The 57671-nt window shown below is 36.9% G+C and carries 52 protein-coding genes, 1 other RNA gene and 2 other annotated features (1 of these 55 cut by a window edge); of the genes, 49 read left to right on the forward strand and 4 right to left on the reverse strand.

What is annotated here, in order from left to right; all coding sequences use genetic code 11:
• The first annotated feature begins 89 nt into the window (after positions 1 to 89).
• The 8 genes from MHH98_RS05690 to MHH98_RS05725 all read left to right on the forward strand — a co-directional run bounded on the left by MHH98_RS05690 (position 90) and on the right by MHH98_RS05725 (position 7583).
• Positions 90 to 1502, forward strand: a complete 1413-nt coding sequence (locus MHH98_RS05690; protein ID WP_340712281.1) for a LysM peptidoglycan-binding domain-containing protein — start codon at positions 90 to 92, stop codon at positions 1500 to 1502.
• A gap of 1 nt (position 1503) precedes the next feature.
• Complete coding sequence (locus tag MHH98_RS05695) at positions 1504 to 2367, forward strand: phosphotransferase (RefSeq protein WP_083669536.1); 864 nt, start codon at positions 1504 to 1506, stop codon at positions 2365 to 2367.
• A 163-nt stretch (positions 2368 to 2530) separates the two neighbouring features.
• Positions 2531 to 3151, forward strand: a complete 621-nt coding sequence (gene ruvA / locus MHH98_RS05700) for a Holliday junction branch migration protein RuvA (protein WP_038187374.1) — start codon at positions 2531 to 2533, stop codon at positions 3149 to 3151.
• A gap of 18 nt (positions 3152 to 3169) precedes the next feature.
• On the forward strand, positions 3170 to 4174 hold the full coding sequence (gene ruvB / locus MHH98_RS05705; RefSeq protein WP_038187371.1) for a Holliday junction branch migration DNA helicase RuvB: 1005 nt from the start codon (positions 3170 to 3172) through the stop codon (positions 4172 to 4174).
• 18 nt (positions 4175 to 4192) lie between these two features.
• Entirely contained in the window at positions 4193 to 5245 is a 1053-nt protein-coding gene (queA, locus tag MHH98_RS05710; protein WP_038187368.1) for a tRNA preQ1(34) S-adenosylmethionine ribosyltransferase-isomerase QueA, read from the forward strand.
• 3 nt (positions 5246 to 5248) lie between these two features.
• Entirely contained in the window at positions 5249 to 6391 is a 1143-nt protein-coding gene (tgt, locus tag MHH98_RS05715; protein ID WP_038187365.1) for a tRNA guanosine(34) transglycosylase Tgt, read from the forward strand.
• A 44-nt stretch (positions 6392 to 6435) separates the two neighbouring features.
• Positions 6436 to 6705, forward strand: a complete 270-nt coding sequence (gene yajC, locus MHH98_RS05720; protein ID WP_340712282.1) for a preprotein translocase subunit YajC — start codon at positions 6436 to 6438, stop codon at positions 6703 to 6705.
• Between the two features lie 236 nt (positions 6706 to 6941).
• A complete protein-coding gene (locus MHH98_RS05725) occupies positions 6942 to 7583 on the forward strand; it encodes a DUF421 domain-containing protein (protein ID WP_038187359.1) in 642 nt (213 codons plus the stop codon).
• Here the strand turns inward: MHH98_RS05725 and MHH98_RS05730 are convergent.
• Complete coding sequence (locus MHH98_RS05730; RefSeq protein ID WP_038187356.1) at positions 7578 to 9095, reverse strand: putative polysaccharide biosynthesis protein; 1518 nt, start codon at positions 9093 to 9095, stop codon at positions 7578 to 7580. The two genes, MHH98_RS05725 and MHH98_RS05730, sit on opposite strands and share 6 nt — an antisense overlap.
• A gap of 94 nt (positions 9096 to 9189) precedes the next feature.
• Here MHH98_RS05730 and MHH98_RS05735 point away from each other — a divergent pair, with 94 nt between their 5' ends.
• The 6 genes from MHH98_RS05735 (at position 9190) to dtd (ending at position 17981) form a co-directional block, all read left to right on the forward strand.
• A complete protein-coding gene (locus MHH98_RS05735; protein WP_038187354.1) occupies positions 9190 to 9507 on the forward strand; it encodes a post-transcriptional regulator in 318 nt (105 codons plus the stop codon).
• A gap of 290 nt (positions 9508 to 9797) precedes the next feature.
• Positions 9798 to 12068: a protein translocase subunit SecDF gene (secDF, locus tag MHH98_RS05740; RefSeq protein WP_038187351.1), complete on the forward strand. Its 2271-nt coding sequence runs from the start codon at positions 9798 to 9800 to the stop codon at positions 12066 to 12068.
• A gap of 238 nt (positions 12069 to 12306) precedes the next feature.
• Entirely contained in the window at positions 12307 to 14652 is a 2346-nt protein-coding gene (recJ, locus tag MHH98_RS05745; protein WP_076064914.1) for a single-stranded-DNA-specific exonuclease RecJ, read from the forward strand.
• Positions 14652 to 15164 carry an adenine phosphoribosyltransferase gene (locus MHH98_RS05750; protein ID WP_038187343.1) on the forward strand — a complete coding sequence of 171 codons (513 nt, stop codon included), beginning with the start codon at positions 14652 to 14654 and terminating at the stop codon, positions 15162 to 15164. The genes recJ and MHH98_RS05750 overlap by 1 nt, the downstream gene beginning before the upstream one ends.
• Positions 15165 to 15328: 164 nt before the next feature.
• Entirely contained in the window at positions 15329 to 17524 is a 2196-nt protein-coding gene (locus tag MHH98_RS05755) for a RelA/SpoT family protein (RefSeq protein ID WP_340712283.1), read from the forward strand.
• Between the two features lie 16 nt (positions 17525 to 17540).
• Complete coding sequence (gene dtd, locus MHH98_RS05760) at positions 17541 to 17981, forward strand: D-aminoacyl-tRNA deacylase (protein WP_038187338.1); 441 nt, start codon at positions 17541 to 17543, stop codon at positions 17979 to 17981.
• 229 nt (positions 17982 to 18210) lie between these two features.
• On the opposite strand, the gene MHH98_RS05765 is transcribed toward dtd, so the two are convergent.
• The gene (locus MHH98_RS05765; protein WP_076034355.1) at positions 18211 to 19920 is read right to left on the reverse strand and encodes an SH3 domain-containing protein; all 1710 of its coding nucleotides are present in this window, start codon (positions 19918 to 19920) and stop codon (positions 18211 to 18213) included.
• Between the two features lie 118 nt (positions 19921 to 20038).
• Positions 20039 to 20274, forward strand: a binding site (T-box leader).
• Between the two features lie 107 nt (positions 20275 to 20381).
• Here MHH98_RS05765 and hisS point away from each other — a divergent pair.
• From hisS to MHH98_RS05865, 20 genes are all read left to right on the forward strand, one after another.
• Positions 20382 to 21656 (forward strand): histidine--tRNA ligase, encoded by a 1275-nt coding sequence (hisS, locus tag MHH98_RS05770; protein WP_076064912.1) that lies wholly within the window; start codon positions 20382 to 20384, stop codon positions 21654 to 21656.
• A 15-nt stretch (positions 21657 to 21671) separates the two neighbouring features.
• Positions 21672 to 23450, forward strand: a complete 1779-nt coding sequence (aspS, locus tag MHH98_RS05775; RefSeq protein WP_038187331.1) for an aspartate--tRNA ligase — start codon at positions 21672 to 21674, stop codon at positions 23448 to 23450.
• 44 nt (positions 23451 to 23494) lie between these two features.
• Positions 23495 to 23676: non-coding RNA, 6S RNA (gene ssrS / locus MHH98_RS05780), on the forward strand.
• Between the two features lie 295 nt (positions 23677 to 23971).
• The gene (locus MHH98_RS05785) at positions 23972 to 24691 is read left to right on the forward strand and encodes a glucosamine-6-phosphate deaminase (protein ID WP_281489739.1); all 720 of its coding nucleotides are present in this window, start codon (positions 23972 to 23974) and stop codon (positions 24689 to 24691) included.
• A 618-nt stretch (positions 24692 to 25309) separates the two neighbouring features.
• Positions 25310 to 26470, forward strand: coding sequence for an N-acetylglucosamine-6-phosphate deacetylase (nagA, locus tag MHH98_RS05790; RefSeq protein ID WP_076064911.1), 1161 nt, complete (start codon positions 25310 to 25312; stop codon positions 26468 to 26470).
• A gap of 45 nt (positions 26471 to 26515) precedes the next feature.
• A complete protein-coding gene (locus MHH98_RS05795) occupies positions 26516 to 27238 on the forward strand; it encodes a GntR family transcriptional regulator (RefSeq protein ID WP_038187327.1) in 723 nt (240 codons plus the stop codon).
• Positions 27239 to 27242: 4 nt separating this feature from the next.
• The gene (locus MHH98_RS05800) at positions 27243 to 27962 is read left to right on the forward strand and encodes a sugar isomerase domain-containing protein (RefSeq protein WP_038187325.1); all 720 of its coding nucleotides are present in this window, start codon (positions 27243 to 27245) and stop codon (positions 27960 to 27962) included.
• 23 nt (positions 27963 to 27985) lie between these two features.
• Complete coding sequence (locus MHH98_RS05805; RefSeq protein ID WP_038187323.1) at positions 27986 to 28255, forward strand: phosphocarrier protein HPr; 270 nt, start codon at positions 27986 to 27988, stop codon at positions 28253 to 28255.
• Positions 28249 to 29967 (forward strand): phosphoenolpyruvate--protein phosphotransferase, encoded by a 1719-nt coding sequence (ptsP, locus tag MHH98_RS05810; protein WP_038187320.1) that lies wholly within the window; start codon positions 28249 to 28251, stop codon positions 29965 to 29967. The genes MHH98_RS05805 and ptsP overlap by 7 nt, the downstream gene beginning before the upstream one ends.
• Before the next feature lie 164 nt (positions 29968 to 30131).
• Positions 30132 to 31304, forward strand: coding sequence for a GNAT family N-acetyltransferase (locus tag MHH98_RS05815; protein ID WP_235175758.1), 1173 nt, complete (start codon positions 30132 to 30134; stop codon positions 31302 to 31304).
• A 219-nt stretch (positions 31305 to 31523) separates the two neighbouring features.
• A complete protein-coding gene (locus MHH98_RS05820) occupies positions 31524 to 31835 on the forward strand; it encodes a PTS sugar transporter subunit IIB (protein WP_038187317.1) in 312 nt (103 codons plus the stop codon).
• An 18-nt stretch (positions 31836 to 31853) separates the two neighbouring features.
• Complete coding sequence (locus MHH98_RS05825; protein WP_038187314.1) at positions 31854 to 32174, forward strand: PTS lactose/cellobiose transporter subunit IIA; 321 nt, start codon at positions 31854 to 31856, stop codon at positions 32172 to 32174.
• A gap of 58 nt (positions 32175 to 32232) precedes the next feature.
• Positions 32233 to 33564, forward strand: a complete 1332-nt coding sequence (locus MHH98_RS05830) for a PTS sugar transporter subunit IIC (protein WP_038187311.1) — start codon at positions 32233 to 32235, stop codon at positions 33562 to 33564.
• A 24-nt stretch (positions 33565 to 33588) separates the two neighbouring features.
• On the forward strand, positions 33589 to 34686 hold the full coding sequence (locus MHH98_RS05835) for a DUF871 domain-containing protein (protein WP_038187308.1): 1098 nt from the start codon (positions 33589 to 33591) through the stop codon (positions 34684 to 34686).
• An 87-nt stretch (positions 34687 to 34773) separates the two neighbouring features.
• On the forward strand, positions 34774 to 35760 hold the full coding sequence (locus tag MHH98_RS05840; RefSeq protein ID WP_038187305.1) for an N-acetylglucosamine kinase: 987 nt from the start codon (positions 34774 to 34776) through the stop codon (positions 35758 to 35760).
• A 224-nt stretch (positions 35761 to 35984) separates the two neighbouring features.
• Positions 35985 to 36746 carry a tRNA threonylcarbamoyladenosine dehydratase gene (locus MHH98_RS05845; RefSeq protein ID WP_038187302.1) on the forward strand — a complete coding sequence of 254 codons (762 nt, stop codon included), beginning with the start codon at positions 35985 to 35987 and terminating at the stop codon, positions 36744 to 36746.
• A gap of 340 nt (positions 36747 to 37086) precedes the next feature.
• The gene (locus tag MHH98_RS05850) at positions 37087 to 37407 is read left to right on the forward strand and encodes a PadR family transcriptional regulator (RefSeq protein WP_038187299.1); all 321 of its coding nucleotides are present in this window, start codon (positions 37087 to 37089) and stop codon (positions 37405 to 37407) included.
• A complete protein-coding gene (locus MHH98_RS05855; RefSeq protein ID WP_051448770.1) occupies positions 37408 to 37938 on the forward strand; it encodes a DUF2812 domain-containing protein in 531 nt (176 codons plus the stop codon).
• A gap of 60 nt (positions 37939 to 37998) precedes the next feature.
• The gene (locus MHH98_RS05860; RefSeq protein WP_038187298.1) at positions 37999 to 38898 is read left to right on the forward strand and encodes an ABC transporter ATP-binding protein; all 900 of its coding nucleotides are present in this window, start codon (positions 37999 to 38001) and stop codon (positions 38896 to 38898) included.
• Positions 38891 to 40129, forward strand: a complete 1239-nt coding sequence (locus MHH98_RS05865; protein WP_038187295.1) for an ABC transporter permease — start codon at positions 38891 to 38893, stop codon at positions 40127 to 40129. Before MHH98_RS05860 ends, MHH98_RS05865 begins: the two co-directional genes overlap by 8 nt.
• Positions 40130 to 40229: 100 nt before the next feature.
• On the opposite strand, the gene MHH98_RS05870 is transcribed toward MHH98_RS05865, so the two are convergent.
• A complete protein-coding gene (locus tag MHH98_RS05870; RefSeq protein ID WP_038187292.1) occupies positions 40230 to 40847 on the reverse strand; it encodes a kinase in 618 nt (205 codons plus the stop codon).
• 236 nt (positions 40848 to 41083) lie between these two features.
• Positions 41084 to 42364 (reverse strand): replication-associated recombination protein A, encoded by a 1281-nt coding sequence (locus MHH98_RS05875; RefSeq protein ID WP_038187289.1) that lies wholly within the window; start codon positions 42362 to 42364, stop codon positions 41084 to 41086.
• A 136-nt stretch (positions 42365 to 42500) separates the two neighbouring features.
• Between MHH98_RS05875 and cymR the strand changes: the two genes are divergently transcribed.
• From cymR to udk, 15 genes are all read left to right on the forward strand, one after another.
• Positions 42501 to 42920 carry a cysteine metabolism transcriptional regulator CymR gene (gene cymR, locus MHH98_RS05880; RefSeq protein ID WP_038187285.1) on the forward strand — a complete coding sequence of 140 codons (420 nt, stop codon included), beginning with the start codon at positions 42501 to 42503 and terminating at the stop codon, positions 42918 to 42920.
• A gap of 198 nt (positions 42921 to 43118) precedes the next feature.
• Positions 43119 to 44261: a cysteine desulfurase family protein gene (locus tag MHH98_RS05885; protein WP_038187282.1), complete on the forward strand. Its 1143-nt coding sequence runs from the start codon at positions 43119 to 43121 to the stop codon at positions 44259 to 44261.
• A 19-nt stretch (positions 44262 to 44280) separates the two neighbouring features.
• Positions 44281 to 45402, forward strand: a complete 1122-nt coding sequence (gene mnmA, locus MHH98_RS05890) for a tRNA 2-thiouridine(34) synthase MnmA (RefSeq protein WP_038187280.1) — start codon at positions 44281 to 44283, stop codon at positions 45400 to 45402.
• 14 nt (positions 45403 to 45416) lie between these two features.
• A complete protein-coding gene (locus MHH98_RS05895; protein WP_038187277.1) occupies positions 45417 to 46076 on the forward strand; it encodes a tetratricopeptide repeat protein in 660 nt (219 codons plus the stop codon).
• A 16-nt stretch (positions 46077 to 46092) separates the two neighbouring features.
• Complete coding sequence (recD2, locus tag MHH98_RS05900) at positions 46093 to 48552, forward strand: SF1B family DNA helicase RecD2 (RefSeq protein ID WP_340712284.1); 2460 nt, start codon at positions 46093 to 46095, stop codon at positions 48550 to 48552.
• Positions 48553 to 48643: 91 nt separating this feature from the next.
• Positions 48644 to 48858, forward strand: a binding site (T-box leader).
• Between the two features lie 44 nt (positions 48859 to 48902).
• Positions 48903 to 51530 (forward strand): alanine--tRNA ligase, encoded by a 2628-nt coding sequence (gene alaS / locus MHH98_RS05905; RefSeq protein ID WP_038187272.1) that lies wholly within the window; start codon positions 48903 to 48905, stop codon positions 51528 to 51530.
• A gap of 79 nt (positions 51531 to 51609) precedes the next feature.
• Entirely contained in the window at positions 51610 to 51876 is a 267-nt protein-coding gene (locus tag MHH98_RS05910; protein ID WP_038187270.1) for an IreB family regulatory phosphoprotein, read from the forward strand.
• Positions 51877 to 51878: 2 nt separating this feature from the next.
• The gene (gene ruvX, locus MHH98_RS05915; RefSeq protein ID WP_038187267.1) at positions 51879 to 52292 is read left to right on the forward strand and encodes a Holliday junction resolvase RuvX; all 414 of its coding nucleotides are present in this window, start codon (positions 51879 to 51881) and stop codon (positions 52290 to 52292) included.
• 18 nt (positions 52293 to 52310) lie between these two features.
• Positions 52311 to 52607: a DUF1292 domain-containing protein gene (locus MHH98_RS05920; protein ID WP_038187264.1), complete on the forward strand. Its 297-nt coding sequence runs from the start codon at positions 52311 to 52313 to the stop codon at positions 52605 to 52607.
• Positions 52608 to 52635: 28 nt separating this feature from the next.
• Positions 52636 to 52929 (forward strand): DUF1292 domain-containing protein, encoded by a 294-nt coding sequence (locus MHH98_RS05925; RefSeq protein WP_038187247.1) that lies wholly within the window; start codon positions 52636 to 52638, stop codon positions 52927 to 52929.
• Between the two features lie 89 nt (positions 52930 to 53018).
• Complete coding sequence (gene mltG, locus MHH98_RS05930; protein ID WP_179078244.1) at positions 53019 to 54137, forward strand: endolytic transglycosylase MltG; 1119 nt, start codon at positions 53019 to 53021, stop codon at positions 54135 to 54137.
• 89 nt (positions 54138 to 54226) lie between these two features.
• Positions 54227 to 54859 carry an O-methyltransferase gene (locus MHH98_RS05935; protein ID WP_038187244.1) on the forward strand — a complete coding sequence of 211 codons (633 nt, stop codon included), beginning with the start codon at positions 54227 to 54229 and terminating at the stop codon, positions 54857 to 54859.
• A 6-nt stretch (positions 54860 to 54865) separates the two neighbouring features.
• Complete coding sequence (locus MHH98_RS05940; RefSeq protein WP_340712285.1) at positions 54866 to 55795, forward strand: peptidase U32 family protein; 930 nt, start codon at positions 54866 to 54868, stop codon at positions 55793 to 55795.
• Between the two features lie 17 nt (positions 55796 to 55812).
• A complete protein-coding gene (locus tag MHH98_RS05945; RefSeq protein ID WP_038187239.1) occupies positions 55813 to 57087 on the forward strand; it encodes a peptidase U32 family protein in 1275 nt (424 codons plus the stop codon).
• Positions 57087 to 57671: the 5' portion of a uridine kinase gene (gene udk, locus MHH98_RS05950; RefSeq protein ID WP_038187236.1), read on the forward strand. The gene runs 54 nt beyond the window's last position; 585 of the gene's 639 nt are visible here — the first part of the coding sequence; the start codon lies at positions 57087 to 57089; its stop codon lies off the right edge, out of view. The genes MHH98_RS05945 and udk overlap by 1 nt, the downstream gene beginning before the upstream one ends.

Raw genomic sequence — 57671 nt, forward strand, 5'->3', positions numbered from 1 at the left:
GTAACATGAAAGGCACTCACTGAAATATAAAATCGGGTGACCAATTGTGAAAGCTTTTCATATGATAGAAAGACGGAAGGAGGAAAAAAATGCGCACTCATACGGTCCAAAAAGGCGATACTTTATGGAAAATCGCAAGACAGTATGGCATTTCTTTTGAAGATTTGAAACGCTTAAATGCTCATTTGGCGAATCCGGATTATATCGTACCGGGTATGGAAATTTTCTTGCCTGCTGTACCAAAGAAGGAAGCGCCGAATCACTCACATAAGGAGCACCCAGTGAAAGAAGCACCAATACATCAGCCAGTAAAAGAAGCACCGATACACCATCCGGTGAAAGAGGCACCGATACACCATCCAGTGAAAGAGGCACCGAAACATCACCCGGTGAAAGAAGCACCAAAACACCAACCGGTGAAGGAAGCACCAAAACATTATCCTGTAAAAGAAGCACCAAAACATGTACCAGTAAAAGAAGCGCCGAAACATGTCCCAGTAAAAGAAGCACCTATTGTAGAGCCGGCACCAATTCCACATATGCATCCACATGTGCAACAACGTCCAGTCAAAACACGTATAGAGTTTGTTGAACAACATGAGGAGGAAATAATTATTCAACCGTTAGTAGAAACTAAACCAACAAAACCTATACAAACAAGCCCATCAGGGGAGATGCCACCAAGTCCACCACCACCAATTCCGCCAATGGGAATGCAGCCATGTCCACCGGAAATGCCGTCATGGCCACAGATGGGGATGCCACCATGTCCACCGGAAATGCCGTCATGGCCACAGATGGGGATGCCATCGTGTCCGCCGTCAGGAATGCCGCAGTGGGGTGGTGCAGAACAAATGCCGATGCCAATGCCAATGCCAATGCCAATGCCGCAAGTACCAAATTGGCAAAATCAACAGCCTTGGCCACCAATGGGAATGCAACCAAGCCCACCAATGGGAATGCAACCAAGCCCACCAATGGGAATGCAACCAAGCCCACCGATGGGAATGCAACCAAGCCCACCGATGGGAATGCAACCAAGCCCACCGATGGGAATGCAGCCAAGTCCACCGATGGGAATGCAGCCAAGTCCACCATCCGGAATGCCACCAAGTCCCCCATCAGGTTGGCAAATGCCTGAATCAACTAGAGATTGTGGATTTGATGAGTCTCCATTTATGGGACATCATCATGGTCCGCTACAACCAATGCAGCCGCAATGGCAACAACCAATGCAACCAGAATGGCAGCAACCAATGCAGCCACAGTGGCAACAATCAATGCAACCGCAGTGGCCGGTTCAGGGACAACAATGGCAGCAACCTGACATGATGATGCCAAGTATGCCAATGCAATTCTATCCAACGCCAATGCCGATGCCGATGCCGATGCCAACGCCAATGCCAATGCCAATGCCAAATTGGAATACTTCTCCGTGCGGTTGTCAGCAACCACAACCACAACCGTACCCGCAGCCGAGAACCTCTGTAGACTATAATTGATGTGAATCAAAGCGGTATTTTCAGGAGGGTTAAGCCAAACGTTTGGCAATGGACTATTAATGGGCATAATTATTCGATTAAACGCTACACGAATAAAGGGACGGCTGACAAGGTTCGTATTGTTCATCAACAATTAAAAAAGGCTAAATTTCCGAATATATTACCGGTTATTGCAAGTGATGATCCTACTGCTATTGTGCAACCGTGGGCATCTAATGTGCGAGCGGTAAAATTTAATCGTATGGAAGAACGTACTAAGACGTTAGAATTATTATATAAATTACATGCAACAAATAGTGACATTAATTGGCCTGAGTTTGGGGTATTTTTGCCACAATATGATTTACAGTTAAAATGGCAGGATCGTTTATCAAAATTCAAGGCTAAAAAAGAACAAATAGCCCAGTTTTTGGGCGTCCCAGCTGTAGATCAGCTTATTATTTATGCGGAACAAGCTTTAAAAAGTATGCAACTAGTAAAAAATAAAAAAACAACAATTTTGCATGGAGATGTTGTGCATCATAATTTTCTAATGACGGAGAAAGGCAAGGTGTATTTGATTGATTTTGATTTAGCAGCAGTTGGTCATGCTGAAGATGAAATCATCATGTGGATGCATCGTGTACTTCCTCATGTAGATTATAATTTGCCTAAACTTTTAGAGGAGCAGCCACTTTTGCAGGGATTTCCGAAAGAACAATTACTGGCGATTCGTTATCCTAATGAGCTGTTAAGAGAATGGTTATATGTTGATGTCATTGCTACACAGCGCAAAGCGGCTTTCATCGAAGAACTTGTGGCATTTACGAATGTGGCGCTCTCATCTTGGCCAAAATTATGGTATGATAGTGGAAGTCTGGAATAGAATAGGTGTTTGTCTTTTTTGAGAAAAGAAAATGACAAATAAAGCTTCAGATAGGTCGTTTAGGCGATCTATCTTTTTCTACTGCCATTTGGACAAAGGTCCGACATCCTAATGTAACAAATAATATGCTATAATCATAGCGTTGAATATAAGGGGAATTGCCATGTATGACTACATAATTGGACAAGTAACAAGAGTTACTCCAGAATATATTGTCATGGAGCAGCAAGGGATTGGCTGGCAATTATATACGCCAAATCCGTTTGCGTTTCATGTTCAAGAGGAATCACTGCAAGTCTATACGCATCATCACGTAAGAGAAGATGCACATCTACTATTTGCTTTTAAATCGTTAGAGCAACGTGAACTATTCCGCAAACTGATACAAGTATCAGGTATTGGACCTAAAGGAGCAATGGCCATTTTAGCAAGTGGCAACCCATCTCAAGTTATTCAAGCAATTGAGCAAGAAGATGAAGTTTTCCTTGTAAAGTTCCCAGGTGTCGGAAAGAAAACTGCTCGCCAAATGATTCTAGATTTAAAAGGAAAACTAGATGCTTTACTTGAAAATGTTGAGTTACCAAGTGGAGAAGATGAATTGCCGCTATTCGGAGTGAATCCGAATAAACATGAATTAGAGGAAGCTTTACTAGCGTTAACGGCATTGGGATATTCGGAGCGTGAGTTAACGAAAATTCGACCGCAACTTGATGAAGATAATCAACTTTCATCAACTGACGCCTATATGAAGAAAGCCTTACAACTATTATTAAAACAAAAATAAAAGAAAGGAGGAATAGTTATGGACGAGCGTGTTGTATCGAGTGAAGTATCCAATTTTGATGAACAATTTGAACAGTCATTAAGACCTCAAAATTTGGTTCAGTATATAGGTCAGCAAAAAGTAAAAGACAATTTGAAGATATTTATCGAAGCAGCGAGAATGAGGGAAGAAAGTCTTGATCATGTGCTTTTATACGGACCTCCAGGGCTCGGTAAAACGACTTTAGCGGCTGTTATTGCTAATGAGATGAATGTCCAAATTCGCATGACGAGCGGACCAGCAATTGAGCGTCCAGGAGATTTAGCTGCAATCGTCAGTTCTCTTGAGCCAGGGGATGTCCTATTTATCGATGAAATTCATCGTCTACCCCGAGCGATTGAGGAAGTATTGTACCCCGCAATGGAAGACTTTTGTTTAGATATTGTCGTAGGGAAAGGTCCTGCAGCGCGCTCTGTTCGACTTGACTTACCTCCTTTTACATTAGTAGGAGCAACTACAAGGGCAGGCGCATTATCAGCTCCCCTTCGAGATCGCTTCGGCGTGTTGTTAAGATTGGAATATTATGACGAGCTTTCATTAACAGAAATTGTTTGTAGAAGTGCTGTGCTATTTGATGTGAACATTGATAAAATAGCAGCAAGAGAAATTGCTCGCCGGTCCCGTGGGACACCCCGTGTCGCAAACCGATTACTAAAAAGAGTTAGAGACTATGCTCAAGTTATTGGAGACGGGGATATTACACTAGAAATGGCACAAGCTGCACTAGAGTTGTTACAAGTCGATCCGTTAGGTTTAGATCATATCGATCACAAATTAATTTCTACGATGATTGAACGTTTCCGAGGCGGTCCTGTTGGTTTAGATACGATTGCAGCAAGTATTGGGGAAGAATCAATGACAATTGAAGATGTCTATGAGCCCTATTTAATGCAGATTGGTTTCATCCAGCGAACACCAAGAGGACGCTTAGCGACTACATTAGCTTATGAGCATTTTGGCTATCCATTGCCATCACAAACATAAAACAAAAGGAAGTTAACAATGAAATTAGAAGACTTTGATTTTGAATTACCAGAAGAGTTAATCGCACAAACACCACTAGAAGACCGCACCTCAAGCCGTTTAATGGTAGTAGATCGTGATTCAGGTGAAGTGACACATCATACTTTCCGTGATATTATCGAAGAACTACACGAAGGTGATTGCCTTGTCTTAAATGATACACGTGTATTACCTGCACGTTTAATGGGTGTGAAAGAAGAAACAGGCGCGCATGTTGAAATATTACTATTAAAACAAACGTCAAATGAAGATGAATGGGAAACGCTAGTGAAACCTGCAAAACGTGTGAAAGTAGGAACTGAAATTACTTTCGGTGAAGGCCTGCTAAAAGCGACGTGTACAGGTGAGTTAGATCATGGTGGAAGACTATTTAAATTCAACTACGAAGGAATCTTCTATGAAATCTTAGACCAACTTGGAGAAATGCCTCTACCACCATATATTCGTGAAAAATTAGATGATCAAGATCGTTATCAAACGGTTTTTGCGAAAGAACGTGGTTCAGCAGCGGCTCCTACAGCAGGTTTACACTTCACAACAGACTTATTAGATGAAATTCGTGCAAAAGGTGTTAAAGTTGCTTTCTTAACATTGCATGTTGGATTAGGAACATTCCGTCCTGTTAATGTTGAGACAATAGAAACACATGCAATGCACTCTGAATTTTATAATCTAACAGAAGAAACAGCAACTATTATCAATGATACAAAAAGAAATGGTGGTCGTGTAATTGCAGTAGGTACAACATCTACTCGTACACTTGAAACAATAGCAGAACGCCATGATGGTAACATTGTAGCTGATAGTGGTTGGACTTCGATTTTCATCTACCCAGGTTTTGAATACAAATCAATTGATGGTTTAATCACAAACTTCCATTTACCAAAATCAACGCTAGTTATGTTAGTAAGTGCATTAACAACCCGTGAAATAATATTAAATGCTTACAATATCGCAGTACAAGAACGCTATCGCTTTTTTAGCTTTGGCGATGCGATGTTTATCCGTCCAAAAGCAAAGAAAGGAAATTAATCAATGTCTCAAGCAATCAGATATGAGCTAATTAAAACAGATAAGCAAACAGGCGCACGCCTTGGTATCGTGCATACTCCGCACGGTTCATTCGAGACACCAGCATTTATGCCGGTAGGTACTCAAGCTTCTGTTAAAACAATGTCTCCAGAAGAAGTAAAAGATATGGGAGCAGGAATTATTTTAAGCAATACGTACCATCTATGGCTTCGTCCAGGTCACGAAATTGTTCGTGAAGCAGGAGGTCTCCATAAATTTATGAACTGGGATCGTCCAATTTTGACAGATTCGGGTGGCTTCCAAGTATTTAGCTTAAGCCATATTCGTAAAATTGAAGAAGAAGGCGTTCATTTCCGTAATCACTTAAATGGTGATAAACTATTCTTAAGCCCTGAAAAAGCGATGGAAATTCAAAATGCACTGGGCGCAGATATTATGATGGCATTTGATGAATGTCCTCCGTTCCCAGCTACTTTTGAATATATGAAAGCTAGTGTGGAACGTACTTCTCGCTGGGCAGAGCGTTGTTTAGAAGCTCATGCCCGTCCACAAGACCAAGGTCTATTTGGTATCGTCCAGGGTGGAGAATTTGAAGAGCTACGTAAGCAATCTGCAAAGGATCTTGTATCTATGGATTTCCCGGGCTACGCTATCGGTGGTCTATCAGTAGGGGAACCAAAAGATATCATGAACCGTATGCTTGAATATACAACACCGTTATTACCGGCAGAAAAACCTCGTTATTTAATGGGAGTAGGTTCTCCTGACTCATTAATCGATGGTGCAATTCGCGGAATTGACATGTTTGACTGCGTATTACCAACACGTATTGCTCGTAATGGTACATGCATGACAAGCGAAGGTCGATTAGTGATCAAAAATGCGAAATTCGCAAGAGACTTTGGTCCACTTGATCCGAACTGTGATTGCTACACTTGTCGCAATTATTCACGTGCGTATATTCGTCACTTGTTGAAAGCGGAAGAAACATTTGGAATCCGATTAACTTCTTATCATAATTTATATTTCTTGCAAGATTTAATGAGAAACGTAAGACAAGCGATCCGTGAAGATCGACTTGGTGATTTCCGAGAAGAGTTTTTTGAAGCATATGGTTTCAACAAACCAAATGCAAAAAATTTCTGATTCTTGTATACTATTGAAAGAAATAGAAAGGGGGATTTTATTCAATGGAATTTTTAACAGGTATTGGCCCGATTATTCTTATGTTTGGTGTGATGTATTTACTATTAATCCGTCCAGCACAAAAACAACGTAAGAAAACATCTCAAATGCAAAATAGTTTATCACGTGGCAATCAAATCGTGACAATCGGTGGATTGCACGGTGAAGTTGACGCAGTTGACGATACAACAGTTGTCATCAAAGTTGCTGATGGCACAAAACTTCGTTTCGAGCGCGCGGCTGTAGGTCGCATCGTTGAAAATGCAACTAACTAATAAATGCGTTCAAAAGGACTATTCCACACTTATGTTGTGGAGTAGTCTTTTTTTATACACAATATTTAAATAAGTATGTAACTGAAATTTGTAATAAGAGATTTTAAAGATAGTATAGAACAATTAATTTTTTTAAATTAACTAGACGATAGTTTAAAAAGTAACATTTTAGATACTAATGTTTTTTGTATAAATCGTTCAATCTTACACATTCTATATTAAAAAAGGAGTCGTGTATGAACGATTTATTGATTATCGGATTTCGTACCGTCTTTTTATATTTTGTTATTTTGATTATTTTTCGCCTCATGGGGAAACGAGAGGTTGGCGAGCTAAGCATGATTGATCTCGTCATATTCGTACTCATCGCTGAAGTTGCAGCATTTGCTATTGATGATCCGCAACGTAAGTTATTTGAATCTGTTCTGCCGATGATTATGCTGCTCGTTATCCAAGTTGTTTTGTCATTTATAACTTTAAAAAATAAAAAGATTCGTGATTTAATTGATGGTGGCCCGGTTACGATTATTCGAGATGGCGTTATTATGGAAAAGGAAATGAGGAGGTTGCGATATAATCTAAATGATTTATTCCAACAGTTAAGAGAACAGCAGGTAGGATCTGTTCAGCAAGTTGCTTACGCATTTTTAGAGCCATCTGGTAATCTTTCTGTTTTCGTAAAAAATGAGGACACCCCTGTTCTACCATATATTGTTGATGGGGAAGTACAAAATCGCAATCTCCAGTTAACACAAAGAACGGAAGAATGGTTAAGGGAAAAACTATTAGAGCAAGGTATTACTGACATTACGGAAATATTTTATTGCTGTTTTGAGGAGAATGAATTGCACATACAAAAAAAGGAAGCGGCATCATAGCCGTTTCCTAATTGTTCTTGTTAAATACATAAAGTCACGCCATCTAATTTGATTGAAAAGCATTAAAAGTACAGAAAGTATACCTAAGGTTATAGCACTATTCCAGATAACAGAAAGACCTGCAGTAGGCATTAGAATGGTACGAAATACTACTACGAAAATGAATATGCCATATGGGACGACAAATAATCGGAAGCCGGTATGCAAATATTTCTTCTGACGAATAGTTGCGATATGTAAAAAGGATGTGACGAGAACGCCGAAACCAATCGCAATGACCGCACCTTTTTCCTGTAAACCTGATTGAGAAGCAAGGACGAACATAATAAACAATTTACCAATACCGCCATACACAGCATTCATCATAGCTGCATTCGCCTCATCTACTGCTTGTAAAATTGAATTTAGTGGACTTTGAATATAATAAAAGAAAAAGACAGGAGATAATAATTTCACATAGCCACGATTTTCTTGTAGGTGAAAAAGTTTCATCGCAAGTTCATCACCGTGAATGAAAAAATATGTAGCCGCAAAACAGCCTACAAGCGTCGATAATCGAAGTGAAATTTGGACACGATCTTTTAATAACCGGTGATTGCCACGAGCAACAGCATCACTTACAGCAGGAATGAGCACAACTGATAGAGCAAATGGTACAAAAGCTGGGAATAATAATAATGGAACAAGTACACCAGAAATGACCCCATATAATTTTGTTGCAACGACGGTTGTCATTCCGGCTAAGGTTAGCGCCTTTAAAAAGATAATGGGCTCTAAAAACCATGTAAATGTACCAAAAATTTTACTACCAGTTGAAGGAAGAGCTACTTTTAATATTGGATTTGGTGGATAATACTCTTTTGATGGCTGTAGAACATCAGAACGCTTTACTTTTCGATAATGCCAATACAGATAGAGGAAAGCGACGGCTTCAGCAATTGCTGTAATGACCATAGCAAACCCTGCAGTTAGTGCTGGCTCTTCTACATTTACACCATAAGGTAATAAAAAAGTAATAAGAATAATACGGATAACCTGTTCCATTGTTTGAGACCAAGCCGTTTCAGCAATGCGTGCTAGTCCTTGAAAGAAAGATTTGAGCAGTGCGGATGCTGCGGCAACTGGAACCGTTGCCAAGCCAACATATAAAATAAGCATGGTCTGTCCGTCATGAAGTAAATTGTTGGACAAATACGGAATGAAAAGCATTATCAAAGGAAATAAGATAATACCTGCAAGAAAGGTCAATAAAGTAGCTGTTCTCATTACAGCACTTAATTGTTCTTTCTTTTTTTTCGCGTGCAGTTCAGCGATGATTTTCGCTACAGCAATTGGAATGCCGAGTTGGACTAGGGATAGGAAGAAAATAAAAGCCGGATATGCAGCCATATATGTGCCGACTGCCTCTTCGCCCGCAACCCTCATAAATTGCATTCGATACAAGAAACCCAAGAGCTTAGATAAGAACACAGCACCCATTAATAAAAAAGTGCCATGAAAAAAAGAAGTCAATACTATCCCTTCCTTCTCAATTCAAGAAAATTCGTATACAATTATCCTATGCAAGAACAGAAGCGGATAAAACTACCATAAAGGAAGTGAAATGATGGCAATCGAGTACGAGGCTTTATTTCAAAAGTTTTTACCAGCTTTAATTAGTAAAAGAAATGAATTTATCATGCAAGGTTTTAAAACGGTAACAGTGGAGGATATATGGGATGTATGTGTAAAAAAGAAATGGCGCAAGCGCAATATTCAGACATTGCGTCCTTATGAAATGGTTGAGGATTTATTTTCTTTAAGTACTGCACAATATATGACCTATACTCAAATCGAAGAATCAAAGACATCTAATTGGTTCTCAGAATTAAATCAAGACGAATTACAACTGCTATTACATGGGAATGGTAGTGAAGAACCTTAAATAAAAGTAAGAAAAGTTTTAAATAAATAATAAAAGGGTCAATTTGACAGTGGAGTCTACCTGTTTCATAATAGACCTGTTAAGTTTTAAAATTTGATGTTGTACGAATGAAACAAATTTTTTTACTAAAAAGCATTTTACGATACTTTTTATATCAGTTTTCATAAGGTATGAGCATTTAGTCTCGAAGTTTTTACAAGCTTTATGAATAAATTCGTGTCATAATATAGATTATTAAGTAAAATGTTTTATAAGTCATACCGCTGTATTTGTTTGAGGAGGAAGTTTGAATGAAATTAAGAAGCCGTATCGTTGCTTTTTTACTACTAGTAGTTGTTTTAGGTGCAACGATGAGTACGACTGTTCAAGGAGTCTTGAACAATATTAAACTAGGCCTTGATTTACAAGGTGGTTTTGAAGTTCTTTATCAAGTTGAGCCGTTAAGTGGTGGTCCGGAAATTACAGAAAATGATGTAAAGGATACAGCACAAGCACTATCACGACGTGTAAACGCACTGGGTGTTAGTGAACCGAGCATTCAAATTGAAGGTAAGGACCGCATTCGTGTTCAGTTAGCAGGTGTGGACGATCAAGAATCTGCTCGTGAATTACTTTCAACTGAGGCTAATTTAACATTCCGTGATGTTAACGATAACATCTTGTTAGACGGAAATGATTTGAAACAAGGCGGTGCATCTGGTTCCTTTGACGATAAGAATCGTCCTATTGTTACTTTGAAATTAAAAGATCCAGCAAAATTTGCTGAAGTAACAGGGAAAATTGCAGCTATGGGAGAACCAAATAACTTATTAGTCATTTGGTTAGACTTTGAAGAAGGTAAAGACTCCTACGCAGAAGAAGTTAAAAAGGCAAAACCTAAATTTGTTTCTGCCCCAGGAGTATCGCAAGTCATCAATTCATCAGACGTTCAAATTTCAGGCGCATTTACTGTTCAGGAAACAAAAGATTTATCTGGTATTTTAAATGCTGGTGCATTACCTGTTAAATTAGTTGAGAAATATTCAACTTCAGTAGGAGCACAATTCGGTGACCAAGCGCTGAAAAGTACGGTTTTTGCAAGTCTAGTTGGTATTGGGTTAATCTTTATCTTTATGCTTGTATATTATCGTCTACCAGGATTGGTAGCGAATTTAACATTAGTTGTTTTCACATTTTTAGTACTTGTTATCTTTGACTGGATTAATGCAGTTCTTACGCTACCAGGTATCGCAGCAATTGTACTGGGGGTAGGTATGGCCGTAGATGCCAATATCTTAATGTACGAGCGTATTCGTGAGGAATTACGAGTTGGTAAGTCCATTAAGGCAGCGTTTAACTCAGGTTCGAAATCTTCATTCTCAGCTATTTTCGATGCCAATATTACAACGCTTCTTGCGGCAGCTGTATTATTTATCTTCGGGACAAGCTCTGTTAAAGGTTTCGCAACAACATTAATGATTAGTATTTTAGTCAGCTTTATCACAGCTGTTTGGGGAACTCGTATTTTACTAGGCTTACTAGTAAACAGCGGATACTTCGATGGGAAAACAGGTTGGTTTGGCGTAAGTAAAAAGAAAGTACACAAAATTGAAGAAGGCGTAGATACATTAGATTTAACAACACGCTTTGATAAATTAGATTTTGTTCATAATCGTAAAAAATATTACGCAGCTTCGTTAATCTTTATTATTGTAGGGTTTACCATTTTAGGAATCTTCAAGCTGAACTTAGGAATTGATTTCTCAAGTGGTACTCGTGTGGAAGTTAAAGCTGAGCAACAGTTAACGAAAGAAGAAGTTTCTGATTTCATCAAAAAAGCTGGATTTGAATCAGAGGATATTGTAATTTCTGGTGAAAACAAAGACATTGGTGTTATTCGATATAAAGAAGACTTCTCAAAAGAAGAAATTAAAACAGTTAAAGCTGAATTTAAAAAAGAATTTGGTCACGAACCAAGTATTAGCACAGTATCTCCAACAGTTGGACAAGAGTTAGTAAAAAGTGCAATCAAAGCATTATCAATTGCAGCTCTTGGAATCATCATATATGTTGCCTTCCGTTTCGAATGGCGTATGGGTGTAGGTGCGATTGTATCATTACTGCATGACGTATTCTTTATGGTCGCGTTATTTAGTTTCTTCCGTCTCGAAGTAGATATTACATTTATTGCGGCTGTATTAACGATTGTTGGTTATTCAATAAACGATACAATTGTAACGTTTGACCGTATTCGTGAAAACTTACATCGTGTTGGTAAAATTAAAGATTCTGAAGACCTTGCCAACATTGTTAATAAATCGCTTCGTCAAACTTTAGGACGATCTGTAAATACAGTATTAACAGTAATTATTGTAGTAGTTGCATTATTGTTCTTAGGTGCACCTTCAATCCAAAACTTCTCGATTGCATTACTAATCGGGTTAATTACAGGTATGTATTCGTCAATCTTTATCGCAGCTCAAGTTTGGTTCTCGTTGAAAAAACGCCAAATGAAAAAGCAAGGTAACTTAGACGTTGGTAAAAAGAAAAAACAATGGGGCACTGACGAACCAGTCGTATAATTGAATACGAAAATGTTCAGCTCACTTAAACTACTCTGCACTTTAAAAGTGTAGAGTAGTTTTTTTGGATTTATAGCTATAGTTAAAGCTTGTTTTATCAATATCGAAAGTAAATGATTTAATATGTTTGGACATGTAGGCTTAATTATTTCATCGACTAACCTAACAGCTTCTTTGTCTAAAGGTTTTTTTCGTAAGTTAAATTAGGTATAATGAAACGCGTGAGGAAGTGACGTAAATGGTAATGACAACAAAAAGATGGCGAATCGAAAGACCAGATGAAATGCTTGTAAAAACATTTCAAAATGAACTAGGTATACCTGCAATTTCAGCCAAAATATTAGTGGCACGTGGTTTTGATACAGTCGAATCTGCACGTGCTTTTTTAAATATTGACCATCAATCTTTAAACGATCCATTCCTAATGCATGGGATGCAACTAGCGGTCGATCGAATTCATAAAGCAATCAATAACGATGAGAAAATACTTGTTTACGGCGATTACGACGCTGATGGCATAACGAGTACAGCTGTTATGATGACCGTTTTGAGAGACTTAGGTGCAAAAGTAGAGCACAAAATTCCTAATCGATTTACTGATGGGTATGGACCTAGTGAACGATTATTCCGCGAAGCTCATGAGCAAGGTTTTAAGTTAATTATCACAGTTGATAATGGTATTTCAGGTAATCATGAAGTACAAGTGGCAAAAGAGCTTGGTATGGATGTCATTGTGACAGATCACCATGAAATTGGAGAGGAATTGCCCTCAGCCGATGTCATCATTCACCCGAGACATCCAGAAGGGGAGTATCCTTTTGGCGAGCTTGCAGGTGTTGGTGTAGCATTTAAAGTGGCACATGCTTTGTACGGTGAATTTCCAAAACATCTGCTGGAATTTGTAGCCATTGGAACAATAGCTGATTTAGTGCCTTTATTAGATGAAAACCGTTATTTAGTAAAGCAAGGTATTCAAGCCTTGCAGAAATCACCAAGACCTTCGATAAAGGCATTATGTACAGTAGCGGGAACAAAGCAAAATGACATTACAGAAGAGACTATTGGTTTTGGGTTTGGACCAAGATTAAATGCATTAGGACGCCTTGGTGATGCCAATCCTGGTGTGGATTTCTTACTTGAAGAAGACGAGGCAAGTGCAGCGACAATGGCGAGCCTTTTAAATGATAAAAACAAAGAGCGCCAAGGAATTGTTTCAGATATTACTGAGCAAGCAGTTGCTATGGTTGAAAATATAGATGAAATCCGTAATTCACAAGTACTTGTTATAGCCGAAGAAGGCTGGAATCCAGGAGTAGTTGGAATTGTAGCTTCAAGACTTGTAGAAAAATATTATAAGCCGACAATAATATTGTGCATTGATATTGAAAAAGGGATAGCAAAAGGCTCAGCACGTAGTATAGAAGGCTTTAATATGTATCAAGAGCTTGCAAAAAACCGTGACATCTTACCAGCATTCGGTGGGCATCCAATGGCAGCCGGTATGACATTAGCAATGGAAGATGTAGATGAATTGCGAGAACGATTAGATATACAAGCTAGAGAGTGCTTGACAGAAGAAGACCTAATTCCAATTCTTCAAGTAGATATTCCTCTGAAAATAGATGAGATAGATACCGATTCAATTGCAGAAGTAAGAGAATTAGCCCCGTTTGGAATGAGTTTTCCAAAACCCATTTATGGTATTGAAAATGAACACATTCAATCGATGCGAAAAATAGGTGCCAATGAAGATCATTTGAAGATGGAAATTGGCCAACCCGATACTACCATCGATGCAGTTGGATTCCATAAAGGATACCTTGCTGATGAGCTAACATATGGTATAAATGTTTCTTTTGCAGGTGATTTACAAATTAATGAATGGAATGGAAGAAAGAAGCCACAGTTTATGATTTCAGATGTACGTACGGATGAATGGCAGCTATTCGACTTAAGAGGAATACGACAAGTTGCTAGATGGTTGCAAACGATACCTGTAGAGGAATCTACATTTATAGCGTTTAAGCCTGATACAATGCAGTACTATGAATCTTTAATTCCGAAAAAAATAATGCCATACAATGAAAAACTTTCACTAGAACAGGTTAGCCCGTATGTCGTCTTATTAGATATGCCGCAAGATGTTCAAATGTTAGAGGACCTTTTAACGAAAGTGAAACCGACTCGAATATATGCTCATTTTTATATTCCAGATTCGCATTATTTTGATGGTATGCCAACGCGTGAACAATTTGGTTGGTACTATACGTTTTTAAATAAACGACGTGAATTCCATCTGAGACAGCATTTGAATGATTTAGCAAAGCATAAAGGATGGAGTCGTGATATGTTAATTTTCATGACCCAGGTGTTTTTTGAACTTGGATTTGTTACAATAGAAAACGGACTTGCAAAAATTGTAGAAGGTGCTCCTAAAAAACAATTATCAAGTGCAAATGTTTATAAAACACGCGCACAACAAATGGATTTGGAACAGACTTTGTTGTATGCACCATATAAAGATTTAAGACAGTGGTTTGATGCGAGATTATCCGCTCAAACAGTTTCTGAGGAGGAACAGTAATGGATTTAAAACAATATGTAACTATCGTTGAAAACTGGCCGAAAGAGGGCATTTCTTTCAAAGATATTACGACAATTATGGATAATGGAAAAGCATATAAATATGCAACAGATCAAATCGTGGAGTATGCAAAAAAAGTAGGCGCTGAATTAATCGTTGGTCCCGAAGCACGTGGGTTCATTACTGGATGCCCTGTTGCTTATGCTTTAGAAATCGGTTTTGCACCTGTTCGCAAACCAGGTAAATTACCTCGTGAAGTAATTAGTGCTGATTACGGTTTGGAATATGGTAAAGACACATTAACAATGCACAAAGATGCTGTTAAACCTGGTCAAAAAGTATTGATCGTGGATGATTTACTTGCAACTGGTGGAACTGTAGAAGCAGCTATCCAACTTATTGAAGAATTAGGCGGAGAAGTAGTAGGTTGTGCATTTTTAATCGAATTAGAAGAGCTTAACGGCCGTGATAAGATTAAAGGGCATGATATATTTACATTAATGCAATACTAATAAATTGACCTCTTTGTTTTTAACAAAGAGGTTTTTTATCATATAAATGGAGTTATTATGATTGCCAACCGCTTTTGACGCAAATAGCCTTTACAACAAGGCTGTTTTTTTTATACAATAAAAGTTAAATCTAATCGGAAAAATTATGGAATAGGGTGGCTAACATGGCGAAGGATCAAGTGATGACAGTAGAAGACGTTTTTGCAACTCTTTCTTCTTATATGAATACCGAACATGTTGCTTTTGTACAAAAAGCATATGAGGTTGCGAGAGAAGCGCATAAAGAACAGTTTCGAAGCTCGGGGGAGCCTTATATTTTACATCCCATTCAAGTGGCAGGTATTTTAGCTGAACTTCAAATGGATCCAGAAACAGTATCAGCAGGCTTTCTACATGACGTTGTAGAAGATACGCCCGTAACACGTGAAGATCTTGTAGAAGCGTTCAGTGAAGATGTTGCTATGCTTGTGGATGGTGTTACAAAGCTAGGTAAGATTAAATATAAATCGAAAGCAGAACAGCAAGCTGAAAATCATCGCAAAATGTTTGTCGCAATGGCGCAAGATATCCGTGTAATTTTAATTAAATTAGCGGATCGCTTACATAATATGCGTACATTAAAGCATTTACCTGTTGAAAAGCAGCGACGTATTGCAAAAGAAACGCTTGAAATTTTCGCTCCATTAGCTCATCGCTTAGGGATATCAGCTATTAAATGGGAGTTAGAAGATACTGCACTTCGTTATTTAAACCCACAGCAATATTACCGTATCGTTAACTTGATGAAGAAAAAGCGTGTAGAACGTGAAGCTTATTTATCATCTGTTATGGGGGAAATCCATACACAGCTAGATGATATTGAAATTAAGGCTGATCTATCAGGACGACCAAAACATATATATAGCATTTACCGTAAAATGGTTATGCAAAATAAGCAATTTAGTGAAATTTATGATTTGCTTGCTGTCCGTGTGATCGTCGATAGTATAAAAGACTGTTATGCTGTTTTAGGTATAGTGCATACTCTTTGGAAGCCGATGCCTGGTCGGTTTAAAGACTATATCGCAATGCCAAAACAAAACTTATATCAATCGTTGCATACGACAGTAATTGGACCTTACGGTGACCCATTAGAGGTGCAAATTCGTACGATGGACATGCATAATATTGCAGAATACGGGGTTGCTGCACACTGGGCTTATAAAGAAGGTAAGAATATCGATATGAGTAATTCGAATATCGATAGCAAACTTACATGGTTCCGAGAAATTTTAGAGTTCCAAAACGAATCTTCTGATGCAGAAGAATTTATGGAATCATTAAAATTTGATTTATTTTCTGATATGGTCTATGTTTTTTCTCCAAAAGGTGACGTCATGGAATTACCTGCAGGATCTGTACCGATTGACTTTGCGTATCGCGTACACTCTGAAATAGGTAATAAAACTATCGGATCAAAAGTAAATGGAAAAATGGTGCCGCTTGATACACCTTTAAAAACTGGCGATATTATTGAAATCATGACATCAAAGCAATCATTTGGTCCAAGCCGTGATTGGCTGAAAATTGCACAATCTTCACAAGCTAAGCATAAAATCAAACAGTTCTTTAAAAAGCAATTGCGTGAAGATAATGTTGTAAAAGGTCGCGAATTAATTGAAAAGGAAATTAAAGAGCAAAATTTTGATCCTAAGGAAGTCTTAACTCCTGAAAACTTTAAACGCGTTTGTGAGAAGATGAATTTTGCCAGCGAAGACGATTTAGTTGCAGCAGTAGGCTTTAATGGTATGACGGCACAACAAGTTGTAAATCGTCTTGCGGAAAAAATTCGTAAACAGCGCGATCATGAAGAAGCGTTAGTTAAAATTAATAGAGAAATGAATTCACCTGAAAAGAGAAAATCTACGGAGTCAGGCGTCGTTGTAAAAGGGTTAGAGAATCTACTAATTCGTCTTTCACGTTGCTGTAGCCCAGTGCCAGGTGATGATATTGTTGGTTTTATCACAAAAGGTCGAGGTGTTTCTGTTCACCGTGCAGATTGTCCAAATGTGCAATCGAACGAAGAACAAGAGCGCTTAATCGATGTTGAATGGGACTCTGCTTTTGCTGATGAGAAGAAAGAGTATTCTGTTGATATCGAAGTATCAGGCTATGATCGTCCAGGCTTATTGAATGAAGTGATGCAAGTTGTGAATGAAGCTAAAACGAATATAAGCGCTGTGAGTGGTAGAGCTGATAGAGATAAACTAGCAACTATTAACTTAACAATTCGTATTCGTGATATTGCTCATTTATATAAAGTTGTAGATCGTATTAAACAAATTCCTGATATTTATTCTGTACAACGTGTGACAAACTAAGATAGGAGTTTTCATTTTGAAGGTAATACTGCAACGTAGTAAAAAAGCAACTGTCACTGTAGATGGACAAGTTACAGGTGCCATTGAGCAAGGATATGTATTGTTGGTTGGACTTACACATGGTGATACAAAAGCCGATGCTGACTATATCGCAAATAAAATTGCGAAAATGCGTCTATGGGAAGATACTGATGGCAAAATGAATCATTCAATTTTAGATCACGGTGGAGCTATTTTATCTGTATCGCAATTTACTTTGTATGCCGATATACGCAAAGGAAATCGTCCTAGCTTTATTGAAGCTGCACGACCTGAGGAAGCAGAGCCTTTGTGGGAGTATTTCAATGAAACACTTCGTAACTTAGGTTTACATGTTGAAACAGGGGTTTTTGGTGCTATGATGGATGTCCAATTAACAAACGATGGACCAGTTACGATAATCATTGAATCAAAATAATAATGGTCATAATATAAGAAATTATTCACTTAGAATATGGGGATGAAAGAATACACATCACATATTTTACTATTGTGAAAGTAATAAAACCTCGGATTCTCTCATACAATTTTGTATGGAAGCATCCGAGGTTTTTTTCAATTGAATGGATTAGTTAGATTTTGATTCAAAAAACAGCCTTACTCTAGTTTTCTTGCAAAAAACTAATAAGGCTGTTAATGGTTAATAGTTATTGCATTTGGAAGTAATTGTGGATACCTTGTGCAATGCTCCTGCTGACATTATTTTGGTGAGTAGCATTGATAAGTTTACTACGATCCTCAACATTTGAAATAAAGCCGACTTCTAAAAGAATAGAAGGAACAGTCGCCATTCTATTTACATAAAAGACATTCGTTTTAACGCCCCTATTGGTACTACCCATTGTAGGTTGATAAGCGTTATGAACAGCACTTGCTAATTGTCTGCTTCTTGTTGGATATGGATTACCTGAAGCAGCGTAATATGTTTCAGTTCCTTTTGCAGTAGAAGTTGCAGAGTTCATATGGATACTAACAAAAATATCTGCTTTTTTCGTTTTCGCAACATTTACTCGACATTGTAAATCTACTGTTTTATTAGTAGATGAAGAGCAAGCGGAATATTGACCACGTGTTGTATATACGGTATAGCCCATACTCTCAAGATGGCTCTTTGTCTTTAAAGTAAAAGCGTATGTGAGTGCGGCTTCATTGTAGCCTCCGCCACCTGAACCAGGGTCTGAACCGCCGTGCCCAGCATCTAATACAATCGTTTTATTTGATTCAGCAGGAGGATTAGTAGCTGGATTTGTTAATGTTATATAACTATTAGACGTATTATTTGAAACCCAACCTGTTTTTCCAGTAGCATACATTACTTCAACCCATTCATTTGATGGATAAGTTGCATATTGCAGCACCGTATAGTAATCTCCAGCAGAGGCTTCAGACAATATATTTCCTTTTGTATTTGGTTTTGAACGGATATTCAAGTAACCAGATTGTATAACGATATATTCTGTTTTTGAAGGTTTAGTATAAACGACATTATCTTCAGGCGTATCAGTTGGTTCCTCAGGTGTTGGATTTTCGGGCTCTGAAGGGTCCGGTGTCGGTTCAACTTCTGTATCTTCATCTTCTTCATCTGGTTTGTTTGGGTTTGATGTTTGTGAAGTATGTTTTTTTGAACTAATTTTCCCATATACTGACTTGGCAGAAACCCAACCTTTTTTAGTAGTCGTATATTGAATTTGTACCCATGTACCAGATTCCTTTAAAATTTTAAATTCATTACCTTTTTTTACTGTGCCAATAATAGCAGTGCTAGTTGATGAAGAGGCTTTTTCTCGTACATTTAAACTAGCAATTGTAATGTAGTAATATTTCCCAACATTACTAGCTGTATTGGAAGAAGTAGTTGATTTAAACGTTACATAACTTTTAGAAACCCAGCCTGTATATTTGGTTGTTTTAATCTTCACCCAACCACTTTTTTCATCTAAAACTGTGCCTTTTGTGCCTTTTGCTAATTTCCCAAGACTTTTATAGCTAACTGCAGCACCGGAGCGAATATTAAGATTACTAACATTTGTCGTTACTGTTTTCGAAGTAGCAGCAGTATTAACGTTTGTAGTTACTTTAGATAAGTATTGTGAAGAAACCCAACCTGTCTTCCCGCTGTATTTTACTTTAATCCAAGAGCCTTTAGATGAGATTTTTGTTAATTTTGTGCTCTTTGGAATTAACGTAATTTTTTTTGTACTTGTACTAGGACCTTCACGTAAAGTAAGTTGACTAGCCGTTACTTTATATGATATTGAAGAAGATGCCTCCGTATGTATAGGTTGGTAAAAATATGAGCATATAAGCGTGGTGCAAAGCAAAAAAATACTAAACATTTTAACTAATTTTGTTTTCATGCTAATCCTCCTTTTTATCTATTGTAAAAGGAAATGACATGAAAAATCTATAGTTTTTCAAAATAGTTGACATATTTGTTTGTAGTGGGTAAGATATTTAGTAATCTGAATTTATTTATGATCACCTATGACCGAGCAAGTAACTATATTTTTAAGGCTGATAAGAGAGGAAAAGACGAGGCTGAAATCTTTTCTACAGTACAGTATAGTGAATAACACTCGAGAGGTTTTTCTTCGAAAGGCATTGGCTTATTAGGAGAAAACGGAATCGGCCGTTATCCGAATGAGAGGATTTAGTTATACTAGATCAACTAGGGTGGAACCGCGGAAGCTTATACAGCTCTCGTCCCTTGCATTTATTGCAAGGGGCGAGAGCTTTTTTAGTTTCATCATAGAAAATCGTGAGATAAAGGACAGCGTTTGTCCACAGTTAATCTGAATTTTTGAAAGGAGTAAATGTGATGAATTATAAAGTACCTAGAGGCACTCAAGATATATTACCTGGACAGTCTGAAAAATGGCAAAAGGTTGAGGAAATCATTCGTCAGCTTTGCCAAGTATATAGATATCAAGAAATTCGCACTCCAATTTTCGAGCAGACGGAATTATTCCAACGTAGTGTTGGTGATACGACTGATATCGTGCAAAAAGAAATGTACACATTCAAAGATAGAGGAGATCGTTCTTTAACACTTCGTCCAGAAGGTACAGCGGCTGTTGTACGTTCTTACGTTGAACACAAAATGTTCGGTCAACCTGATCAACCAGTAAAATTATCTTACATTGGTCCTATGTTCCGCTATGAACGCCAACAAGCTGGGCGTTACCGCCAATTTGTCCAATTCGGAGTAGAAGCAATTGGTAGTAAAGATCCTGCGATTGATGCAGAAGTAATTGCACTTGCAATGGATGTGTATGAAACAGCTGGATTGAAAAACTTAAAATTAGTGATTAACTCTTTAGGTGATGCAGATGTTCGTGCAGCTCACCGTGATGCATTAATAAAACATTTCGAACCACATATCGATGATTTCTGTTCAGATTGTCAAAATCGTCTAGAAAAAAATCCATTACGTATTTTAGATTGTAAAGTAGATCGCGAAAATCCTTTAATGGCTACTGCGCCAGCACTAACAGATTACTTAAATGAGGAATCTGCAGCATATTTTGAAGCAGTTAAAAAATACTTAGATGTGTTAGGCATTACCTATGAAGTAGATCCAAACTTAGTACGTGGTTTGGATTATTATAACCACACGACTTTTGAAATTATGAGTACAGCAACGGACCTAGGTGCAATTACTACTTTATGTGGTGGTGGTCGCTATAACGGTTTAGTTGAACAAATCGGTGGTCCAGAATCACCTGGTATTGGATTTGCAATGAGTATCGAACGTCTATTACTTGCGCTTGAAGCAGAAGGACGTTCACTTGATACAGACAATGCACTTGATATGTATATTGTTGCAATGGACGATCAAGCGAAGTTGAAAGCAGTAGAATTAGCAAGTTCATTTAGAGCAAAAGGTATTTCAACTGAGCTTGATTATGCGAGTCGTAAAGTGAAAGCGCAGATGAAATCAGCAGATCGTTTAGGTGCTAAGTGGGTCATCGTACTGGGTGAGTCAGAATTAGAAGAACAAGCTGCTAATGTGAAAAACATGGAATTGGGTAGCCAAGAAAAAGTACCATTCCATGACTTAGTGAACTATTTAACAAAACATAAGGTACAATAATTGGAGGAAATAATCATGGCAAAAAGAACGCATGAATGTGGTATTTTACGTGGCGCTCATGAAGGCGAACGCGTTGTATTAAAAGGATGGGTACAACGTCGTCGCGATTTCGGCGGACTAATTTTCGTTGACCTACGTGATCGTACAGGACTTGTACAAATCGTTTTCAACCCAGAAAATTCTCAAGAAGCACTAGATATTGCGGATTCTCTTCGTAGCGAATTCGTTGTAGAAGTAGAAGGTGCTGTAGCATTACGTGATCCGGAAATGATCAATCCAAACATGGAAACTGGTATGGTTGAAGTTTTAATTGATCAAATAACAATCATTAACAAAGCTAAAACACCACCGTTTGCAATTGAGGATCGCACTGAAGTAAACGAAGATCTTCGTTTAAAATACCGCTACTTAGACTTACGTCGTCCAGTAATGTTCGATACATTCAAACTTCGCTCTGACGTGACAAAAGTAATTCGTAATTTTTTACAAGATGAAGGCTTCCTAGAAGTTGAAACACCAATCTTAACAAAGTCAACTCCAGAAGGCGCACGTGACTATTTAGTTCCTTCACGTGTACATGAAGGTGAATTTTACGCTTTACCACAATCACCACAATTATTTAAACAATTATTAATGGTTGGTGGATTTGAGCGCTACTTCCAAATCGCACGCTGCTTCCGTGATGAAGATTTACGTGCTGATCGTCAACCTGAATTCACTCAAATTGATATGGAAATGAGTTTCATGTCACAAGATGAAATCATCGAATTAAACGAAAAATTAATTCAAAAAGTTATGAAAGAAGTTAAAGGAATTGATATTCCAGCTCCATTCCAACGTATGACTTATAAAGATGCAATGTCTCGTTACGGTTCTGATAAGCCTGATGTTCGCTTTGACTTAGAACTTATTGAATTAAGCGATGTTGTTGCAGGTTGTAACTTTAAAGTATTTGCAAGTACTGTTGAAAACGGAGGCCAAGTAAAAGGTCTTAATATCAAAGGTGCAAACGACAAATACTCTCGTAAAGATCTTGATGAACTAACAAAATTTGTTGGTCGTTACGGTGCGAAAGGTCTTGCGTGGATTAAAGTAACTGAAGAAGGATTAACTGGTCCAATCGGTAAGTTCTTTGATGATGAATTTGGTGAAAAACTTGTTGAACGTATGCAAGCTGAACCAGGTGATACATTAGTATTCGTAGCTGATAAAAAATCAGTTGTTGCTGATTCACTAGGTGCTTTACGTAAAAAACTTGGAAAAGACCTTGGATTAATTGATGAATCTCGTTTTGCATTCCTATGGATTACAGAGTGGCCATTACTTGAATACAGCGAAGATGATGACCGTTACTATGCAGCACATCACCCATTCACTCGTCCATTTGATGAAGATCTTGAAAAAATGGTTACTGAACCGGGTGCAGTTAAAGCACAAGCGTATGACATCGTATTAAATGGCTACGAACTTGGTGGCGGATCATTACGTATTCACGAAAAAGATTTACAAGAAAAAATGTTCAAAACACTTGGTTTCACTGATGAAGAAGCAAAAGAACAATTTGGTTTCTTAATGAATGCGTTTGAGTATGGAACTCCTCCACACGGTGGTTTAGCATTCGGTCTCGACCGTTTCATTATGTTACTGGCTGGTCGTGACAACTTACGTGATACAATTGCATTCCCTAAAACTGCAAGTGCAAGTTGTGTTTTAACAAATGCGCCAAGTACAGTATCATTAGCGCAATTAGATGAGTTAAATATCCGCACAAAAACATTGGCTGACGAGAAGTAAATCTTTTGAATTGTCAGAATTAATATGGTAATATGTATTTAAAGCGAATCCTGATGTGTTCGTTATAAGCTTATCAGTTTTGACCGAACATTTTATCGTTGGGAGTTCACATTTTGAAATGGCGAACATGCCTGTCATGGGACGTTTAAAATTTCGAAGAGAACACCCACCTGCTTATTGCGGGTTCAAAACGATTAGATTTTTAGACGGCACAATCGGGATTCGTTAACTATTAAATCACCCCCCTCTCAAAGAAAATTGAGAGGGGTTTTATTTTACTTTCAAACATTAATTTTAGATTTAAATACTATAAAATTGATTTTATTGTAAAATTTATATAATTATATTAATTCGTTTGAATTATTTTTTCGACTAAGGATATTAAAGTGTGAAATCGATCATTTTTTCATTACTATTGGTATAATATTGGGAAAATAAACATTTTTTTATTTTTTTGTTGGCTTCCATAGAAATAATGGTTTAAAGTGTAAGTAAATAAATTGAAATGAGAAGGTGTATTAATGGAGATGAGTAATCACATAAAAACAGCATTAAAGGTTGAAACGATTATTGATTTAGATACATTATATGATCGAGCATTTAACGTTCTAAAAGAGGCGGTACATAACGGTTCCAAAAACTTTGGTTTGGCTACAGGTGGAACTATGCTTCCTCTTTATGAGCGGATTCGTAATAGTGAACTTGATTTTACTCAGTGTGAAAGTGTTAACTTAGACGAGTATGTCGGACTTCCGAAAGCGCATCCTGAAAGTTATATATCGTTTATGAAACAACAGCTCTTCAATGAAAAGCCATTTAAAAAATCTAATTTACCTAATGGAGAGGCACAAGATCCACATGAAGAAGCTGCTCGTTATGAAGCGCTTTTACAAAAAATGAAGTTAGATTTCCAATTACTTGGAATTGGAGAAAATGGGCATATAGGTTTTAATGAACCTGGCACAGCGTTTGATAGTGAAACACATGTTGTTGAACTTGAAGAATCGACTAGAATAGCAAATGCAAGATTTTTTAATTCTCTAGATGAAGTACCTACTAAGGCAATTACAATGGGTATTTCTTCAATCATGCGTGCAGAACAAATTTTATTAATTGCGGTTGGCGAGAAGAAACGTACTGCTTTAGAAGCATTGTTAAAAGGTGAAGTGACTGAAGAAATACCAGTAACAATCTTGAAAAAACATCCGAATGTTACTGTGTTAACTGATTTAGTAATCTAAATAGAATGTTTAAATGAAGCTTTCAAGTGAATGGGCGTTGTTTCCTATGGGCTCTTGAAAGTTTTTTGTAAAACGAAGATGAAAAAAGTGTAGGTAAGAGTAGTAATTGTTCCTGAAAGAGAATATATTTTAAATATAAGAGAATCATTTTTGATGAAATGCTGTATGATTCAACTTATTATTTAAGAGTTTGAATTAAGAAAAGAAGCTATTAAACAACTTGTTATACCTTTAAAAGATTTACTATTCTATTTATTCAATAAATTAAAGGAATTAAGAACTTTTGCTTTTCATTTATATGGAAACGTTTTATAATTGGTATAGACAACTATACCATATAGTAATTTGGGAGATATATAGGGAAGGTTTTAAATTAGAGTTCCTGCATAAAAATGGATAAGTCTTCGAAGTTCTCAATTCAATATATTCTTTTGTAATGATCGGTTTCCGCTATAGGAAGCTCTTTCAGATCGAGATGGTTATTATCAAAGAACAAAAAATGTATAAAATAAGCATTGAAATACTTCGATTAATTAATAGCTAGCTGAGGTAAGGTAGGATACTGAAAATCAGAAAGAAGGGATGATTTTTTCTGGTTTTAATTGGGAGATATTGTACATGAGTGAAACAATTCTAATTTCAAATGTAACGATCGTTAACTATGACCAAGATGCATTTGTAGGTGATATTTACCTGGAAGAAGGTAAAATTACGAAAGTAGGTAAGGGATTAAGTATTCAAGCACAGCATACTATTGATGGGACCTCTAAAGGATGGATTGTTTTCCCCGGATATATTGATATGCATATACACGGATCAGCTGGTTTTGACGCCATGGACGCAACAGAAGAAGCATTGCGAGGCATAGCTCGTTCGTTACCTAAAGAGGGGACGACAAGTTTTCTTGCAACGACTATGACGCAGTCAGTAGATGCGATTGAAGCAACTTTAAAAAATGCTGCAACTTTTAAAGGGACTTTAAATGAGGCGGAAATGTTAGGGATACATGTTGAAGGTCCATATATATCAAAGGAAAGAGCCGGGGCACAACCGATACAATATATTATTGAACCGTCTATTCAGCAGTTTCATCACTGGCAAGAACTTAGTGAAGGTCGCATAAAACAAATTACAGTAGCTCCCGAAGTAAATAATGGTTTTGAATTTATCGAGAAAATTAGTAAAGAAAGAATCGTTGTATCATTAGGTCATTCAGATGCTATATCTGATGAAATAGAGCATGCCGTTGGAATCGGCGCAAAACAAGCAACTCACTTATATAACCAAATGCGTCCTTTTCATCATCGAGAACCAGGTGTTGTTGGAGATGTATTACTAGAAGATGATTTGAAGGTAGAAATTATAGCAGATTTCATCCATAGTCACCCTAAATCTGTTATATTCGCTTATCGATTAAAGGGAGCATCTCGAGTTATTTTGATAACTGATGCCATGAGGGCGAAAGGTCTGGATTATGGTGTTTATGATTTAGGCGGCCAAGCGGTACATGTAACTGAAACGGGTGCACATTTATCCGATGGTACGTTAGCTGGAAGTGTACTAACAATGGAACAAGCTGTAAAAAATATACATGCTGTCACGAAATGTACATTGCAGGAATTAGTAGCTATGTCTTCCAACAATGCTGCTAATCAGCTTGAATTACCATCCAAAGGGTATATCGGTAAAGGGATGGATGCAGATCTAGTTATTTTAGATGAAGATTTAAATGTACAAAAGACTATCTGTCGCGGTAAAGTTGTATATGAAAAAAAATAACAAGCTGTAGTTTTGGTAGGGGCTACATGAAAGGTGGGGAAATGCTTGTTAGATAAAAATTCACCAGTTCCAATGTATATACAAATTGAAGAATTTTTAAAAGGTAAAATTTTCGAAGAGGAATATAAGATAGGTGAGAATATTCCTTCTGAAAGAGAGTTTTCTGAACAGTTAGGTGTAAGCCGTATGACCGTAAGGCATGCCATCACAAATTTAGTAAATAGTGGCTTGCTTTATAGAGAAAAAGGACGCGGTACATACGTAGCGAATCCAAAATTAGAGCAACCATTAAGCGGATTGACAAGTTTTACAGAAGATATGCGTTCAAGAGGCTATGAGCCAAGTAATAAACTTATTCGCTTTGAGAAAATTATACCTCCAATTGATATTGCAAAGGCATTGCAAATGAAAACGGGAGATGAAGTATTTTCAGTTGTCCGAATTCGTAACGCAGATCAGCTACCAATGGCTATTGAACGAACGTATATACCAGTAGAAATCATTCCTGACTTAGATAAAAGTATGGTTTTGGGTTCGTTATACTCTCTAATAGAAGAAAGACATCATCAAAAGATTGGTCATGCTTCGCAGTTAATGGAAGCGGCACTAGTAACAAAAGAAGATAGTAAGCTATTGAATATTGAGCAACCATCAGCTGTATTAATTATTGAACGAAAAAGTTATTTAAGTACTGGAATACCGTTTGAATTAGTGCGTAGTACATATCGTGCAGATCGCTATAAATTTATTAGTGAAATACAGAGGTGATAACATGCATCAATATTTTCAAGAGGTTCAACAATTATTAAATGTAATAGTAGAAGAAGAACAATCAAATATGACAAAAGCAGCCGAATTGATAGCTGAGCGTATCCAAAACGGAGGTATATTACAACTATTCGGTTGTGGTCATTCCCATATTCTAGCACAAGAAGCTTTTTATCGTGCTGGTGGATTAGTACCAGTACGTCCCATATTCATTGAGCCATTGATGTTACATAAAGGTGCACTGACCTCTTCTGCAAATGAGAAGGATCCAAATTTCGTTTCGCAACATCGTCATCAATTTGAATTCAATCCACATGATGTATTAATAATTGTTTCCACATCAGGAAGAAATGTTGTACCTATTGATGTTGCATTACTAGCAAAAGAAGCTGGGGTGCGTGTTATTTCATTACAGTCACTTCATTATAAAGAGCAAGTTTCAAAACATAGTACAGGAAAACGCCTAGAAGAAATGGCAGACTTCGTATTAGATACGCATATCCCAATAGGTGATGGGTTATTGTGGAAAAATAGCGTGCAGTATGGTCCCGCATCTACGACTATCGGTTCTGCTATCTTGAATACTACACTATCTCAAGTGATTGAAATTTTAGCTAGTGAAGGAGTCGAGCCGCCAGTATTTGAAAGTGCAAATCTAGACGGTAGTAAAGAAAAAAATGATTGTATGATAGCGAAGTATAGTAGAAGAATAAACTTCGAATAAATATTAGTATGGGGGAGATTAATATGGAAAAAACTTATAAAATTACTAGTTCAGTAGGATTACATGCACGTCCATCAACGGTATTGGTTGCAGGTGTAACACCTTTCGCATCAGATATACAGCTTGAGTACAAAGGAAAAACAGTCAATTTAAAATCTATTTTGGGTGTTATGTCATTAGGTGTTCCAACCGGTGAAGTTGTTACTATTAAAGCAGAAGGTTCAGATGCAGAAGCAGCAATCGCAAAAGTTTCAGAATTAATGATTTCAGAAGGCCTAGGACAAGAATGTTAGAGATTAAAGGTATTGCTGTCTCAAACGGAATTGCTATTGCGAATGCGTACTGCTTAGTAGAACCGGATCTAACCTTTGACAAATTGACTATTACTGATATAGAAGCGGAAAAATTACGCTTTAAAGAAATTGTTTCTAAAACGAAAATTGAACTTGAAGCAATTCGTGAAGCAGCGGAAAAAAAATTTGGGCACGATAAAGCAGAAATTTTCTCTGCGCATTTATTAGTCCTGCAAGACCCTGAGATGTTAAATGCAATTGATGTTCAGCTAAGTGAAGGTGTAAATGCTGAATTTGCTTTGCAAGAAACAACAACTATGTTTATCGAGTTATTTGAATCTATGGACAATGAATACATGCAAGAACGTGCAGCTGATATTCGTGATGTAGCAAAGCGATTATTAGCGAACTTATTGGGCATTGAATTACCTGATTATAGTCGTTTATCAAAGGATGTTATTATTGTTGCTGATGATTTGACACCATCGATGACTGCACAGCTTGATAAAACGCATGTGAAAGGCTTTGTGACAAATATCGGGGGACGTACATCTCACTCGGCTATTTTAGCAAGAACTATGGAAATACCCGCTGTTGTAGGGACAAAAATAGCAACTACAGATATACCCCACGGAGCTAAGATCATATTAGATGGTACAAAGGGAACAGTTTTATTAGATGCTAATGAAGAAATAATTGCTGAGTATTTATTAGCTCAAGAAGAGCAAGCAGCAGAGAGTGCAATGTTCCAGCAATTTGTAACAGCGGAAAGTATAAGTGCTGATGGATTTCATGTAGAATTAGCGGGCAATATTGGTAAGCCAGAGGATGTAGACAATATTTTAGCTAACGGCGGTGACGGCATTGGCTTATTCCGTACAGAGTTTTTATATATGGATCGTCAAGAATTGCCGTCAGAAGAAGAGCAATATATTGCTTATAAAACAGTACTTGAAAAAATGGGCCAAAAACCAACTGTTGTTAGAACGTTGGATATAGGTGGAGATAAAGAATTACCGTATTTGAAATTGGAGCCAGAAATGAATCCCTTCTTAGGGCATAGAGCTATAAGACTTTGTTTGGAACAACAAGATATTTTCCGTACACAGTTACGTGCACTTCTCCGTGCAAGTGTCTACGGTAATTTGAAGATTATGTTCCCTATGATTGCAACACTTGATGAATTCCGTAAAGCAAAAGCTTTATTGGAAGAAGAAAAAGAGAAGTTGTTAAGAGAAGGAATTGAAGTTTCAAGAGAAATTGAGATTGGCATGATGGTAGAAATCCCTTCAGCTGCGCTTATTGCAGATTTATTTGCTAAAGAGGCAGATTTCCTTTCTATTGGTACAAATGATTTAATCCAATACACTTTAGCAGCAGATCGTATGAATGAAAAAGTTGCCTATTTATACCAACCATTCCATCCTGCCATTTTACGTCTTGTGAAAATGGTCATTGATGCTGGCCATGCGAATGGTAAATGGGTAGGTATGTGTGGAGAAATGGCCGGAGATGAAATAGCTATACCTATTTTACTCGCTTTAGGTTTAGATGAATTTTCAATGAGTGCCTCTTCTATTTTGCGCGCACGTGCGCAAATTTCAGACCTTTCAAAATTAGAATTAACGCAACATTTAGATAAGATACTATCACTTTCAACTTCCTTGGAAGTAGAACAATATATGACAAAACTATTAAACACGAACAATTAATCTGGCTATTACAAGAAAGCAATTTCTTAGTCGCCAATAGAATGTCGGCAACCCCTGAAGATTGGAATTGTCGGCATTTTTTATACAAAAAATGTAAAATAAATAATATTTATTCTTAAAATTAAAAGATTTAACATAGTTGTGCTCTTAAGGGGGAGAAGCTGATGATTCAATTAGTACCACTAGAAGACAGTGAACAAGTTCATCGTTTACGAGATTATAGTTTTTCGAATAAATATATTGGTGAAAAAAGAGATGATTTTCAATATTGGGTAGAATATAGTACAACAATTGGAGCATATGATGGAAGAAAATTAGTTGGTCAATTGCTTGTGCTACCCCTAAACATGACAATCCACCAAACCACATACAAAATGGGCGGTATTGGATTTGTATGCACTTATCCTGAGTATCGAAATAGAGGGATTATGAAAAAATTGATGACTCGTGCTTTGGAAGAAATGCGAGAAAATGGTCAATGTATCTCTGTATTAGCACCATTTTCTGTCTCCTTTTATCGTTATTTCGGTTGGGAATTATTTTTTGATAAGCTGAATTATTCAATACCTACTGAAGCCTTCCCTAATTTCGGTAATCAGTTAGATGTTGTAAAAAGATTTAGTTTTGAATGGCTTGATGAACAGCTTTTTGATGAGGTATGTACTTTTTATAATGACAATGCAGGGATAATGAATGGCTTTATGAAGCGTGATACAGCTTGGTGGAAAAGAATTCAGCGTAGAGAGCCCGACAGTCATTTTGCAGCTTATTATAAAGACGATGAAATCCAAGGTTTCGTACGCTATCAAATTCAAAATCTCACTTTTATTATTAAAGACTTTGTTGTAAAGGATCATTTTGCTGAGAAGGCAATGTGGCGCTATATTTCGTCTCATAGTGCAAGTGTTTATCACATTACTGGTAATACAGCAGGAACAAGTCATTTCGGATTCCACTTTAACCAACCACAATTTAAGAAAGAGCTTGTTCAAGATTGTATGGTGAGAATTGTTGATGTTGAAGCATTTTTAAAAGAATACAATTGGGCAGAGTTAACGGAAAAGTTGTATTTACGTATTCAGGACCCGTTTGCCCAGTGGAATGAGAAGCTTTACTGTATCAATCGAGAAGGTCAAACAGAAGTAATTGAAATGGATAGCATACCTAATGGCCAAATTCTATCTTTGTCGATTAATATTTTTTCAGCTCTAATAGTTGGATATTTAAGCATAGCAGAATCAATGCTATACGCTGATCATCAACTTGATGATTCAGCCTTAATGCTTTGGAACAAAGCGTTAAGAACAGAAAAACCGGCATTTTATGAATATTTTTAATGTGTTTTTAAACGAATATAAAGTTTATCAAAAAAATTTTGAAAAAAACTTTGGACTATACCAGTTATTAGAAAAATCAGTGAATTCAAGCTATTTATGAATATGCCAATAATAAAATGCGAATAAAAGGAAAATAAAGCGCGTTTAAGGTATTGTGGTATAGACCAATTTCTGCTATTCTCAATTTAGGAGTTAAATTACAAAAAAGGGGTGCTCTTCATGAAGAATATTATGCTCGTTTGTGTGGCAGGTATGAGTACTAGTTTACTAGTAACTAAAATGCAAAAAGCTGCTGAGGGACAAAATTTAGCTGCTGATATTTTCGCAATTTCAGAAAGTGAAGTTGATTCTACATTAGCAAATAAAAATATCGATGTCTTATTATTGGGACCTCAAGTACGCTATTTAAAGGGACCATTTGAAGCGAAATATAAAGCTAAAAACTTCCCAATCGAAGTAATTAATATGAGTGATTATGGCATGATGGACGGCGAAAAAGTGTTGCAACATGCACTTAATTTAATTGGATAATCAAGGAGGTTTACGGTCATGCAAGAAACAGATTTATTACAGTCAATTATGGGGCTGATTTTACACAGCGGTAACGTAAAAAGTGATTGTATGGAAGCGATTCAACTGGCTAAACAAGGAAATGTAAGCGCTGCTAAAGAGAAAATTACATTAGCTAATAAATCTTTAATAGAAGCACATCACTCTCAAACAGCGTTATTAACACAAGAAGCTAGAGGAGAAAAAGTAGAGGTTTCTATCATGTTAGTCCATGCACAGGATCACTTGATGAACGCTATTACTTTTAAAGATTTAGCAATTGAAATTATTGATTTATATGACCGTCTACAAGGGGCTTAACATCAGTTTTGATGTTTACCATATAAATAATCTATAACACAAGGGAGTGTGGAGAGGGATGTTTCGTTTTTTAGAGGAGAAGTTCGTTCCAGTAGCAGCAAGGGTTGGGAATCAGCGACATTTAGTTGCAATCCGTGACGGCTTTATTACAATCATGCCACTGACAATTATCGGTTCATTAGCGGTATTATTCAATGGTTTACCAATTAAAGCATATCAAAAACTAATGGACTCTATTTGGGATCATGGAACATGGACGCAATGGGGCGGCAATATGTGGAATGCTACATTTGCTATTATGTCCTTGCTTCTTGCCTTTACAGTTTCATATCACTTAGCTAAGAGCTATGGTAAAGATGGATTGACTGCAGGGGTAATCAGTTTATCTTGTTATATGACTTTCGGAACATTCGGTGAAGGCGGCCTAAGTGGATTAACCACCGGGACCGGGGGGATATTCGTCGCATTAATAGTTTCTCTGTTATCTTCAGAACTATTTTCAAGGTTATCAGGTAACAAACGTTTATTGATTAAAATGCCAGATGGTGTTCCACCTGCAGTTTCAAAATCTTTTGCAGCTTTATTACCTGCTATTATTACAATTGCAACATTTGCGTTGGTAAGAACAGTTATTTCAACAAGCTTTGATATTCCAGATATTATATCTTCATTCTATACAACGATTCAAGAACCATTTATGGGTCTAACAAATACATGGGCTGCAGGTTTGCTATTAGCTTTCGTACCTGTATTCTTATGGTCATTCGGTATTCACGGTGCGAACATTATCGACCCATTCATGCAAACTATTAATCTTCCAGCTATTGCTGAAAACCTTAAAGCAATAAATGCGGGTGAAGCTGCACCATATATTATTAACAAGCCATTCTTTGATGCCTTCGTTAATATGGGTGGATCAGGAACAACAATTGCTTTAGTAATCGCAATAATTCTTTTTGCTAGAAAGAATAAGCAATATAGTACGGTAGGTAGAATAGGTGCAGCACCAGCATTATTTAATATTAATGAACCTTTAATGTTCGGTCTACCTATTATTTTAAATCCAATTTTAGTTATTCCATTTATTCTTACTCCAATGGTCAATGTAACAATTGCCTATTTCGCAACAAAATGGGGCTTCGTACCAGCTGCGACAATTGCAACACCTTGGACAACACCACCAATTATTAATGGTTGGTTAGCAACACAATCATGGACTGGTGGATTACTGAGTGTAGTATTAATAACAATCTCAGTATGTATTTATCTACCATTTGTAATGATGTCATCAAAAGCTGCTAAATTAGATAAAACAGAAGGCACACAAGAAACGAAAAAAAATCAATCAGTAGTGATGAAAAAAGAAGTAGCAGAAAAAGTAGAAGTTTAATAGATGGTAAGCGGAGGTATTCAAATGAGAAGATTAGGAATTTCAATTTATCCTCAACATAGCACACTAGAGGAAATGCAAAACTATATCCAACTAGCTCATGATCACGGTTTTAGTCGGATATTCACTTGTCTAATGTCTATGAAAAATAATGAGGAAAAAGAAAAGTTACAACAAATTAATCAATTTGCGCAACAGCTTGGCTTTGATATTTCCGCTGACATCGCTCCGCAAGTTTTTGAGGAATTAGGCTTAACTTATAGAGATATCGCATTCTTGAAAGAGCAATATCACTTAGCCGCTTTACGCTTAGATATGGGATTCTCAGGACAGGAGGAGGCGTTCATGTCATTGGACGTTTCTAACTTAAAAGTCGAGCTTAATATTAGTAACGGTACAAAATATGTAGAAAATATTTTGTCTTATCAACCAAACCGTGAAAATATTATTGGCTGCCATAATTTCTATCCAAGAAAGTATACAGGTCTTTCGAGAGAACATTTTATTAAATCTTCAAAGTTATTCAAAGATAATCATATTCGTACTGCGGCGATGATTTCTTCGAATTATGCGCAGTATGGACCTTGGGAGGAAACACCGTACGGCTTACCTACATTAGAAGAGCATCGCGGTTTACCTATCACAGTTCAAGCAAAAGATCTTTGGCATACTGGCTTAATTGATGATTTGATCATTGGGAATATGTATGCAACTGAAGAAGAACTACAAGCATTAGGAAAACTGAATCGTCAAAAATTAGAACTTGATATTGTACCATCAGCGGAAAATTCAGAGGTGGAAAATAAAATCATCTTTGAAGAACCTCACTTTAACCGTGGTGATGTCTCTGAATATGTGATTCGCAGTACACAATCTCGAGTTAAATATAAAGCGGAGCAATTCAAACCGCATGATGTATTTGATATTCAAACAGGGGATATCACGATAGATAATGATGAGGATATCCGTTACAAAGGTGAGTTACAGTTAGTGCTAAAGGATATACCGAATTCAGGAAGTACGAATATTGTAGCCAAAGTAGTACAGGAAGAAATTTATTTGCTTGAGAAAATTCAACCATGGGAATCATTTGGATTTAATATGGTAGAGAAAAAAAGTTAGAATGAGTAAAAGGGTTGAGTGCTATGTTCTATAGTTCTCAATCCTTTTTACTTATCTTTGATGAAGTAAGTAGCTAGGGGGATAAAGATGTTTGTATTAGCGATTGATGGCGGCGGCACCAAAACATGTGCTGTTATTAGTGACGAAAGCGGACATATACATGCAATGGTGACAGTCGGTAAAAGTAATCCAACGACAATGAGTCAAAAAGAGTTTGAACAGGTAATCGATCAAGTATTAATAATATTAAAATCACAAAATCCAATAGCTTTTGCGCAAATTGCAAGTTGCTTTGCAGGTATGGCTGGGGTGAAAGAAAAACAATATGATTCAATACTAATAGATGTTTTACATAGTCACTTACCAAAAGAGGCGACGATTGAAATAGCAAATGATGCAACTAATGCATTATATGCTGGCACTTTAGGTTCTGAAGGAATTGTGCAAATTGCAGGAACTGGAGCCATTACATTAGGGTTAGATGAACAACACCACATTATACGTACATCTGGGTGGGGGTATTTGTTTGATGATGAAGGAAGTGGCTATGATTTAGGGGTACAGGCTTTAAAAGCTGTATTTAAAGCTTATGATGGCAGGGGATATCAAACCAATCTAACAGCTAGGTTGTGTCAGCACTTTCAAGTAGACGGGGTTCCTCAAATAATTGACCAAGTCTACGGAGAAAGGCATCCAAGAACCGTTATTTCTCCACTTAGTAAGTATGTAAGCGAAGAAGCACTTAAAGGAGATATAGTAGCTCGCATCATTATTCAAAAGGCATGCGAGAAATACTTCCAATCCATTAAAGCATGTTTAGATCAAATGGTTTGGTCTAAAGAAAAAATTCCTGTTGTGTTGGCAGGTGGTGTGTTCTCGAATATAGAACTTTTCATTCCGCTTCTTCAAAAATTGGCACAAAAAGAAGTTATAGAAATTCAGTTTTACCCTTCGCTTATGCCACCAATTGGTGGAGCAGTTGTAGGTGGCTTGAAAAAATGTGGACAATACATAGATCCACGTTTTGTCGAGATATTTAATGAACAAATGTTGAAATCTGGTAGTGAAGTTTAAGTATTATTTATCCCGTAAATTGGCTATTTTTTTCTAGCAGCGAATTTACGGGATTTGTTTGATATTTGTTTTTGAATTTATCGAATTTCAAATTTACTATGAACTTTCCATACGTCAACCCTTGCAATCGCTTAGGTTTTTGTATATATTTTTCACGATACCTATTTTCTTACTAATAGGATAGGATTACTTACAAAATATAAATTAAACGGAGTGAAAGGTATATGTTACATCAATTTTCACGTAATGAATTAGCCATTGGAACAGATGGAATAGATAAACTAAAAAATACTACTGTAGCGATTTTAGGTATTGGCGGTGTTGGATCATTTGCTGCTGAAGCTTGTGCAAGAAGTGGTGTTGGTCGCATCATCTTAGTAGATAAAGACGATGTAGATATTACGAACATTAACCGTCAACTAGTTGCTTATATGTCGACAATTGGTCGCTCTAAATCAGCTGTTATGAAGGAGCGAATTGCTGATATTAACCCTGATTGTGAAGTCATAGATTTGCATATGTTCTACACAGAAGAAACGTATGAAAAGTTCTTCAGTTATGAACCAGATTATGTGATTGATGCGTCAGATACAGTGATTTATAAAATTCATATTATGAAAGAGTGCTTAAAACGTGGTGTTAAAATAATTGCAAGTATGGGTGCAGCAAATAAAATGGATCCAACACGTTTCCAAATTGCTGATATTTCCAAAACACATACTGATCCATTAGCGAAAGTAATTCGTGTGAAATTACGTAAAGAAGGTATTAAAAAAGGGATTCCTGTAATCTTCTCTGATGAGAGCCCGATTGTCGTGCGCCCAGATGTTGTACAAACAGTTGGTAAACCAGAAGCAGAAATTCGTAAAGCGCAATTGCCACCATCATCAAATGCGTTCGTACCATCTTCAGTGGGATTAATCGCGGCTAGTTGGGTAGTACGAGATATTTTGAGTGATATTGAGATTAAAACGGTAAGAGATTAATTTAGCTCGTCAAATGAAATAATAGCGAAAAAACTATTGTCTAATTGCCCGAGTTGTAATGATAAATGTTTAGAAACTAATTTCGGTAATGAAAATGATAAAGTTAGCTATGGTTTAAAGGTTGATATAGGTTCTAAATTGAAATTAAAAAACTTCATGTGAATATGGAGAGATTAAAAAGCAAAAGCTTATGAGCTTTTGCTTTTTTTTGTTAAAAGGGATGAAAATTAATAAATGGATAAAAATGTTTAAAATTCAATTGAAAAGTATATCGACTGCTGATATAATTTATGTATCGGCTAGCGATATAATTGCTGTTGATGTAAAGAGGTGATTTTATATGCAACAACATGGACCTTTAACAGAAGGTGTGTATTATATTTTGCTGGCGTTATATGAACCAAGGCATGGATATGGCATTATGCAATTGGTAGAATCATTGAGCAAGGGGCGTGTACAGCTTGGACCAGGCACTTTATACGGAGCTCTTAAGTCCTTGGTTGAGAGAGGTTGGATTGAAACTGTTGAGGCTGAAGAGTCAACCAGAAAGAAACAATATATGATTACTGCTCAAGGAAAAAGTGAAGTGGAAGCTGAAATAATTAGGATGAAAGAATTAATAATGAATGGAGAATTGATGATAAAAGGAGGGATTGAATAGGTGAAGGGCGCATATAATTGTTTTTGGGACTTTGAAAAGGAAGAACAATGGTTAAACTCACAATCTAAAAAAGGTCTACAACTAAAAAAAGTGAATTATTTTCGATATACGTTTGAAGAGGATGCAACCGTAAATTATAACTATAGGCTAGAAAAACTTAAAGACAAAACAAATCATCGAGATAATAAAGAGTATATCGAGTTTTTACAAGATAGTGGTATAGAACATGTAGATACTTACTTTGGATGGGTCTATTTAAGAAAAGATGCGAGTGAAGAACCTTTTGAACTTTATACTGATACGGCATCTAAAATGGCTCATTATAATCGAATTATCGCAATTCCAAGTGCTATTATCGTATTCAATGTACTCATATTTTTCATCAATCTTTTCTTGAGTAAAGAATCGGATGTTACAAATTTTATTATTGGTATTAATCTGGGTATGGCAGTTACCTTATTTACTTTTATTCTATATACATTTAATAAAATCAGGAAACTAAAAAAATCTCAGATATTGTTTCATATTTGAAAAAAATGTAAAACTAGATTGCTAGTAAAATGTAAATGCATTTAGAAAAGGAGACTTTCAATGGCATTAGTAATTAAAGAAGTAACGAAGAGATATCAGAATTTTGTGGCGGTGGATAATCTTTCTTTTACAATTGAAAAAGGTGAGATTTTCGGTCTGATTGGCCAAAATGGTGCAGGGAAAACGACTACTTTCCGTATGATTTTAGATTTGCAGGAAACAACAGCTGGGACAATTTCATGGAATGGTGAGTCAATACACGCAATAGACCGTGATTTACTTGGTTATTTACCAGAAGAGCGCGGTATTTTCCCAACGATGACAGTGGAGGATCAGTTATATTTCTTTGGCGAACTAAGAGGACGTAAGAAAAAAGAGTTAAAAGAAGATGTGAACTATTGGATTGAACGTTTTGAGCTAGAGGAAAAACGTAAGGCTAAAGCAGAGACGCTATCAAAAGGAAATCAACAGAAAGTTCAGCTTATCGCAAGTTTCATACATAAGCCGGAGTTTTTGATTTTAGACGAACCGTTCAGTGGATTAGACCCTGTGAACAAAGATTTATTAAAAGAAGCGATCTTATTTTTGAAGGAAAATGGTACGACGATTCTATTTTCAAGTCATCAGATGGAAAACGTCGAAGAGTTATGTGATCATCTGTGTTTGTTAAAACGAGGAGTATCATTGTTTTCTGGTAGTTTGTTAGATTTGAAGAAACAATATGGTAAAACGAAGTTAACAGTGAGAACACATATGGCAGTAGAGGAACTTACGGCTTTACCAGGAGTGAAAGATGTATCTATTGGCAAAGAACAATACACGCTTACATTAGAGGATGAATCATATGCAAAAGGAATCTTCGATATCGTGTCAAATGGTAGTTACATCGAAAAATTCAGCCTGGATTATTTATCATTGGATGAAATTTTCAAAGATAAGGTAGGTGGCGGCAATGTCTAAGTTTTGGATATTAGTAAAGCAACTTTATACGCAAAAGATTAAAGCAAAGTCATTTATTTTCTCTATTCTGTTATATCTTGTCGTCATTAGTTGTGTGATGTTCTGGTCAGATATTAAAGAGGCACTGTTTTCGGAAGAGCCTTTAAAAGTTGCAGTTTTAAACGATACGGATGCAGATTTCAAAGCACTTTTTACTTCCAGTGCAGATACTGAATTTTCATTCCCAAAAGAGGATGAAAGCAAAGTCGAGAAAAAGGTGAAAGAAGGAGATTTAGATGCTGCGATTTTCATTCAAGATAAGGCAGGATCATTAGTAGCTGAAATCGCAACATTTAATCCGCTTAAGTTTAATGATCAGCAAAGTTTATCGTCTAGTATCCAATATGCAGGGAAGCTTTATGAAGTGCAACAGCTCAATTTAACTGCAGAGCAAGCAGATAAGATTTTACAATCTGAGACAATGATTACAACGAAAAACTTGAATGAAGAAGCTGCTGGTGGTAAAAGTGAAGATGAGAAGTCCGCGGGTATAGGCGCATCAATGATAGTTGGATTCATCATCTACGGGTTTGTAATGTCGTTCTTATCGATGATTACGACGGATGTAGCTTCTGAGAAAGGGTCACGTGTTCTAGAAGTACTTCTTGCGAGTATTAAACCAGTGACACATTTCCTGGCGAAATTAACAGGAACATTTTTACTTGCGGTAACGCAAATTGTTATATTATTTGTAGTACAGTCGTTACTATTTATATTAGTAGATGGCGGTGAAAAATGGGATACAGTAATTGAAGTAATCAATAGTCTGTCAGCTGGATATGTCGCATATGTACTGGCGTTTTTAATATTAACCATATTATTATTCCTAATTATGGGTGCGTTACTTGGATCACTTGTGTCAAAAGTAGAAGAGTCAGGTCAAGCGATGATGCCTGCAATGATGGTTGGTGTTGGTGGATTTTACGTCCTATTATCAGGAATGTATAGTCCAGATACAATATTAGTAAAAGTGTGTTCTTATATTCCGTTTACTTCAGGAATGGTAATGCCGCTTCGAATTGGTGCAACCGATATTGCAGCTTCAGAACCGATTATTTCACTAGGTATACTTATTGTGACTGTAGTTTTGTTATTCATGCTAAGTCTATCATTCTACAAACGTAGCGTATTAACTTATAGCACGGGTGGTATTATCCAAAAAATTAAAACAGTATTAAAAGTTACGACATAATAAGTTGCTAATAAGTTTAGAAATTTTGTAGGTGGATAAAAATAATTTATAGGAGTAGCCCCCTTAAGCTTTAATTACTAAAGTAAGGGGGTTCCTTTGTTTATATAACTATATCTGCATTTTTAATTGGATTTTCTGTGTTCAAGTAATGTTCTTCTCCTAACCAGTATCTCCTTTTATATTTTAAAAGTATTGCTTGTTTATCCCCAATATAAGAATCCCGATTTAAAACTCTTTCATACCTTAATTCACGAGGACAATCTAAAAATATAGTATAGTCATAAAACTCTCGCCATTCTTTTCTTTGAAGAAATATACCTTCTATAAGAATGATACTATCAACTGCAACAGTAATTTGTTTAGCTGAGATGGTATCGGAAGATTTATCATAGAATGGTAAAGTGATGTTCTTTTTATTGTTCCTTAATCCTTCGAATAAACTTGTAGTTAACATCTTAATGTCCCATTGTAAGTAGTAATATTCATACCATTCCTCACGTCCTGTTTCATACCTCTTATGCTTTTTCTCAATATGATCATCAATATGTAAAATGACTACTGAGCTGTTATTGTTACTCAATTCCTGTTCAATTTTTTTTACTAATGTGGATTTACCTGCTCCACTTAACCCGTCAATTGCGACTATAAAAGGACGGTTTTTATATGTACGTGTAGCAAATTGAAGTAATATTTTTTTTGCTAATTCTTTAATGGTCATATATTCCATTCTCCCTAATCTGAGTATTTATTAAATAGAAGTGTTCTCTAGTTGAATAAGAAAAGCTCCTTCAATTTTATGTTAATTATTTCTATTAATAAAACGATTTCCTTGCATGCATCGACAAAACTTCCTTAATAATTGTGCGTGAAAAAGTGATCATTAATTTAGAAAAACTGAATTTAACAACAAAAGGGTTACCTTACAAGTACTAGACAAGTAGGTAACCCTTTGCGCTATTTTTTAAAAGATTTCAGTTTATCATAAATTCCAGCCATGCGCTTTTCTTCCCCAGCAATAACGGGTTTATAGTACTCAATGCCGACAAGTTCTTCTGGTAAATATTCTTGGTCGACCCATCCACCAAAAGTGCCGATAGGTGTGTTATGTGGATATTGATATCCTTCTACGCCCAATGTTTTTGCACCAGCATAATGAGAATCCCGTAAATGCATAGGAATATCTCCTGTTTTTCCTGCTCGAATATCAGCGATGGCAGCGTCAATTGCTGATATCGCAGAATTTGATTTGGATGCTAAGCACATCTCAATTACGGCTTGTGCTAATGGGATACGTGCTTCAGGTAAGCCAAGGCGCTCTGCTGCTTGTACTGCAGCTAGAACATGTCCACCTATTTCTGGGTTTGCAAGACCAATATCTTCATAGCCCATAACGAGCAATCTACGAGCAACGGCGACTAAGTCCCCATTTTCTAAACAATGGGCTAAATAGTAGAGTGCAGCGTTCGTATCACTACCTCTTACTGATTTTTGTAATGCAGATAATAGATTATAAAAATGTGAACCTTTTTTGTCTCCAAAAACTCCGATACGTTCTGCTAGATTTTTGACCGTATCATCCTGTACAATCGTTTCATTATTCACTTCATCAGAAGCGTAATAAATGGACTCTAACAATGTTAATGCTTTTCGCGCATCTCCGTGTGCTGCAACCACTATTTTATCACGTTGTGAATCGCTTAATCTTATTGTATAACGACCAAGTCCACGTTCTTTATCTTCTAGAGCGCGTAATACAAGTGCGTCAATATCTTCATATGTTAATCTTTTAAGCTGCTTAATCTCGCCGCAGCGTGAGCGAATGGCGGGGTTCACATCATGATATGGATTTTCAGTTGTTGCACCTATTAATACAATAGAGCCATTTTCAACATGGGGTAATAATGTGTCTTGTTGTAATTTGTTGAAACGATGTATTTCATCTAAAAACAGCAACACTTTACCTGTTATCTGTGCTTCTGCTACTACATCTTCAACATCTTTCTTTCCTGCGCGTGTCGCATTGAGTGCAAAGAATGGAAGATGAGAAGTACCTGCAATAGCATAGGCAATCGATGTTTTCCCGATACCGGGTTCACCGTATAGTAATATGGAAGGGACATGCCCATTTGAAATCATTTTATATAATGTAGTATTTTTTCCTATAATGGATTGTTGACCGACGACTTCATCTAAGTTACGTGGCCGCATGCGGAATGCGAGTGGTTCATTTGGCAAAACAATTGCCTCCTCTCGTACGTTTGTTCTGTTTTTCTACTTGTAACATTTATGATAAAGCATTCCCGAGTAGAATGGAAGGAAATATGCTATACTTTAACGTATAAATGTAAGCTACTATATAGAGGTGTATACTTTGAAAATCTCAACTAAAGGCCGTTATGGTCTAACAATTATGATCGAATTAGCCAAACAATACGGGCAAGGTCCAATTCCTTTGCGACAAATTGCAGCAGATAATGATTTGTCAGAAGCTTATTTGGAACAGCTTGTTTCCCCCCTAAGAAACTCAGGTTTAGTAAAGAGTGTTCGTGGGGCTTATGGTGGCTATATGTTATCTAAACCACCGCATTTAATTTCAGCAGCTGATGTCATTCGAGTGCTTGAAGGACCGATTCAACCAGTTGAAGGAATAGAAAACGAAGCTCCACCTCAGCGACAGCTATGGATGGGAATTCGTGATGCAGTGAAGAATGTATTAGATACAACTTCATTAGAGGATTTAGCTGCTTATAAAGAACAAGATTCTGATGACGGCTATATGTTTTATATTTAAATGAATTAATCTCATTGTTTTTATGTGATGAGATAAATTTAGTCGATGTATATAATTCAATTGGGATATAAAACCCAGTTGAATAAAGTTAAAGCCTTGGGCAAGCGTCCGCGCTTTATCTCGAGGAATATTTTCTAAGACGAAAACAAAGCGTCAGAAATAAATCTCCCAAGGCGAATTTGATAGGAGTTTTTTACGATGAAAGAAATTTATCTAGACCATGCAGCCACTTCTCCTATGCATCCAGAAGTTATTGCAAAAATGACTGAGCTTATGGGTTCTGTATACGGGAATGCATCTAGTATTCATAGTATTGGACGTCATGCAAGAAAATATTTGGACGAAGCCAAAATGCTACTTGCACAATCAATTGGTGCTAAAGATCAAGAAATCATTATGACAAGTGGTGGTTCTGAAGCAGATAATTTAGCTATTTTCGGTACGGCATATGCGCGCCGTAATGAAGGTCGTCATATTATTACGTCTCAAATTGAACATCATGCAGTATTGCATACGTGTGAGCGTCTTGAAAAAGAAGGTTTTAAAGTAACGTATTTACCTGTCAATGCACAGGGGGTTGTTTCTGTCCAAGATGTCCAACAGGCATTAACGGATGAAACGATCTTAGTAACAATTATGTATGGTAATAATGAGGTAGGATCTATTCAGCCGATTAAAGAAATCGGATCACTATTAAAAAACCACAAAGCATCATTCCATACTGATGCAGTACAAGCTTATGGTATAGAGAAATTTGATGTGGAAGATTTACAAGTAGATTTACTTTCGGTTTCTGCTCATAAATTGAATGGACCAAAAGGGATAGGTTTCCTATATCACCGTGAAAATACACCATTACAATCTACCTTGCTTGGTGGAGAACAAGAGCGTAAACGTCGAGCAGGAACTGAGAATATTCCTGCAATTGGTGCGTTTGCAGAAGCAGTAAGAATTGCACAAGCAAATTTTGAAGCGAAACAGCAAGAATTTATTAGCTTCCAAGAATTATTTTTAAATACATTAGACAAAGATAAAATTTCTTATCATATTAATGGTGATACAATTAACTCTTTACCACATGTATTGAATATTAGTTTTACAGGTATGGATGTTGAATCCTTCCTAGTAAATTTAGATATGGCAGGTATCGCAGCTTCAAGTGGTTCTGCATGTACGGCTGGATTAATAGATCCATCGCATGTGTTGGTTGCAATGTACGGAAAAGGTGCACCAGAACTACGCAATTCAATTCGTTTTAGCTTCGGACTTGGGCTCTCTTTAGAGGATGTTCAATTAGCTGCTGACAAAACAGTTGAAATTGTTGAGCGCTTAGCGAAATAAAAGAAAAAAGGTGAATGTTATGAACGCAACAAAAGACCCCTCAAAAACACGCGTTGTTGTCGGCATGTCTGGAGGAGTCGATTCTTCAGTTGCTGCGTATTTATTGAAAAAACAAGGCTATGATGTAATTGGCATCTTCATGAAAAACTGGGACGATACAGACGAGTTTGGTGTTTGTACTGCAACGGAAGATTATGATGATGTTATTAAAGTATGTAACCAAATCGGAATCCCTTATTATGCTGTAAACTTTGAAAAGCAATATTGGGATAAAGTTTTCACGTACTTCTTAGATGAATATAAAGCAGGACGCACACCAAACCCAGACGTGATGTGTAACAAAGAAATCAAATTCAAGGCATTCCTTGAACACGCATTAAAACTGGGCGCTGACTATCTAGCAACAGGTCATTATGCTCAAGTAGCGGAGCGCGACGGTGAAACAATCATGTTACGCGGAAAAGATAATAATAAAGACCAAACATATTTCTTGAACCAACTATCACAGGAACAACTTTCAAAAGTAATGTTCCCAATTGGTCATTTAGAGAAACCAAAAGTACGTGAAATCGCACTTGAAGCAGGATTAGCAACTGCTACGAAAAAAGATTCAACAGGTATTTGCTTCATTGGTGAACGTAATTTCAAACAATTCTTAAGCCAATACTTACCAGCTCAACCAGGCAATATGGAAACAATGGATGGGAAGGTTATGGGTAAACACGACGGTTTAATGTACTATACAATTGGACAACGTCACGGCTTAGGTATTGGTGGCGACGGTGAACCTTGGTTTGTACTTGGTAAAGATTTAGAAAAAAACGTGTTACTAGTTGGACAAAACTTCCATAATGACAAACTGTATTCTCATAGCTTAACAGCAGTGAAATTAGGTTTTACTTCAAATAAGCCAAAACAAGAGAAATTTAGTTGTACAGCTAAATTCCGTTATCGCCAACAAGATACACCGGTAGAGGTTGAAATGTTAGGTGATGATAAAGTGCGTGTTACTTTTGAAGAACCAATACGTGCTATCACACCAGGACAATCTGTCGTATTTTATGATGGTGATGAATGTCTAGGTGGCGCAACGATTGATGAAGTCTTTAAAGACGGTAAAAAATTAACGTATGTAGGTTAATAGGAGTGGAAATATTGGATTTTAACGAACAAGGTATAAAAGCTATTCAAGAAAAGCGTTACGAAGACGCTGTCAAAGCTTTTACACAAGCAATAGAAGAAGAACCAAATAACACAGTAGGTTACATCAACTTTGGTAACCTACTTGCTTCTATGGATGAAACTGAAAGAGCTGAGCGTTTTTTTCAAAAAGCAATTACGTTAGATGAAAAAGCAGCAACAGCTTATTACGGGTTAGCTAATTTATATTACAATAGCGAGCGTTTTATGGAAGCAGCTAAATTATATGAAATTGCCATTCGCCTAGGTATTGAAGGTGAAGATGCATTCTATATGCTTGGAAAAAGCTTTGAACGCGCTGGTGAAACAAAATTGGCGTTACCTTATTTACAAAGAGCAGCAGAGTTGGCTCCTGAAGACGTACAAGTTCGTCTAGCATACGGGATCTTACTTTGCTCATTAGAAATGTTTGATGTAGCACAAAAAGAATTACAATATGTTATCGATCAAGACTGGAATAATGCTGATGCTCACTATAACTTAGGTGTACTATTTGCAGTGTCAACTGAGCGTACTGAAGATGCCTTATATCATTTGAAACAAGCATTTACATTACAACCTGAGTTTGAACAAGCGCGTTATATTCACGATATGATTGCTATGAAGCACCAATAAAAAGGAGGGGACAGCGTTGACTGAAAATGTATCATTGTTTCAAGAAGAACAGCTATTTATAGTCGGTCGGCCTGTCGTCTCTATCTTCCATAATCCTCAGAATTTATTTTCCATCATTAAGTTGAAAATTCAAGAAACGAATACAACATATCAAGAAAAAGAAATTATCGTGACAGGTTTTTTTCCGTCTGTCGTTCAAGAAACGTTGTATCGTTTTACTGGACAATTGAAACAGCATCCTAAATACGGCATACAATTTCAAGCTAATACTTTTGTTAAAGAGATTCCTGGTACTGAACAAGGTGTCGTACATTACTTATCGAGTGATTTATTCCCAGGAATAGGTCATAAAACGGCTGAGACAATCGTTAAAAAGCTAGGAAAAGACGCCATTAAAATTATTATCAATAATCCAGATGCGCTTGATGAAATTCCAAGACTTACAGAAGATAAAAAAGAGACATTACGCTCCGTACTAGAGCAAAATCTAGGGTTGGATCGTATTATGATCCAATTAAATGACTGGGGCTTTGGCCCACAACTAGCAGTGCGTATATACCAAATGTATGAAAATGAAACAATTCAACTGTTAACAGAAAATCCTTACAGACTTATTGAAGAAGTTGAAGGTGTAGGTTTTCAACGTGCAGATGAATTAGGGGCTAAACTACATATTACAGGGGATCATCCAGATCGTATTAAAGCTGCAGTGTTACACCTTTTAAATGCTGGTGCTTTGTCAGAGGGACATGTATATATGGAAGCGAAGGATATTTTGCCACAAGCGAAAAGCCTACTTGAAATGAGTCAGGCATATGAAATTCCTTTTGAGGCGATTTCAAAAGCCTGTATCGAACTTCGTGAGGATAATAAAATTTGTGGTGAAGAAACACGACTCTATATGCCATCTCTGTATTTTTCTGAGATTGGTATTGCTTCAAAAATTACAGAGTTAGTTCAAAAAAATGCTGAACAATCCGCGTTCCCTACATCTGAAATCCGAAAATTCATCGGTGATGCTGAGGAACGTTTTGGTGTTTCATACGCAGAAACGCAAGTGGACGCCATTGAGAAGGCGATTAACTCAGCGGTTATGATATTAACAGGTGGACCTGGTACAGGGAAAACGACGGTAGTTCGGGGAATTGTAGACGTTTATGCAGAGCTTCATGGCTTAACTTTGAATCCAAAAGACTATGTAGAAAAAGACGAGCCTTTTCCAATCGTGTTAGTGGCACCAACAGGAAGAGCTGCAAAACGTCTTAGTGAATCAACTGAATTACCGGCGATGACTATCCACCGTTTACTTGGCTTCACGGGGCAAGAAAAGGAAGAGGAAACGGAGAAGGAAGTTGGAGGGCGGCTCATCATAGTTGACGAAATGTCGATGGTTGATACTTGGCTCGCTCACCAGTTGTTGAAATCGTTGAACGATGATTGCCAAGTTATTTTTGTTGGTGACCAAGATCAATTACCACCTGTAGGTCCTGGACAAGTGCTAAAAGATTTACTCGCTTCTAAAGCAATTCCAACTGTTGAGTTAACAGATGTTTATAGACAAGCGGACGGATCATCTATTATTGAACTTGCCCATCAAATGAAAAAAGGCGAGATGCCGCAAAATATGCTTGCTAAAACATCCGATCGGTCTTTTATCCAAGCTAGCTCCGACCAAGTAGCTGATGTCATCAAACAAGTCGTATCAAGTGCTGTGAAAAAAGGTTTCTCCATTCATGATGTGCAAATTTTAGCACCTATGTATAGAGGTCCTGCAGGTATTGATGCTATTAATAAAATGATTCAAGAACTTGTTAATCCGAAGAAAACTGAAAAGAGTAAGGAAATAACATTTGGTGATGTGACGTATCGTATTGGAGATAAAATTTTACAGCTTGTCAATCAACCAAATAGCAATGTCTTTAACGGTGATATGGGGGAAGTAATTAGCATTATCAAAGCGAATGAGACAATTGAGAAACAAGACTTACTTGTAGCTTCATATGATGGCATTGAAGTAACTTATCAACGCGGTGATTTGAATCAGATCACTCTTGCTTACTGTTGTTCAATTCATAAATCACAAGGCAGTGAATTCCAAACAGTTATTATGCCAGTAGTACGTGGTTATTCTAAAATGTTGCGTAAAAACTTGTTGTATACAGGAATTACGAGGGCAAAAAACTTCCTCATACTTTGTGGTGAAATTGATGTGTTTAAATATGGTATGCTAAGAACAGATGATCTTCAAAGAAACACTACTTTAGCACAGCGCCTTCAAATAGAAGAAGTACTAGAAGCGGTTAAAGATTCTGTTGAGCCAGAATTGACGCAAGTGTCAGAATCAACTTTCATACCACAAGAAGTGCAACTATCCATGGAATCTCAATCTCTGAATACTGAAAATTATTTAGATATTCACCCATTAATCGGCATGAAGGGAATTAGTCCTTATGATTTTATTGAAGAAGAGATTTGACAGATACAAAGACCTTTTTTAAAATAAGATTGAGTCGATATTTGAAGACAATCGTGTTTTCGAATATTTATAACTAACAATATATATATCGCTTAAAACTACGAAGGATAAAAGTACATTATGTAATGTGCACAGAAAGAGGTTCCTAGGCTGCAAGAACCTTCACAAAACATTTTGGAAAGCTCATCCCGAGTACAGCTAATCCCTGTCGTTTGCCGCGTTAAGGCTTAATGAAGAGACAATAGACGCAAGACCGGTCTATTGTAACTAGGGTGGTACCGCGAATTTTCAACCTTCGTCCCTTTTATAGTGGATGAAGGTTTTTTATTGTCTAAAGGAGGAATAAGCAAATGCAAACAGCAGCAGAAATTCGTCGTAAATATATTGAGTTCTTTGAAGAAAAAGGACATAAACAAGAGCCAAGTGCACCACTTGTGCCTATTAATGACCCATCATTATTATGGATAAACTCAGGAGTAGCAACATTAAAGAAATACTTTGATGGACGTGTTATTCCTGACAATCCACGTATCGTAAATGCACAAAAGTCTATCCGGACAAACGATATCGAAAACGTGGGTAAAACAGCACGTCACCATACATTCTTTGAAATGTTAGGAAACTTCTCTATCGGTGATTACTTCAAAAAAGAAGCTATCCACTATGCTTGGGAGTTCTTAACTGATGCAAAATGGATGGGCTTTGAACCTGAAAAACTTTCAATTACTATTCACCCTGAAGATACTGAAGCATATACAATCTGGAAAGATGAAATCGGCATTCCTGAGGAGCGCTTAATTCGTCTTGAAGGAAACTTCTGGGATATCGGTGAAGGTCCAAGTGGTCCAAACTCAGAAATTTTCTATGACCGTGGAGAATCATACGGTGCAGACGAATCAGACCCTGAACTATATCCAGGTGGAGAAAATGAACGTTACTTAGAAATCTGGAATCTTGTATTCTCAGAGTTCAACCATAATCCTGATGGCACATACACACCGCTACCAAAACAAAATATTGATACTGGTATGGGGCTAGAACGTATGGCTTCGGTTGTACAAAATGTACCGACAAACTTTGATACGGATTTATTTATACCAATTATCGAGCATACAGAACGTATTTCTGGTGAAAAATATCATGTTGATGTAAACAAAGATGAAGCGTTTAAAGTAATCGCTGATCATATTCGTACAGTAGCATTTGCTATAGGTGATGGAGCACTTCCATCAAACGAAGGACGTGGTTATGTATTACGTCGCTTACTACGCCGTGCCGTTCGTTACGCAAAACAATTAGGTATCGAAAAACCATTCATGTATAATTTAGTACCAACTGTGGGCGAAATTATGGTGGACTTCTATCCAGAAGTAAAAGAAAAACAAGATTTCATCCAACGTGTTATTAAAAATGAGGAAGTTCGTTTCCACGAAACATTAGACGGTGGTTTAGCTATTTTTAATGAAGTAGTTGAAACACAAAAAGCTGCAAACTCAACTATCGTGCCAGGTAAAGACGCTTTCCGCCTTTATGATACTTATGGTTTCCCTGTTGAATTAACAGAAGAATATGCTGAAGAAGTAAATATGACTGTAGACCACGAAGGTTTTGAAAAAGAGATGGAAGCACAACGTAACCGTGCTCGCGCAGCTCGTCAAGACGTCGATTCAATGCATGTTCAATCTGAGGTATTAGCTAATTTAAACCAAGAAAGTACATTTGTTGGTTATGAAACATTAACAACTCATTCAAAAGTAGTTGCAATAGTAGCAAATGGACAAGAAGTGAAAGAAGCTTCTGAAGGTGAAGAAGTTCTAGTTATTCTTTCGGAAACGCCATTTTATGCAGAGTCAGGTGGTCAAATTGCTGACCTTGGTACGATCTCAAATGACTCATTCACTGCTTCAATTAAAGATGTACAAAAATCACCGAACGGTCAAAATTTGCATACAGTTATTGTAGAAACTGGAGAAATGCATATTGAAGATGCTGTTCATGCAGTTGTGAATCGCGATGCGCGCAATCAAACGATTAAAAACCATACAGCGACTCACCTTTTACAACGTGCATTAAAAGACACATTAGGTGATCATGTAAACCAAGCAGGTTCTTATGTAGGACCAGATCGTTTACGTTTTGACTTCTCTCACTTCGGTCAAGTAACAAAAGAAGAGTTAGAAACAATTGAGCAAATTGTGAACGAAAAAATTTGGGACGATATCGCTGTTATTATTGAAAACAAAGCAATCGATGAAGCAAAAGCAATGGGTGCAATGGCTTTATTCGGTGAAAAATATGGTGATGTAGTTCGTGTTGTACAAGTGGGTGACTATTCATTAGAACTTTGCGGTGGTATTCACGTAGACCGTACATCACAAATTGGTTTCTTTAAAATTGTTTCTGAGAGCGGAATTGGAGCAGGTACTCGTCGTCTTGAAGCCGTAACAGGTAAAGCAGCTTTCGTTGCAGCAAAAGAAGAGCAACATATTCTAGAGCAAGCAGCTGCACTATTAAAAGCTAATCCAAAAGATCTAGTTGCTCGTGTTGAAGGTTTACAACATGATTACAAAGAACAACAACGCGAAAATGCAGCACTATCTTCTAAAATTGCAAACGCTCAAGCGTCTAACATTTTATCTGCTGCAAAAGAAATCGGTGAAGTCACAGTTCTTGCTACTAAAGTAGAAGCAAAAGACAACAATCAATTACGACAACTAATGGATGATCTAAAAGAAAAAATGACGAACAGCGTTATTGTTTTAGGTGCAACTGAAGGCGATAAAGTAATGCTTATTGCAGGTGTTACAAAAGACATAGCTGGTGGGAACTATCACGCTGGAAATATCGTTAAACAAGTAGCAGAACAATGCGGTGGTAAAGGTGGCGGTCGCCCAGATATGGCGATGGCTGGGGCAAAAGATGGCTCTAAACTTGCAGAAGCGCTTGAATCTGTTTATGATTATGTAAAATCTATTTAAAAGGTAGCTCTAATACGTTATACTTACTATGAATAGAAGATTTTTTATACTTTCAAAAACTTAAAGTGAGGTGCTGAGCATGAGTTCGTTCGATCAAACGATGAAATTTAATTTTCCCGAAGAATCTATGGAACAAGAAGTAAAGCAAACTATGCTTCATGTTCATGCGGCACTAGAAGAAAAAGGGTATAATCCGATTAATCAGATTGTTGGTTACCTGCTGTCAGGTGATCCGGCATATATTCCTCGTCATCAAGAGGCTCGTAACAAAATTCGCAAGCTTGAGCGTGACGAAATACTAGAAGAACTTGTGAAGTTCTACATTAAAAAGAATAACGAGGCATAATGATGAGAATAATGGGTTTAGATGTTGGTTCTAAAACAGTTGGAGTAGCAATTAGTGATGCACTAGGTTGGACTGCTCAAGGAATTGAAACTGTAAAAATCGACGAAGAAAACGAAGAATTTGGTATTGACCGAATTCGTGAACTTGTCCAATCATATGGAGTAACGGAATTCGTTGTTGGATTCCCCAAAAATATGAACAATACTGTCGGCCCTAGAGGAGAAGCTTCTCAACGCTATAAAGAGCTGTTAGAGGATACCTTCTCTTTAAAGGTAACATTATGGGATGAGCGTCTAACAACGATGGCTGCGGAGCGCTTGCTGATTGAAGCAGATGTCCGTCGCAAGGATCGAAAAAAAGTTATTGATAAGATGGCTGCGGTTATGATCCTTCAAGGGTATTTAGACCGAAAATAATTATGAGGTGAATATATTATGACAAACGAAAACGAACAAGAACAACGCAATATCACAGTGGTAGATGAAGAGGGCAACGAACAATTGTGTGAAGTACTTCATACATTTGACTCAGAAGAATTCGGTAAATCTTACGTACTTTACTACGTAATTGGTACTGAAGATGAAGAAGGCGAAGTAGAAATCTTTGCATCAGCATTCACACCTTCTGAAGATGGTCAAGACGGTGAATTAGCACCAATCGAAACTGAAGCTGAATGGGATTTAATCGAGCAAGTTGTAAATGAGCTTGATGAAGATATCGACGCTGAATAATTTTTAATTTAAACAAGAGGTGAAAAGCATGTCAAATGAACAAGAACACGATCACAAACATATCCATCTAATCGATGAAGAAGGCAACGAACACACATATGCCGTGCTTTATGAATTTTCAGTAGATGCTACTGAACAATCATACGTTCTTTATTATGAAGAGGGCGTTGCAGAAGGTGAACAAGTAGAAGTTTTCGCTGCTAAAACTATATTATCAGAAGACGGTGAACTTGAATCGATTGAAGAAATTGAAACAGATGAAGAGTGGGATATGGTTGAAGAAGTATTGAACACGCTTGACGCTGAATTCGGTGAAGAGTAATCTGTAAGCCTTTATGAAAGCGGAATGGTTTTTTTCATTCCGCTTTTTATTTATGATAATAGTTTAGATAGGTAATAGGAGGACAGCTAGTGGACCAGGAATCTCAAAAAAAAGCAATGTTAGAGAAAATGAAAGAACATAAAAAAGAAGTAAAAACCGTTCGGAAAATTGTTTTCATTATTGCTTTAATCGTTATTATTGTTACAGCCATAATTGGTACGAGCGTGTATTTTTATGTATCTAGTGCATTAAAACCTGTTGATCCTGATTCTAACAAGACAGTGAAGGTTGAAGTGCCAATTGGTTCTAATCTCGATTCTATCGCTACCACGCTTGAGAAAAAGAACATCATTAAAGATGCTAAAGTTTTTAAATACTACACAAAGTTTAAAAATGAATCAGAGTTCCAAGCAGGGTCGTATAAATTAACAAAATCAATGACAATCGATGAAATTATTCAAAGTTTGAAAACAGGTAAGGTATATCGTCAGCCAGCTTTCTCTCTTATCATTCCAGAAGGCTTGACAATAGATCAAATTGGTAATCGCGTTGCTAAAAGTACACAGTACTCATCAGATGAATTTATGAAGCTTGTAACAAGCAAATCTTTCGTTAAGAAGATGAAAGCTAAGTATCCAGAACTGATTACGAAAAAAGTAAGTAACAAAAAGATTCGTTACGCGTTAGAAGGATATTTATATCCAGCGACCTACGCATTCTTTGAAGAAGAACCTACTTTAGAAGAAATTGTAGATCAAATGATTGCTCAAACAAATACGGTTGTAACGCAATATAGTGAACAGTTAAAAGAAAAAGGTATGTCTGTTCATGAATTTTTAACATTTGCTTCATTACTTGAACGTGAAGCTACTGCTAAAACTGACCGAGAAACAATCGCAAGTGTTTTCAATAACCGACTTGAAGCGGGTATGCCTTTACAAACAGACCCGACAGTTTTGTATGCATTAGGTGAGCATAAGGATCGTGTCTTATATAAAGACTTAGAGGTAGATAATCCTTATAACACTTATAAAGTGAAGGGATTACCACCAGGACCGATAGCCAATGCAGGTAAAGAATCATTAGATGCGGCAATTAGCCCTGCTGAAACGCCATACTTGTATTTCTTAGCGGATAAAAATGGTATCAATCATTTCGCTGAAAAGTACGAAGAACATCTAAAGAATGTTGACAAATATATTAAGTAACAAACTGTAGAAGAAAAGCACTACTCGCTTTTCTTCTATTTTCATGATAATATAAAGTGTATTTTTGATACTTAAGGAGCTATGAAAGTATGAACATTTCGGATTCATATATTCAAACCTTCATCCAACCAAGATCAGAATTGCTAATGGAAATGGAACGCTTCGCTGAAGAGAACCATGTACCAATTATGCAATTACCTGCAATCGAGATATTGCTTCAAATGCTGCGTATACAACAGCCATCATCTATATTAGAAATAGGGTCAGCCATTGGCTATTCCGCTATTCGTATGGCAGAGACATTACCACAATGCCAGGTTGTGACGATTGAACGTGATGCCCTACGCATTCAACATGCAAAACAATTTATCGCACAATCGGTTGCTAAAGAGAATATTGAGTTACTTGAAGGGGATGCGTTAGAAGTGGATGTGGAAAGTAATCATCCAACTTTTGATGCTGTTTTTATTGATGCGGCAAAAGGTCAGTACCAACGCTTTTTCGACAAATATAGTCCCCTAGTTCGTTCTGGCGGTATACTATATATCGATAATATGTACATGCATGGCCTATCAGATTTAGATATGAAAGAAGTACCAAGACGAAAAAGAACGATGATCCGTAACCTACATCATTTTGCAGACTGGATTATTAATCATCCTGATTACAAATCCACATTCTTCCCAGTAGGGGACGGTTTATTGATATGTATAAAGAGGTGACCATTCATGAAGAAACCTGAATTACTCGTTACACCACAATCTGTTGAGCATGTTGAAGCACTCATCCAAGCTGGAGCGGATGCTTTTTTAATAGGTGAACAACAATTCGGTCTACGTTTAGCAGGTGAATTTTCAATAGAACAAGTAGCTGCAGCAACTGAGAAAATTCATGCAGCAGGAAAAAAAGTATATGTAGCGATGAATGCTATTTTCCATAATGACAGAGTAGACGCACTTGCACCATATATGCGAAAATTAGCGGAAATTGGCGTAGATGCAATCGTTTTTGGCGATCCTGCTATGATTATTGCGCGACGTGAAGCAGAAGTGACGATTCCGCTACAATGGAGTCCGGAAACTATTGCAACAAACTGGTTCCAAGCTGACTATTGGGGCAAACGTGGAGCAACGCGTACAGTTTTAGCTCGAGAGTTAAGCATGGATGAAGTAATTGAAATTAAAGAAAACACAAAATTTGAAATCGAAGTACAAGTTCATGGTATGACTTGTATGTTCCAATCAAAACGTTCATTACTGGGTAACTATTTCTTATATCAAGATAAAGCAATGGAAGTTGAAAACCGTAAAGAAAATCGTAATATGTTTTTACATGATGACGAACGTAATAACAAATATCCAATTTATGAAGATTTAAATGGTACGCACATTTTCAGTCCGAATGATTTATGTATTATTGATGAATTAGATGAGTTATTTGAAGCGGGAATTGATTCATTTAAAATTGAAGGTGTGCTACAATCACCTGAATATGTTGTTACTGTGACAAAATGTTACCGTAAAGCAATCGATGCTTATGCGGAATCAGCTGACAGTTATTTCGATATTAAAAATGACTTATTAGCAAAAATTGAAGAAATTCAACCAACAATTCGTCCATTAGATACTGGATTCTACTTTAAGGAAACAGTCTATTAAGAAAGGAGAGGTTCACTTTGACAATAATACAAAATGATCGCATCAGCGAAATCATTGATGGCAAAAGAGTCATCGTGCGAAAACCTGAATTATTGGCACCAGCAGGTAGCTTAGAGAAATTAAAAATAGCTGTACACTACGGTGCAGATGCTGTTTTCATCGGCGGACGCGAATTTGGTTTACGTTCAAATGCAGGCAACTTCTCCATTGACGAAATGCGTGAAGGTGTTGAATTTGCAAAGAAATATGGCGCTAAAATTTATGTCACAACAAATATCTTTGCTCATAATGAAAACATGGACGGTCTTGAAGAATACTTACGTGACCTGGAATCAGCAGGTATTACAGGTATCATCGTGGCAGATCCACTCATTATTGAAACATGTCGTGAAGTGGCACCAAAGATTGAAATTCATTTAAGTACACAGCAATCTCTATCCAACTGGAAGGCAGTACAGTATTGGAAAGAAGAAGGTTTACACCGAGTTGTATTGGCTCGTGAAACAAGTGCTGAGGAAATCAAACTTATGAAAGAAAAAGTGGATATCGAAATCGAGTCGTTCGTTCATGGTGCGATGTGTATCGCCTATAGTGGACGTTGTGTGTTATCTAACCATATGACAGCACGGGATTCTAACCGCGGTGGTTGTTGTCAATCATGCCGTTGGGATTATGACTTATATGAAGTAGAAGATGGCGTTGAAAAACCATTATTTACTGAAGACGATGAAGCATTTGCCATGAGTCCAAAAGACTTAAAACTAATCGAATCTATTCCTAAAATTATTGAGCTTGGTATCGATTCATTAAAAGTAGAAGGTCGTATGAAATCCATTCATTACGTAGCAACCGTTGTAAGCGTATATCGTAAAGTTATGGACGCATACTGTGCAGACCCAGATAACTTCAAAATCGATAAAGCTTGGTTAGAAGAATTAGATAAATGTGCAAATCGTGAAACGGCCTCATCTTTCTTTGAAGGAGAGCCAAGTTACGAGCAACAAATGTTTGGAGAGCATGGTAAACAAACGAAATATGATTTCGTCGGTATGGTGCTTGATTATGATAAAGAAACAAAAATGGTTACATTGCAACAACGTAACTTCTTCAAACCAGGTGAAGAAGTGGAATTTTTCGGTCCTGAAATTGAAAATTTCCGAGTAACACTAGATGAAGTTTGGGATGAGGACGGCAATGCACTAGACGCAGCACGTCATCCGTTACAAATTGTTCGCTTTAAATGTGAACAAGAATTATTCCCACATAATATGATGCGTAAGGAGACCCGATAATGAGTAAAAAACGTCCTGTTGTAATTGGGATTGCCGGTGGTTCGGGTTCAGGTAAAACGAGTGTTACACATGCTATCCATGATGTATTTAAAGAACACTCAGTTGTTGTTATTGAACAAGACTATTATTATAAAGATCAAAGTCATTTAGAGTTTGAGCAACGTTTATCTACAAACTATGATCATCCAAATGCCTTTGACACAGATTTATTAATTGAAGATGTCAAACGTCTTTTAAATAGACAAGCTATAGAAAAACCAGTGTATGACTATGCTCTACATACACGTGCAAAAGAAACAATTCACATCGAACCACAGGATGTAATTATTTTAGAAGGAATTTTAGTTTTAGAAGATGAACGTCTACGTGATTTAATGGATATTAAATTATTTGTGGATACTGATTCTGACTTACGTATTATCCGTCGAATAGTTCGTGATATAAATGAGCGTGGCCGCTCAATCGATTCTGTCGTTGACCAATACTTATCTGTTGTTCGTCCAATGCACAATCAATTCATCGAACCTACAAAACGATATGCTGATATTATCATCCCTGAGGGTGGTCAAAATGAAGTGGCAATC

The sequence above is a fragment of the Viridibacillus sp. FSL H8-0110 genome, assembly GCF_038003565.1.
Taxonomy (GTDB): domain Bacteria; phylum Bacillota; class Bacilli; order Bacillales_A; family Planococcaceae; genus Viridibacillus; species Viridibacillus arenosi.

Excerpts from the sequence above, each read along its gene's own strand:
- MHH98_RS05690 (WP_340712281.1), top strand. The coding sequence starts at position 90 with ATGCGCACTCATACGGTCCAAAAAGGCGATACTTTATGGAAAATCGCA.
- ruvA (WP_038187374.1), top strand. The coding sequence starts at position 2,531 with ATGTATGACTACATAATTGGACAAGTAACAAGAGTTACTCCAGAATAT.
- ruvB (WP_038187371.1), top strand. The coding sequence starts at position 3,170 with ATGGACGAGCGTGTTGTATCGAGTGAAGTATCCAATTTTGATGAACAA.
- queA (WP_038187368.1), top strand. The coding sequence starts at position 4,193 with ATGAAATTAGAAGACTTTGATTTTGAATTACCAGAAGAGTTAATCGCA.
- tgt (WP_038187365.1), top strand. The coding sequence starts at position 5,249 with ATGTCTCAAGCAATCAGATATGAGCTAATTAAAACAGATAAGCAAACA.
- yajC (WP_340712282.1), top strand. The coding sequence starts at position 6,436 with ATGGAATTTTTAACAGGTATTGGCCCGATTATTCTTATGTTTGGTGTG.
- MHH98_RS05725 (WP_038187359.1), top strand. The coding sequence starts at position 6,942 with ATGAACGATTTATTGATTATCGGATTTCGTACCGTCTTTTTATATTTT.
- MHH98_RS05735 (WP_038187354.1), top strand. The coding sequence starts at position 9,190 with ATGGCAATCGAGTACGAGGCTTTATTTCAAAAGTTTTTACCAGCTTTA.
- secDF (WP_038187351.1), top strand. The coding sequence starts at position 9,798 with ATGAAATTAAGAAGCCGTATCGTTGCTTTTTTACTACTAGTAGTTGTT.
- recJ (WP_076064914.1), top strand. The coding sequence starts at position 12,307 with ATGGTAATGACAACAAAAAGATGGCGAATCGAAAGACCAGATGAAATG.
- MHH98_RS05750 (WP_038187343.1), top strand. The coding sequence starts at position 14,652 with ATGGATTTAAAACAATATGTAACTATCGTTGAAAACTGGCCGAAAGAG.
- MHH98_RS05755 (WP_340712283.1), top strand. The coding sequence starts at position 15,329 with ATGGCGAAGGATCAAGTGATGACAGTAGAAGACGTTTTTGCAACTCTT.
- MHH98_RS05765 (WP_076034355.1), bottom strand. The coding sequence starts at position 19,920 with ATGAAAACAAAATTAGTTAAAATGTTTAGTATTTTTTTGCTTTGCACC.
- hisS (WP_076064912.1), top strand. The coding sequence starts at position 20,382 with ATGAATTATAAAGTACCTAGAGGCACTCAAGATATATTACCTGGACAG.
- aspS (WP_038187331.1), top strand. The coding sequence starts at position 21,672 with ATGGCAAAAAGAACGCATGAATGTGGTATTTTACGTGGCGCTCATGAA.
- MHH98_RS05785 (WP_281489739.1), top strand. The coding sequence starts at position 23,972 with ATGGAGATGAGTAATCACATAAAAACAGCATTAAAGGTTGAAACGATT.
- nagA (WP_076064911.1), top strand. The coding sequence starts at position 25,310 with ATGAGTGAAACAATTCTAATTTCAAATGTAACGATCGTTAACTATGAC.
- MHH98_RS05800 (WP_038187325.1), top strand. The coding sequence starts at position 27,243 with ATGCATCAATATTTTCAAGAGGTTCAACAATTATTAAATGTAATAGTA.
- MHH98_RS05805 (WP_038187323.1), top strand. The coding sequence starts at position 27,986 with ATGGAAAAAACTTATAAAATTACTAGTTCAGTAGGATTACATGCACGT.
- ptsP (WP_038187320.1), top strand. The coding sequence starts at position 28,249 with ATGTTAGAGATTAAAGGTATTGCTGTCTCAAACGGAATTGCTATTGCG.
- MHH98_RS05815 (WP_235175758.1), top strand. The coding sequence starts at position 30,132 with ATGATTCAATTAGTACCACTAGAAGACAGTGAACAAGTTCATCGTTTA.
- MHH98_RS05820 (WP_038187317.1), top strand. The coding sequence starts at position 31,524 with ATGAAGAATATTATGCTCGTTTGTGTGGCAGGTATGAGTACTAGTTTA.
- MHH98_RS05825 (WP_038187314.1), top strand. The coding sequence starts at position 31,854 with ATGCAAGAAACAGATTTATTACAGTCAATTATGGGGCTGATTTTACAC.
- MHH98_RS05830 (WP_038187311.1), top strand. The coding sequence starts at position 32,233 with ATGTTTCGTTTTTTAGAGGAGAAGTTCGTTCCAGTAGCAGCAAGGGTT.
- MHH98_RS05835 (WP_038187308.1), top strand. The coding sequence starts at position 33,589 with ATGAGAAGATTAGGAATTTCAATTTATCCTCAACATAGCACACTAGAG.
- MHH98_RS05840 (WP_038187305.1), top strand. The coding sequence starts at position 34,774 with ATGTTTGTATTAGCGATTGATGGCGGCGGCACCAAAACATGTGCTGTT.
- MHH98_RS05845 (WP_038187302.1), top strand. The coding sequence starts at position 35,985 with ATGTTACATCAATTTTCACGTAATGAATTAGCCATTGGAACAGATGGA.
- MHH98_RS05850 (WP_038187299.1), top strand. The coding sequence starts at position 37,087 with ATGCAACAACATGGACCTTTAACAGAAGGTGTGTATTATATTTTGCTG.
- MHH98_RS05860 (WP_038187298.1), top strand. The coding sequence starts at position 37,999 with ATGGCATTAGTAATTAAAGAAGTAACGAAGAGATATCAGAATTTTGTG.
- MHH98_RS05865 (WP_038187295.1), top strand. The coding sequence starts at position 38,891 with ATGTCTAAGTTTTGGATATTAGTAAAGCAACTTTATACGCAAAAGATT.
- MHH98_RS05870 (WP_038187292.1), bottom strand. The coding sequence starts at position 40,847 with ATGACCATTAAAGAATTAGCAAAAAAAATATTACTTCAATTTGCTACA.
- MHH98_RS05885 (WP_038187282.1), top strand. The coding sequence starts at position 43,119 with ATGAAAGAAATTTATCTAGACCATGCAGCCACTTCTCCTATGCATCCA.
- mnmA (WP_038187280.1), top strand. The coding sequence starts at position 44,281 with ATGAACGCAACAAAAGACCCCTCAAAAACACGCGTTGTTGTCGGCATG.
- alaS (WP_038187272.1), top strand. The coding sequence starts at position 48,903 with ATGCAAACAGCAGCAGAAATTCGTCGTAAATATATTGAGTTCTTTGAA.
- MHH98_RS05910 (WP_038187270.1), top strand. The coding sequence starts at position 51,610 with ATGAGTTCGTTCGATCAAACGATGAAATTTAATTTTCCCGAAGAATCT.
- ruvX (WP_038187267.1), top strand. The coding sequence starts at position 51,879 with ATGAGAATAATGGGTTTAGATGTTGGTTCTAAAACAGTTGGAGTAGCA.
- MHH98_RS05920 (WP_038187264.1), top strand. The coding sequence starts at position 52,311 with ATGACAAACGAAAACGAACAAGAACAACGCAATATCACAGTGGTAGAT.
- MHH98_RS05925 (WP_038187247.1), top strand. The coding sequence starts at position 52,636 with ATGTCAAATGAACAAGAACACGATCACAAACATATCCATCTAATCGAT.
- MHH98_RS05935 (WP_038187244.1), top strand. The coding sequence starts at position 54,227 with ATGAACATTTCGGATTCATATATTCAAACCTTCATCCAACCAAGATCA.
- MHH98_RS05940 (WP_340712285.1), top strand. The coding sequence starts at position 54,866 with ATGAAGAAACCTGAATTACTCGTTACACCACAATCTGTTGAGCATGTT.